Raw genomic sequence first — 48,296 nt, 5'->3', positions numbered from 1 at the left:
GGGGTTCGGATGTACGCGTTCGGATGGACGAGGGGCGCGTCGGGGACATGGGCGGGGTGGGGGGGGGGGGGGGGGGGGGGCGGGGCGGGGCGGGCCGCCCCCCCCCCCCCCCCCCCCCCCCCCCCCCCGGCCGTTCGCCCGCCCGGTCAGAGCGTGGCGGTCGAGTCCGGGTAGTGGCCGGGCTCGCGGTGGCGCGGCGCGACCAGGCTCGACACGACCGGGGTGACCGTCCAGTCCGGGTGGTTCGGCATGCGCGGGGTCTTCGTCCCGTACAGCCAGTCGTTCAGGAAGCCCGACTGGTCCTGTCCGGAGATCTCGGTGGCGACCGCGACGTAGTCGGCGGTGGTCGCCGCGCGGTTGCGGTACCGGTCGAGGAACGTGCGCTCGATGCGGTTGAAGACGTCCTCGCCGACCAGCTCGCGCAGCGCGTACAGGACCAGGACTCCGCCCAGGTAGCGCTGGTTGTCGAAGAGGTTGACGGCGTTCGGCGCGGCGACGGGGCCCGAGGACTGACGCCACTGGTCGCCCCTGGCGTACGTGTCCTTCATCCGGGCTTCCATGGTGGTCAGGCCGAGCGAGTCGGCCCAGCCGCGCTCGTAGCGGTAGAGCAGCCCGTAGAAGTCCGCGTGGCCCTCGTTGATCCACAGGTCGGCCCAGTTGGCGGGGCTGACGCTGTTGCCGAAGTAGGAGTGGACCAGCTCGTGCATCATGTGCGAGCCGATCTTCTTCTCCTCCTGGAGCAGGAAGTTCGGCTTGTAGAGCGTCAGGGTCTGGGTCTCCAGGCCCGTGAAGTCGAAGGCGTTCGCGGCGTCGTTGTTGCAGGGCAGCAGCCCGTACGTCTCGAACGGGTAGGCGCCGAGGCGCTGTTCCAGCCATTCCACGAGGCCCGGGGTGAGCGCGAGCGCCGGCTCCAGCGCGGCGGCGCGCGCCGTCGGGACGACGTCCCGCAGCCCCAGCCCGTGCGGGCCCTGCCGCTCCTTGACGACGTAGTCGCCGACGGTGATCTGCACCAGTTCGGTGGCTATCGGGTCGGCCGAACGGTACGTGTACGCGGTCCGGTCGCCGTCGAGCTGCTCCGTGCGGGTCAGCGAGCCGCTCGCGACACCGCGCAGGGTGTTCGGCACGGTGATGCGGAAGGTGAAGTCCGCCTTGTCCAACGGGTGGTCGTTGCACGGGAAGACGGTGTGCGCCGCGTTGGGCTGGGGGCAGATGGCGAAGCCGTCGGGGGTGGGCACCCAGGCGGTGTACGCCAGCGTCCTGGCCGGGTCGGCGCCGTACTCGACGCAGACCGCGACGGCGCGGGACTTCGGCAGGGTCCGCACCGGGGTGATCCGCAGCTTCTCGTCCACCTGCTCGAAGCCGGCGGCCACGCCTCCGACCTTCACCGCGCGCACGTCCAGGCCGAGCGCGTCGAGCGAGAAGCGCGAGAGGTCCTGGGTCGCCTTGATCCGCAGGGTCGCCTTGGCGTCGACCAGGCGGGTCGTGGCGTCGTACGAGAAGTCGAGGTGGTACGCCTCGACGCGGTAGCCGTCGTTGCCGAGGGCCGGGTAGACGGAGTCACCGAGGGTCTCGGCACCCGGGGTGCCCTGATCCGGCTTCGCGGTCAGCGGCCGGGCCGAGGCGGTGGGGGCGACGGCGAGTGCGGCGGCGGTACCGAGCAGCGCGGCCGCGGGGGCCGTCACTCTGGTGCGATATCTCATCATTCGCTTTCGTTAGGGCGGCGGAGAGCCAGGGGGTCCGCCGTGAGATCAGGTGGGCGATCACTCTCATGTACGGCTGAGAGGGCCAACTGGTTGCCTCTGACGGGCACTTGCCGTTTTCACTGCGGCCCGCGCGTTCACATCCGCGGGCCGGACGGATGCCGGAGGTGTCCGTTCCGGGCGTTTCGCTCCGACGGGCCCGCTCCGGCGCCCGCGGCCGTTTTCCGCCCCTCCCGGTCCGACGCGGGACGGACCGCTGTCGAGTCGGGGGCGCTCACGAGATATCTTGATGTCGAGCAATGTTGCAGACGTGGAGCGGAGCACCCGGTGACTGACTCGACCATCATTTACACGCACACTGACGAGGCCCCGGCCCTGGCGACGTATTCGTTCCTGCCGGTGGTCCAGGCGTACGCCTCTCAGGCGGGTGTCACTGTGGAGACCCGTGACATCTCGCTGGCCGGGCGCATCATCGCCCTCTTCCCGGAGTTCCTCCAGGAGGACCAGCGCATCGCGGACGCCCTGTCCGAGCTCGGTGAGCTGGCCAAGACGCCCGGCGCGAACATCATCAAGCTGCCGAACATCTCGGCGTCGATCCCCCAGCTCAAGGCCGCCGTCGCCGAGCTTCAGGCGCAGGGCTACGCGCTTCCGGACTACCCGGACGACCCGAAGTCGGACGAGGAGCGCGACATCCGCGCCCGGTACGACAAGGTCAAGGGCAGCGCCGTGAACCCGGTCCTGCGCGAGGGCAACTCCGACCGCCGCGCCCCCGCGTCGGTCAAGAACTACGCCAAGGCCCACCCGCACCGCATGGGCGCGTGGTCGACCGAGTCGAAGACGAACGTCGCCACCATGGGCGTCGACGACTTCCGCTCCACCGAGAAGTCCGTGGTGATCTCCGAGGCCGGCACGCTGCGCATCGAGCTGGTCGGCGACGACGGCTCCACCACCGTGCTCCGCGAGTCCGTGCCCGTGCAGGCCGGCGAGGTCGTCGACGCGTCCGTCATGCACGTCGCGCCGCTGCGTGAGTTCCTCACCGAGCAGATCGCCCGCGCCAAGGCCGAGGGCGTCCTGTTCTCCGTGCACCTCAAGGCCACGATGATGAAGGTCTCCGACCCCATCGTCTTCGGTCACGTCGTGCGCGCCTTCTTCCCGAAGACCTTCGCGGCGCACGGCGAGACGCTCGCCGCCGCCGGTCTGACCCCGAACGACGGTCTCGGCGGCATCTACAAGGGCCTGGAGGCCCTCCCCGAGGGTGCCGAGATCAAGGCGTCCTTCGACGCCGAGCTCGCCGAGGGCCCGGCCCTCGCGATGGTCGACTCCGACAAGGGCATCACCAACCTGCACGTGCCGTCCGACGTCATCGTCGACGCCTCGATGCCGGCCATGATCCGCACCTCCGGCCACATGTGGGGCCCGGACGGCCAGGAGGCCGACACCCTCGCGGTCCTGCCGGACTCCTCCTACTCCGGCGTCTACCAGGCCGTGATCGAGGACTGTCGCGCCAACGGCGCCTACGACCCGTCGACCATGGGCTCCGTCCCGAACGTCGGCCTCATGGCGCAGAAGGCCGAGGAGTACGGCAGCCACGACAAGACCTTCGAGATCCCGGTCACCGGCACGGTCCGCCTCGTCGACGCGGCCGGCGACGCGGTGCTGGAGCAGACGGTCTCCGCCGGCGACATCTTCCGCGCCTGCCAGACCAAGGACGCGCCGATCAGGGACTGGGTGAAGCTCGCCGTCACCCGCGCCCGCGCCACCGGCAACCCGGCCGTGTTCTGGCTGGACGAGACCCGCGCCCACGACGCCAACCTGATCGCCAAGGTCCACGAGTACCTGACGGAGCACGACACCGAGGGTCTGGACATCCGCGTCCTGGCCCCGGTCGAGGCCACCAAGCTGTCGGTGGAGCGCATCCGCCGCGGCGAGGACACCATCTCGGTGACCGGCAACGTGCTGCGTGACTACCTGACCGACCTGTTCCCGATCCTGGAGCTGGGCACCAGCGCCAAGATGCTGTCGGTCGTCCCGCTGATGGCGGGCGGCGGCCTGTTCGAGACGGGCGCCGGCGGCTCCGCCCCGAAGCACGTCCAGCAGCTCGTCAAGGAGGACTACCTGCGCTGGGACTCCCTCGGCGAGTTCTTCGCCCTCGTACCGTCCCTCGAGCAGTTCGCGAAGACCACCGGCAACGCCCGCGCCCAGGTCCTCGCCGACACCCTCGACCGCGCCACGGCGACCTTCCTCGAAGAGGACAAGTCCCCGACCCGTCGCGTCGGCGGCATCGACAACCGCGGCAGCCACTTCTACCTGTCCCTGTACTGGGCGCAGGAGCTGGCTCGCCAGACCGACGACGCGGACCTCGCCAAGGCGTTCGCCCAGCTCGCCGAGACGCTGACCGCGCAGGAGCAGACGATCGTCGGCGAGCTGAACGCGGTCCAGGGCAACCCGGCCGACATCGGCGGCTACTACCAGCCCGACCCCGCCAAGGCCGCGAAGATCATGCGCCCGTCCGCCACCTGGAACGAGACGCTGGCGAACCTCGCCTGATCCACGCGTCACCCACGCACCACCTCGCGGGCTCGGCTCCGCACCCGCCGCCCCGGCCGGATCCTCCGGCCGGGGCGGCGGCGTGAGGTCTCCCGGCGCGTCACGGTGACGGAGAAGGCCACCTGGGCGATCACCGGTGGCGGGCCGGAACGCCCGTTCATAGCTTCGGCCCATGACCAGACAACAGATGGCCTACCTCGCGTGCACGGCTGTGGTCGTGGCATCGGGAGTGGGCGCAGCCCTGCCCGCCGACCACCCGTCAGTGCACCTGGTACGCCAGGGTGAATCCATCCAGAAGGCCGTGAACTCGGCGCGGGCGGGCGACACCGTCGTCGTCGCCCCCGGCACTTATCACGAGAGCGTCACCATCAAGGTGCGGGACGTGACCCTGCGCGGCGCGAGCGCCAGGTCCACCGTCATCGTGCCGAACACCGCCGCCACCGACGCCTGCGCCAAGGCCGGCAACGGCATCTGTGTGACCGGGACCGACAGCAAGCGCGTCCGCGGCGTCACCGTCGCGTCACTGACCATCAGGGGCTTCTCGAAGCAGGGTCTGTGGGCGACCGGCACCGACGGACTGACGGTACGCCGGGTCACCGCCGAGAAGAACGGCCAGTGGGGCATCGCCGAGGAGCGGTCCGTGCGGACCAGGTTCGTCCGCAACATCGCCAGGGACAACGGCGACGCCGGTCTCTTCGTCTCCAACACGGTCACCACCGAGGAGGGAGCCCGCGACACCAAGGGAACGGTGGTCGCCCACAACCTGACGAGCGGCAACCGGATCGGCATCACGGTCCGGCGGGTGCGGAACCTGACCGTCGCCCGCAACGAGGCCACCGGCAACTGCACCGCCGTGTTCGTCGTGGGCGACGAGAACAAGCCGCGTACCGGCGACCTGACCGTCACCGGGAACTACATCCACGCCAACAACAAGTCCTGCCCCAAGACCCCCCGTCTCCCTGCCCTCCAGGGCTCGGGCATCGTCCTCACCGGCGTCGAGGACACCCGCGTGACGCACAACCGCGTCGAGGACAATGCGGGCACCTCCCCGCTGTCGGGCGGCATCGTGCTGTTCAAGAGCTTCGTGGGCGCGCTCAGCGAGCGCAACGAGGTGCGCGACAACGTGGTCCTGCGCAACGGTCCCTCCGACCTCGCCAACCGCGACACCACCGGCAAGGGCAACACGTTCCGGAGCAACACCTGCAAGGTCTCCGAGCCCGCCGGAATGTGCTGAGTGGGGCACGACACAGAAACGAGGCACGAATGACAACTGTGGATCAGAGTCCCCCGCCGTCCATGCAACTGCGGGAACTCGTCTTCGGAGCGGCCCGCGCCGCCGCCGTACGCGCCGCGGCGCGACTGGGTGTGGCGGACGCCCTGGACGACACGCCCATGAGCGCGGAGGACCTGGCCGCCGCGGTGAAGACCCAGCCGGGGACCCTGCGCCGACTGCTGCGCGCCCTGTCCTGCCAGGGCGTCTTCACGGAGCGCCCCGACGGCACGTTCGCGCACACCGAGATGTCCCGGCTGCTGCGCGAGGACGACCCGAACAGCCTGCGCTACATCGCCCTGTGGTGCACCGAACCGTGGACGTGGAACGTCTGGCCGAAGCTCGACGAGGCGGTCCGCTCCGGCCGCAACGTCTTCGAGGAGGTGTACGACAAGGAGTTCTTCGAGTACCTCAACGAAGACGCCCCCGAGTCCGCGCACGTCTTCAACCGGGCCATGACGACGTCCAGTTCACAGTCCGCCCAGGACGTCGCGAAGCTGCTCGACCTGCGGGGCGTGAAGTCGGTCGCCGACATCGGTGGCGGCCAGGGTCACGTCGTGGCCAGTCTGCTGGAGAAGCACCCCAAGATGCACGGCACCCTGCTCGACCTGCCGGGCGTGGTGGAGAACGCCGACCCGCGCCTGCGGAGCGGCGGGGCGCTGTCCGACCGGGTGCGGATCGTGGCCGGGGACTGCCGCGAGGCCATCCCGGTCCAGGCGGACGTGTACATCATCAAGAACATCCTGGAGTGGGACGACGAGAGCACCCGCAGGGCGCTCGCGAACGTCCGCGCGGCCGCCCGGCCCGGCGCCCGCGTCGTCGTCATCGAGAACCTCGTGGACGACACCCCGTCGATGCGGTTCACGACGGCCATGGACCTGCTGCTGCTCCTCAACGTCGGCGGTGCCAAGCACACCCGGCAGAGCATGGTCGACCGGCTCACGGCGGCGGGTCTCGTCATCGGCGAGATCCGCCCGGTGAACCCCTATCTGCACGCCTTCGAGTGCACCGTCCCGGGCTGACCGGGCGACGCGCAGAGGAAAACCCGAGGCCGCCGGTTCCGCTTCGTCGCGGAGCCGGCGGCCTCGGGTTGTGTCACGGTGCCGATCAGGAGGCGGTGTCGCGCTCCCAGCGGTAGAAGCAGCGCGCCATGGCGTCCTTGGGGCTGCGCCAGGTCTGCGGGTCGTACGCGCTGACGTACGCCGACAGCTCCTCGCTGACGCTCCGGAACTCGGGGTGCCCGGCCACCTTGGCGATGGCGGGCCCCGGGTCCCGTTCGGATTCGATGAGGTGCAGGTACACGTCACCGAACTGGAAGAGGCTGCGCCGGCTGACCCCGATGAGGTGCGGGAGCTCACCCCGGTCGGAGGCGGCGAACACGTCGGAGATCGCCGGGGCCGAGTCGGGCGCCATACGGGCGACGATCAGGGCGTGGTGCATCGGGTGTCCTTCCTGTGCCGTTCCGGCGGTCAGCGGGGCATGGCCGCGGGGCTGCGGCGCTCACGGGCGGCCTGCTCGATCCGGTCCCGGATGAGGGCCATCTGCGTGACGGAGTTGCGGTTGATGTTGTCCGTCATCCAGGCGTCGTCGACGGGGGCGTCGGGCTTCATCGCGAAGTCCTGCACCCAGCGCATGTGCGTACCGGCCGGGGTCTCCTCGTACTCCCACCGGATGTTCATGTGCGCGAACGGCCCCGTCTCGACGCGGCGCGCCCGGACGGTCCGCCCGGCACGGTCCACGGTGCGCTGCGAGACCCAGCTCCACACCTTGCCGTTGTCGTCCGGGTGCATGGTGAGGCGGAAGGTGGTCGTGTCGCCGTCCCGGGTCAGGATCTCGAGGGACGCGTACTCGCTGAAGAGCCGCGGCCAGTTCTCGATGTCGTTCGTGATGTCCCACACGAGGTCGAGGGGGGCGTCGATGACGACGCTGTTGTCGGTGTGTCCGGCCACTTCAGGCTCCAGCCTTGAGGGTGTCGTTGATGAGGGCGAGGAACGCCCGCGGGGTCTTGCAGCGCTCCGCGTCGGGGGGCAGGGGCCGGCTGTACCGGTTCTCCAGTTCGCCGACGATGCCGAGCAGGGCGAGCGAGTCGAGTCCGAGGGTGCCGAACGGCGCGTCGAGGGACTGCGCGAGTTCGTGGGGGTCGACGGTGATCCCGGCTGCCTTCTTCATGAGAGCGGCCAGTTCGTCGACGGTCACTTCGGTGGTGATCATGTGGTTGTTCTCCTCACGTGCGGCCCGTCTACCGGGCGTGGTCGCCGCCGCGCCGCACGACCAGGGCCGCGTTGGACCCCATGAGGCCCCTGCTGAGGACCAGGGCCGTGCGCAGTTCGGCGGGTCGGGCGTTCGACGTCACCAGGTCGAGGTCGTGGCAGATGTCGAACACGTTGGGGGTGGGAGGGATCTGGCCGTGCTCCATCGCGAGGACCGCGGCCGCGGTGTCCAGCAGGGGCGCCCCGCAGTAGGCCCGGCCGATTCCCGTCTTGGGCGCCGTGACGGGTACCCGGGTGCCATGGGCCCCCAGGGCGTCGGCGATGGCCAGGGCTTCGGCGCGGTCGGCCGCCGGTACGCCGAGAGCGTCGGCGAAGACGACGTCGATCTCCTCCGGGGCGATGCCGGCCTCGGTGAGGGCGCCCCGGATCGCGTGGGCGAGCCCCTCACGGGACCGCTCCCACTGGGAGGCGCCGGTGAACGTGGCCGCGTGCCCGGCCACCAGGGCCCGGACCTCCGCTCCCCGCTCGCGCGCACGCCGCTCGTCCTCGACGACGAGCATGGCGCCGCCCTCCGCGGGCACGAAGCCGCAGGCTCCCTCGGTGAAGGGGCGGTAGGCGCGGGCGGGGTCCTCGACGGTACTGAGCTCGGGGTAGCCGAGCTGGCAGACCATCGAGTACGGGGCGAGCGGCGCCTCCGCGGCGCCGACGACCATCGCGCCCGTGCCGCGCCGCACACCGCGGGCGGCGTGCGCGATGGCGTCCAGTCCCCCGGCCTCGTCGCTCGCGACGACTCCGCACGGCCCCTTGAATCCGCCGCGGATGGAGATCTGGCCGGTGCTGGCCGCGTAGAACCAGGCGATGGACTGGTAGGGGCCGACGAACTTGGAGCCCTGGCCCCACAGTTTCTGCAGTTCGCGCTGGCCGAACTCGCCGCCGCCGGATCCGGCGGCGGTGACCACGCCGACGTCGTACGGGTCCTCGGGGCCGGCCGCTCCGAGGCCCGCGTCGTCGAGGGCCAGGACGGTCGCGGCCATCGCGAAGTGGCTGAAGCGGTCGGTCTGGACGAGGAAGCGTTCCTCGATGAGGTCCGCCGCGTCGAAGGCCCGGACCTCTCCCGCGACGCGCAGCGGCAGGTGTCCGCAGCCCTCGCGGGTGATCCGGTCCAGGACGGTGAGACCTTCCCTGACGGACTTCCAGTAGGCGTCGGTGCGCAGTCCGTTGGGGGCGATGACACCGATGCCGGTGACGGCCGCGTTCCGGGGGCGCTGCGTGCTCATCGTGTCCTCCCAGCCGGCCCGGTCAGGAGCACCGCGGACTGGAATCCGCCGAACCCGCTGCCGACGGAGAGCACGTTCCTGAGCTTCCGCGGGCGGGCGGTGCGCGGCACGTAGTCCAGGTCGCACTCGGGGTCGGGGGTTTCGTAGTTCGCCGTGGGCGGCACCACCTGGTGCTTCAGGGCGAGGACGCAGGCGACGACCTCGATCGCGCCGATCGCGCCCAGCGAGTGGCCCACCATGGATTTGATGGAGCTCATCGGTGTCCGGTGGGCGTGTTCGCCCAGGGACCGTTTGACCGCGGCGGTCTCGTGCCGGTCGTTCTGCCGGGTGCCGGAGCCGTGCGCGTTGACGTAGTCGATGCGCGTGGGGTCGAGCCGGGCCTGGTCGAGGGTGCTGTCGATGGCCCGGGACATCTCCAGGCCCTCGCTGGTGAGACCGGTCATGTGGTAGGCGTTGCCGTAGGTGGCGTAGCCGCCGATCTCGCAGTAGACGTGCGCGCCGCGGGCCCTGGCGTGCTCGTACTCCTCCAGGACCAGTACGGCCGCGCCCTCGCCCATGACGAAGCCGTTGCGGTTGGCGTCGAAGGGCCGGGAGGCGTGCTCGGCGTCGTCGTTGTCGGGCGACGTGGCCTTGATGGCGTCGAAGCAGGCCATCGTGATCGGGGATATCGGCGAGTCGGACGCCCCGGCTATCAGGACGTCGGCCCGGCCTTCCTCGATGGTGTGGAAGGCGTATCCGACGGCGTCGAGTCCTGAGGTGCAGCCGGTGGAGACGGTCTGCACCGGTCCCTGCGCCCCGAACCGTTCGGCGACGACCGAGGCGAGGGTGCTGGGTGCGAACGCGAGGTGCAGTTTCGGGTCGGCCGCCCGGTGGTCCACGTCCCACCGCCGGCCTCGCTCGCTGACCTGGACGTAGTCGTGTTCCAGACGGGTGGTGCCGCCGACGGCGCTGCCCAGGGAGACTCCGACGCGCCAGGGGTCCTCCCGGTCCGTGTCGAGGCCGGAGTCGCGGACGGCCTCCGCGGCCGCGACCACGGCGAACTGGATGTACCGGTCGGTGTGTTCGACCAGATCGGGGTCCAGGCCGTGCGCGAGCGGGTCGAAGTCGCATTCGGCGGCTATGCGCGAGCGCAGGCCCACCGGGTCGAAGAGCGTTATGCCACGGGTCGCGGTGCGGCCGCCTTCGAGGAGGTCCCAGAACGCCTTTGTCCCGGTGCCTCCCGGAGCGACCACACCGATGCCGGTGACGGCCACCCGGCGGGTCACTTTATGGCCCCGCTTCGTTCGGACGGCTGTCCGTGGTCCGGCGCGGACAGGTCGGGCACGGCGGTCATGAACTCGGGGCTCGGCACGGTGTCGTCGGTGGCCTCCGTGTCGACATGGCCGAGGCTCGGTCGCGGGGCGAGCGGGCCGAGGTGGAAGACCATGCGGGCCTCCTCGTCGCCGACGTTGCGGAAGCGGTGCCGCATGTCGATCGGGATCAGCAGGCCCTGATCGGGCCTGAGCGCGAACGCCTCACCGTCCAGGTCCACCTCGAGGGCGCCGCTGACCACGTACACGAACTCCTCGGAGTACGGGTGGTAGTGCTCGCCGATGCGCTCGCCGGGCTGGATGATCGCCAGGCCCATGAAGCCGCTGGTGGACCCCGCCGTGGCGGGCGTGAGCAGGGCCCGGATGTCTCCTCCGCGCCTGCGGTTGGGTTCCGTCTCGCTCAGGTCCACGATGCGTGGATGGTGCTTGATCATGCTTGAACCTCCGGGTGTGGCGAGGACGTCGGACGACGTCCGGGTACGCGGGCTGCGGCGGTCCGTCAGGACGGCCCCGAGCTCCGGTCGGTGATGGGCAGCATGTCGGCGTGGGCCAGGAGGCGGTTGGTGTTGCGTTCCGTCTCCAGGGAGCCTTCGACGCCGATCGCGGCACCGTCGAGGAGCCGCTCCAGTTCGGCCGCCTTCTTGGCCCCCTTGAGGCCGAGGGAGGCGACGGGGTCGAGGTCGAGGTCGCCGGTGATGTCGATGAGCCGCACCACGATGTCGTCGCGCTGGAAGACGGTGCTGCTGTACACCGGGCTCGCCGGGTCGTCGGCCGCGGCCTCGTCCTGGTGGGCGAGCAGCCGGGCCAGTTCCATTCCGCAGCCCTTGCGGGCCGGGTAGAACAGGGCGTGCCGGGTCACCTTCGCGGGTTCCTCGCGGCCGGAGACCACGTGGTGCACGGCGGGGAGCGCCGCACGGGTGAAGAAGACCCGCGCCGAGTCGGGGTCGCTCAGGTCCCGGTCCTGCTCCAGGTAGGGGTTGATGGCCTCCTCGACCGCCCGCACCTCGGGCTGGCGCGACACGTGGCGCAGTGCCGCGAGGAGGTCGCCCTCCACCTCCACGGCCCGCACGACGCGGTTGCCGTGCATGAACAGCGAGGTGCGGCGCAGCCGGGTGGTGTCGTCGACCTGGGCCTGGGGCGACTCGTACCCGGCCAGGATCTCCGCGACCTTCGACTCGGATCCGGGCTTGACGGTGAAGGTGAGGGCGTGGCGCGCGACTCCGTTGCCCTCGCGGGCCTCGACCTGCAGGGCCGACCTGGCCGGCTCCGGGGCGAGCGGTTCGGCGGGGCTGGTCTCGCGCAGGATGCTGTAGCGCATCGACCGGGTGTCCCGGACGCAGCTGTGCATGGGCCGGACGGTTTCGACGTGCTCCTCGCTGTTCACCCAGGCCAGGAAGGGCGGGGCGCTCTCCCACTCGCTGGTGATGAGCCACTGCGAGGGGTTCTCGATCGACTGGCAGAGCTGGTCACTGATGTGACCGGGGACCGAGGCGACCTGGTTGCGCATGAGTTCGTAGGCGTCGAGGAACTGCTGCTGGGCGCCTTCGTACAGGTCGAGCAGCAGGATCACCCGAAGCTTCGAGCCGTCGAAGGCCGACTGCGCGATACGTGCCGAGTTGGGCATTGCGGCACACCTCTCCTTTTCGTCACGGAAGTCCTGAACGACCGCGGTATCCGAAACGCCGGGGCCGCCATGAGCTGATCGTCACCGCGTGCCCGGTACTCCGCGAGCCCCGCGGGTCAGGCGAGTGAACCGCGCGCCATCCGGGTGCCCCAGCCGCGCGAACCGGCCCGCACCGGGCATGGAATCTGCATCCCCATCCCTGACTCGCGTCCCAGGCGGCGCTGGAGGCAATCGATGAACCGATTCGAAGAGGCCGGCGAGAACGGTCTCCATACGCCCGTCCTCATCGTCGGCGGCTCGCTGGTGGGCCTCTCGACCTCGCTGTTCCTGGGGCGCCTCGGGGTGCCGCACATCCTGGTCGAGCGTCACGCGGGTACGTCGATGCACCCGCGGGGGCGCGGCAACAACGTGCGCACCATGGAGATCTTCCGGGTGGCCGGGGTGCAGCGGCGCATCGAGGAGGCGGCGTCGGTCCTCGCGGACAACCACGGCATCCTCCAGACGCCGACCCTGGTGGGCGACGCCGGGGAGTGGCTGTTCAAGGAGATCGACCCCGGTGGCGGGCTGGCCCGCTTCAGCCCGGGCGCGTGGTGCCTGTGCAGCCAGAACGACCTCGAACCGGTGCTGCTGCGGAGTGCCCGGGAGCTGGGCGGCGACCTGCGGTTCTCGACGGAGCTGATGTCGTTCGAGCAGGACTCCGAAGGAGTGACGGCGAAGGTCAAGAGCCGGGAGACCGGCGAGCACATGACGATCCGCGCGGACTATCTCGTCGCGGCGGACGGTCCGCGCAGCCCCATCCGCGACACGCTGCGCATCGGCCGGACCGGGCCGGGCGACCTGTTCCACAACGTGAGCCTCACGTTCACCTCGCGCGGCCTCGCGGAGGTGGTCGGCGACCGCCGGTTCATCGTCTGCTATCTGACCGATCCGGCGGCCGACGGTGCTCTGCTGCCCGTCGACAACGAGGAGCACTGGGTCTTCCACGCTCCCTGGCACCCCGAACACGGGGAAACGCTGGAGGAGTTCACCGACGAGCGCTGTGTGGAGCACATCCGGCGGGCCGTCGGCGTGCCGGATCTCGACGTGGAGATCACCGGCCGTGCGGCCTGGCACGCGGCCGAGCGGGTCGCCGAACGGTACGCGCAGGGGCGGGTGTTCCTCGCCGGTGACTCGGCCCACGAGATGTCACCGACCGGGGCGTTCGGCTCCAACACCGGTATCCAGGACGCCCACAACCTCGCCTGGAAGCTGTCCGCCGTGCTGGCCGGGTGGGCCGGTCCGGGGCTGCTGAAGTCCTACGACGCCGAGCGCCGGCCGGTCGCGGAGGCGACGAGCGCGCGCGCCTCGTCGCGTTCGGTGGAGCACAGCCACCCCGGGTACACCCCCGAGCCCGGGGCGGGCGGTCAGGGCGGTCAGGGCGGCCCCGGCGGCAGGAAGGGCGGGATCCTCAATGTGGCGCTCGCCTACCGCTACCCGAGGGGCGCGGTCCTCGGCGCCGATCCGGCCGCCCCCGTCGTGCCCGAGGGCGTACGGCTGACGGGCGAGCCGGGGAGCAGGGCGCCGCACCTGTGGCTGACCCGCGCGGGCACCCGGATCTCCACGCTCGATCTGTACGAGCGCTCCATGGTGCTGCTGAGCTCGGCGGAGGGCTCCGGCGGCTGGCACGCGGCGGCGAAGGACACGGCCCGGCAGCTCTCCGTCCCCCTCGACTCGTACCGGATCGGCGGCGGGCCCGAGGCGGACCTGGTCCCCGCCGGCGACACGACCTGGGCGGAGGCCCACGGTGTCGGGGCGGACGGCGCGGTGCTGGTCCGCCCCGACGGCTTCGTCGCCTGGCGGTCCGAGGGGCCGTCCAAGGACCCCCGGACGACCCTGCGGAAGGCTCTGGTGGCACTGCTGGACCAGGCCTGACGTGACCCTTTCCGGGCGGTCCGAGGACATCGCCCGGCGCGTCGGCCGACAGCCGTCCCCACGGCGCACGGAAAACAGCCGGAGGCCGTATCGGAATTCCGATACGGCCTCCGGCCACGACCTCAACAGTCGGGACGACAGGATTTGAACCTGCGACCCCTTGACCCCCAGTCAAGTGCGCTACCAAGCTGCGCCACGTCCCGATGCGTCTTACGCGCGGTGTCCCGCGTGTTCGCGCATCCGAACCCTACCGCACGTCGGTGGATGACCGCGCACGCATTGTCATCGTCGCAGCGCAGGCGGGGTCTCCGTATGCGGGGCGGGGTCGCCGTAGGGGCGGGACGGAGCGCCCCGCGAGGCGGGAGGGGTCGGCGTCAGGCCGGCTCGTCCAAGTCGGCCGCGGCCGCCCGGAGCGCGTCGGCCAGCCGGGCGGCGGGCTCCGGCAGGGGGTGCGGAAGGCGGGCGAGGACGAGGCGGCGCCGCTCCTCGGGGCCGCCCCGCACGGACAGGATCCGCACACCGGGTGGCGCCGCGGGGGCCAGCGAGGCGGGAACGGTGGTCAGACCGCAGCCCGCGGCCACCAGGTGCAGTTCGGCCAGCCAGTCACGGGCGGCGTGGGCGATCACGGGACGCTCGTCCAGTCATCGATGTCGCCAACGGGGGCGCGCACGCGGTGCTGCGCTCCTTCGGCCCCGTACTGCGTCCCGGTGGGCGGCTGGTCGTCGTGGCCAGTTCGCTGGGCACGCGGGCCGGCCGCCACGTCACCCGGAGAGGCTTCTCAACCCGTAGGAACCGTGCGGTGGGGGGGGGGGGGGGGGGGGGGGGGGGGGCCCCCCCCCCCCCCCCCCCCCCCCCCGGGGGGGGGGGGGGGGGGGGGGGCCCGGGGGGGGGGCCCGGGGGCCGGCCCCCCCCGCCCCCGGGTGGGGGTACAAACCCCGTCGCACCGGGGGGGGGGGGGGGGCGGGGGGGCGCGCCCCCCCCGCCACCGGACCACCGGTCAGGCGTTGGGGTCGAACGTGATGCCGGCCGGCTTGGCCTTGGACAGGTGGGAGTTGAAGTTGCCGTCCTTGAGACCGAACGAGGCGCTGCCGAAGTTGTAGGCGCTCAACTTGTCGCGGAGCCCGGCGGGGTAGCCGTTCCAGCCGACCAGGGTCGGGAACTGCCAGGTGTGGTAGTGGTTCTCCGGCGGCTCGTCGTTGGTGTTCGCGGGCCGGAAGCAGTGCGTGCCGATGCCGTCCTTGTGGTAGACGACCTTGGGGTGTGTCCCGTCCCAGCGGATCTGGTCCCGGGTGTAGATGTTGAAGTTGCCGTGGGCCGACGTGGAGACGTACTTGGCCTCGTTGTTCTGGACCCACACCACGACGTGCTCCCAGTCGTTGCGGTGCCCGCCGAGGCCGCTGCCGACGACGGCCTGGTCCTTCTCCATGTAGAGGCCGTAGATGATGGCGCACCAGCCGTTGTTGCACTTCTCGCGGGAGTACCCGTTGGTGTTGTCCAGGTCCCAGGAGTCGCGGCAGTGGCCGTTCAGGGCCCCGGAGGGGTTGAGGCCGGGGTTGACCGTCCCGTCGGGGCCGATGGCGGGCGTGGGGTAGCAGCCGTCGGTGTCGTAGTCGAAGGCCGGCTGGAACGTCGACTCCAGCGCGTCCGCGTTCCCGGGCAGGGCCGTGGGCGGGTCGGCGAGGGCGCTGCCCGCGAAGGCGACGACCAGTGCGACGGCGCTGCCGAGCACGAACGAGACCTTGCCGGCCCGCGAGCTTCTTGTCACTGCTTCCTCCAGATCGACCGCGGCGTGGGGGCAGGGCAGACCAGCGGTCGTCTTGGCATGCCCAGATCAGCCTTCCGGGCGGGCGGGAAAAACACCAGAGGTCGCGGGTATCGGAGCGATGAAGGATCGGCCAATGGGGAGGGTGAGTAGGCCTGTTGGGGGATGCCGAACCCGACCGCCACCCGACTCCCTTGCGCAGCCGCCCGGTTGCCGCCGAGCACGCCCCGACACCCGCTGAAGCAGCCGGGAACGACCGCCGGGGCGAGGTTCATCACGACGGGACACGACGGGACCGGAACGCCCCGGAGGCTGGGATCGCGTCCGGGGCGGCAAGCGGCCGGTCAGCGCACCAGCAGGTCGATCACGCCGGTCAGGTCCTCCTCGCCTCCGCCCTCGGCCAGGCGGCGGCGCATCAACTCGAAGTAGGGGCTGAGCAGTTCGGAGCTGACACCCTGCTGCTCGGCGGTGCTCAGGAAGGTCGGCGTGCCGGCCACCTGCATGGCGAGGTCGGAAACAACGCCCTTGCTGTAATCCCCGCTCCGCAGCCGGTCGGCGGTCTGGTGAACGGCCGGCACCATGGCGACGAGCCAGTCCGCGAGCAGCGGGGCGAACGACACGGGGTCGATGTCCTCCTTGCGAATCAGGGCGAAGGCGTGCGCGGCCCCGGCGAACATCCCGTACATGGCGCTCAGCAGGGCCACGTCGTGCAGGGCCGCGAAGCCGGCGTCCTCGCCGACGTAAGTGGTGCCGACCGGGACGCGCAGCACCTCCTGGTGCCGCTCGAACACCTCCCGCGAGCCGCTGTAGAAGACGTAGCCTCCGGCTTCCGGGACACCGATCATCGGCGGGACGGCCATGATCCCGCCGTCCAGATAGCGGGCGCCGCGCGCGCGGGCCCACTCGGTGCGGGCGCGGGCCCGGGCAGGCGTGCTGGTGGTCAGGTTGACCAGGTCCCTGCCGGCCAGGTCGGCGCCGGCCAGTGCCTCGTCGACCGAGGCGTCGTCCAACAGGCAGACGACGATCAGGGTGTTCGCCGCGACCGCCGCGGCGGCGCTGTCCGCGACCTTCGCCCCCTCGGCGGCGAGCGCCGCGCCGCGGGCCGGGGTGCGGTTCCAGACGGTGAGCGGGTGGCCGGCGGCGAGCCAGGTACGGGCCAGCGCGGTGCCCATCGCGCCGAGGCCCAGCATCGTGACGGAGGTCTTCTCAACAGGGTTCCGTGTCATGCCGATTAGGCTGGCCACAGGCCCGGAGGTGATCAAGTACGCACTTCGGAGTGGGTGGTTACCCCGGGGTGAGCGAGCATGTCGGAAGGGTGGGGTCATGACGACGCTGAACCGGCCGGGCGCACCGGACGGACACGCCTGCGGGATCGACACCGCGATGGAGGTGATCGGCGGCAAGTGGAAGGTACTGCTCCTCTGGGCACTCCACGAGCACTCCCGCAGTCGCTTCGGCGAGTTGCGTCGACTGCTTCCGGGGATCACCGAGAAGGTGCTTGCCTCGCACCTGCGCGAGATGGAAGCAGACGGTGTCGTACACCGCGTCTCCTACGACGAGGTGCCGCCACGCGTCGAGTACTCGCTGACCGAGGACGGCACGCGCCTCAACGACGCACTCCAGCCGCTGGCCGCCTGGGGACGCGAGCGGCCGGCCGCTCGAGGGGTGGAGGAGAAGACGGGCTAAGACGTTTGGCGAATGCGCTGGTCACCGCCGCTTGTTGAGCACTGCGAGTCCGGCACGCACACCGGCAAGGCACCGTCCGCACCTGCAACGTGATCCGAACAGCAGACCCTAGCTCCGCGGATCCCACCCCTCGTACGCCGCCGTCAGCAATCCCAGAACGCCGTTCGCCGTGACCTCGCGGGGATTGGGGTAGGACTCGGCGGCGACCTGGGCCGCCGCGGGCACCAAGTCCGCCTCTCTCAGGCCGAGTTCGGCCAGGGTACGGGGAGCGCCGAGGCCCCCCGCGAGCTCCCGGAGGGCACGGGGGACGTCGTCGGTGTCCATGGCCCGCGCAAGGACGGCGACCGCTTCCGGGGCGGCGGCCGCGTTGTGGGCGAGGGTGTACGGGAGGAGCACGGTGTGGGTCTCGGCGTGCGGCAGGCCGAAGGTGCCGCCGAGGACGTGGGCCAGCTTGTGGTGCAGCCCCATGGTCGTCGCGCCGAGGCAGGAACCGCAGAGCCAGGCACCGTAGAGGGCCCGGGCGCGGGCCTGCGGATCTCCGGGGTCCGCGGCCACGCCGGGAAGGGCGCCGGCCATCGCCCGTACGCCCTCCTCCGCCATCAGGGAGACCAGCGGGGAGGCGTCGGGGGCGTACAGCGCCTCGACCGCGTGCGCGAGGGCGTTGACACCGCTGGTCACCGAGAGCGGGACCGGGAGGCCGAGGGTGAGATCGGGGTCGTAGACGACGCAGCGCGGCTGTACGCGGGGGTCGCGTCCGGTGCGTTTGACCCCCTGCTCGGTCAGGCCCCACACGGAGGTCATCTCGGAGCCCGAGTAGGTGGAGGGCACGGCGATCAGCGGCAGGCCGGTGCGCAGCGCGATCGCCTTGCCGAGGCCGATCGCGGATCCGCCGCCGACGGCGGCACACCCGTCGGCGCCCGCCGCCCGCGCCACCTCGACAGCCTCGTCGGCGACCTCCACGGGTACGTGCATCCGGGCGCCCGCGTGCACCCCCACACAGCTGTCGCCGAGCGCGTCCGCCACCGCGTGCGCGGCGTCGGCGCCCCGGCCGCCGCACACCACGAGGACCCGGTGCAGCGCGAGCCGCGCGACCTCTTTCGGTGTCGCGGTCACCGAGGCGCCGGACCGGAAGACGACCCGGGCGGGCCGGGTCTCGTAGGTGAAGTCGAGCGGGGCGCCCGGCTGGGTGGTCATTCCGGCTCCAGGACGAGGTCGAAGCGGGCGTGGCGGAAGGGGTTCGCGACACCGAACTCCCGTGCCAGCGCGGGGTCGTCGGTCTCGGCGAAGTCCTGGACGAGACTCCGCTTCACGGCGAAGACGGCGTCGGAGTCCAGATAGGGGCTGCCCGCCACGAAGATGTGCGTGGTGACGGGGGCGTGGCCCTCGGCCGAGGCGATGAAGTGGATGTGGGCGGGGCGCCAGGAGTGACGGCCGGTGGCCCCGAGCAGGGCGCCGACCGGGCCGTCGGTGGGGATCGGGTACGGGCTCGGTACACAGGTGCGGAACCTGAAGCGGCCCTCGGCGTCCGTGGTGAAGAGCCCGCGGCCGTTGCCGGGCGGCTGCGCGTCCGGCCGCTGGACGTCGTAGAAGCCCTGGTCGTCCGCCTGCCACACGTCGAGGACGGCGCCCGGCAGCGGAGTGCCGTCCCGGGACAGCACCCGGCCGCTGACCACGCACGGCTCGCCGGTGCCCACCAGGTCGATGGCCGCGCCGAGTTCCCGTGCGGGCGAGCGCGTCATGTGGAAGGGTCCGAGCACCGTCGGCTCCGTCGCACCCGGGTCGCCGTGGCCGTTCAGGGTCTCCACCAGCATGGAGACGCCGAGCACGTCCGACAGGAGGACGAACTCCTGCCGGGTGTCCGTGCACATGTGTCCGGTCGCCGCGAGGAAGGCCATGGCGCTCTCCCACTCCGCGGTCGTCGGCCGGCTCTCGCGGACGAAGGCGTGCAGATGGCGGGTGAGCGCGCCGAGCAGCTCACGCAGCCTCGGATCGGCCGTGCCCGCGAAACTGTCGACGACAGCGTCGGTGATCCTCGTGGTGCGTTCCCTGGCCATGCCCGCTCCCGTGGTCCAGCCGGTCGTCCTGCCGAGCGTGCCCAGGCTACGAGACCGGACGGGGCGCACCGCCCCGCGCCGACGAACCCCGACGCCGTGTCCGGCCACCGGGCTGCCGGGCTGCCGGGCAGCCCGGCTGAAACACCGTGGCCGACGCCGAGGTACGCACAATGACCCTTTCCGTGGGGCATCGTTGCCCTGGAGGATCACGCCCGCACCGGACGCACGGAAAGTATGATCAAGCAATGTCTGACTTGACCGAAACCACGCCCGGCTGGCTGTCCCGTGACGAACTGGAATCGGCCCGTGCCCGCATGCCGATCCTGTACGTCGAGGCCGTACCGGTGCGCGTCGACGACAACGGCGAAGTCACCCACATCGGGCTCCTGCTCGGCATCGGTCCGGACGGGACGGTCACCCGCTCCCTCGTCTCCGGCCGGGTGCTGCACCACGAGCGGGTCCGGGACGCCCTGCTGCGCCACCTGGAGAAGGACCTGGGCCCGGTGGCCCTGCCCCGGATCCCGGCCTCCCTGCAGCCCTTCACCGTCGCGGAGTACTTCCCGACCCTGGGCGTCACACCGTTCCACGACCCGCGCCAGCACGCCGTGTCCCTGGCGTACATCGTGCCGGTCACCGGCGACTGCCGCCCCCGGCAGGACGCGCTGGACCTGGTCTGGTTCAGTCCGGAGGAGGCCGCGTCACCCGTGGTCACGGACGACATGCCGGGTGGTCACGGCGTTCTGCTGCGGCAGGCGCTGGCGTACGTCGGACGTATCGCCTGACGCGGGTGCCGGTGCCCCGCGGGCGTCGGGGACGGGCGTGATCCCGTCCGGAGCGGCGGGCGGGCCGTCGACCCGCCCGCCGCCTGACGGCCCGCGACCGGCTGCGGCACGCCGGTGCGGGTCCGGGCGGGTGACAGGTCACCGCCCCTTCAGCGGCCGCTCCATACCGGGCCGCGCTTCTCCGCGAACGCGGTGGCGCCCTCGCGCGCGTCCTCGGAGACGAACACCGGCGTGATGATCCGCTGGTGGCGGCAGCGCCCCGCACCGGCCGGATACGGCCGCTCAGCGGGAGCCGGACGCGCCCTTCATCGACCGGTACGGCCCAACGGGAGCCGGACCTCGTCGGTGCTCAGATCCGCGCGTCCTCGACCGGGAAGGGCACGGCACGGGGACGCAGGACCATGAGCGGGCCCTCCGAGGTCGCCACCATGGCGAACGGGAACCGGTCGAGCTCGAGGCAGAGTGCGACGTCATCGGGATGGACGCCCTGACGCACGCCCGTCGCCAGCTCGCCGGCGGCGCGGGACCCGCCGGCACGGCGGAGGAACCCGGCCGCGTCGGTACCGGCCCCGGCGGCCCTCCCGGCGATGTACTGAGCGCACGCCAGATCCTCGTCGGCGCGGCCGTCCTCGCCGGTGACCACGAACGTGACGTCGTCGCACCGGCGGGCCCGCAGGATCCGCGCGGTCGCCTCCGCCACCACGAAGCCGGCGCACAGCACCAGCGACGCGTCCTTGACCGCGAGGGCGCCGACCGTCCCCGCCGTGGTCTTCTGCACGACGGTCCGTCCGTCGAGGTCGACGGACCGCAGCAGTCCCGGCGAGTTGACGAGGTCGAAGCCGGGGGCGGGCGGACCGTCCTTGAGCGCCACCCAGTCCGGGTGGCGGGCCTTGAGCGCCAGGACCTCGGCGAGCGACTCCGCGAGGACGATCTTTTCCGCCCCGCGGCCGAAGGCCCAGGCGGCCACCGTGTAGGCACGCATGACGTCGACCACGACCGCCACGGACGGGGTTTCGGTCAGTTCGGCGATGCCGAGGAAGCGGGCGTCCATCGTGTCATGATCGCGCAGACCCGGCTCGGGGCGTCGAGAGAGTGACCCGCATCACATCGATGGCCCTGGGGGCCGAGCCCCGGGTTCGATGGGCGGCAGCCGGGGCGTCCGGCGACAGCCGCGCCCCGGAGCAGGCCACGGCCGTACCCCGGAACAACGGAAAGGCCGTTCCCGCGTCGGCGGAAACGGCCTGCGACCTGCGTTTCGGCAAGTCGGGACGACAGGATTTGAACCTGCGACCCCTTGACCCCCAGTCAAGTGCGCTACCAAGCTGCGCCACGTCCCGGTGCTTTCACCCGCGGTGACCCGCGTGATCGTGCGAACAGAACTTTACCCCACGCCGGGGGCTGCTCCGCAGGGGGAGCGGGGCGCGCGACAATCGGCGTATGACCGGGACATCTGAGACGCGGCGGGCCGGCGGACGCGACCGGGACGCCGAGGGCCGGGCGCGGAACGCCCGGCCCCGTGACGGACTGGGGCGCCCGCTGCCGTACGGCGCGGCCGGTGTCGAGCGGGCGCCGGAGGGTGTCGTACGCCGGCCCGAGGACACGGTCGCCGAGGCGCAGGCACTGCTGGACGCGGGCAGGCCGTTCCACGCGCACGAGGTCTTCGAGGACGCCTGGAAGTCCGGGCCCCCGGACGAGCGCGGGCTCTGGCGGGGGCTGGCCCAGCTCGCCGTGGGGCTCACCCACGCGGCCCGGGGGAACGTGACGGGCGGCGCACGGCTGCTGCGGCGCGGGGCCGGAGGGGTCCAGGAGTGGACGTCGGCGACCGGACGGCCGCGGCCCCACGGCCTGGACCTCGCCGGCATCACCGGCTGGGCACGGGAGTTGGCGGCCGTCGTGGAACGCGACGGCCGACCGGTCGACCCGGCACGGGTGTCACCACGGCTGCGCGGCCGGGCCGTCTGACGAAGGCACGCCCTGCCCGTGGGTGCCGGGGTCCGGCCGGTGCGTCCACTGTCAGTGGCGTGGGGCAGACTCTCGGTGTGCGAAAGATTCATGTCATCGGCATCGGAGCGGGCGACCCCGATCAACTCACGCTTCAGGCGGTCAAGGCGCTGAGGAGCACGGACGTGTTCTTCATCCTGGACAAGGGCGAGGTGAAGTCGGACCTCGTCCGGTTGCGCCGCGACATCCTCGACGCGCACATACCCGAGAGGGCGTACCGCCTGGTCGAGGCCCGTGACCCGGACCGGGACCGGACGGCGGGCGGCTCGGCGTACTCGCCGGCCGTCGGGGACTGGCGCAGCGCCCGTGCCGCGATCTACGAGCGGCTCATCACCGAGGAGCTGGGCGAGGACGAGAGCGGCGCGTTCCTGGTGTGGGGCGATCCCGCTCTGTACGACAGCACGCTCGGCATCCTGGAGGAGATCCTGGACCGGGGCGCGGTGGCGTTCTCGTACGACGTGGTGCCCGGGATCAGCAGTGTCTCGGCGCTCGTCGCCCGGCACCGCACGGGGCTGAACCGGGTCGCCCGGCCGGTGCAGATCACCACCGGACGGCGCCTCGCCGAGGGCTTCCCGGAGGGGGTGGACGACGTGGTCGTGATGCTCGACGCCCATCAGGCGTTCCGGCGGTACGCGGACGAGGACATCGACATCTACTGGGGCGCCTACATCGGCACGCCCGACGAGATCCTCGCCTCCGGCCCGATCGCCGAGGCGGCTCCCCGTATCGAGCGGTTGCGCGCCGAGGCCCGGGAGCGCAAGGGATGGATCATGGACACCTATCTGCTGCGCAGGAATCCGGGAGGGTAGAGCGTCCGGCCGGCCGGTACACCGGGCGGGTCGCCCCGCATGCACGGGGAGCCCACCGGTGTGAGGGTGACGATTGTGACGATCACGGAGGACACCGCGCCGGCCCCGGCGGCGGCGCCCGGACCACCGGTGCTGGACAACCGCCGCCGCAACATCGTCTTCGCGACGATCGTGCTGGGCATGCTGCTCGCCGCGCTCGACCAGACGATCGTGGGCACCGCGCTGCCGACGATCGTGTCGGATCTGGGCGGCGCCGCGCACATGTCCTGGGTGGTGACCGCGTATCTGCTGGCCGAGACCGTGGCGACCGTGCTGGTCGGCAAGTTCGGCGACCTGTTCGGCCGCAAGGTGGTCTTCCAGGTGTCGGCGATCATCTTCATCACGGGTTCCTTCCTGTGTGGGCTCGCCACGAACATGACACTGCTGATCGCCTGGCGGGCGTTGCAGGGCGTCGGCGCGGGCGGTCTGATGGTGACGTCCATGGCGCTGATCGCGGACGTCATCCCGCTGCGCGAGCGGGGCAAGTACCAGGGCGCGATCGGTGCCGTGTTCGGTGTGGCCACGGTCATCGGGCCGCTGCTCGGGGGACTGTTCACGGACCATCTGTCGTGGCGGTGGGCGTTCTACATCAACGTGCCCCTCGCGATCGTCGTGGTGATCGCGGCGGCCCGCACCATCCCGGTGGTGAAGTCGGTGACCCGGCCGGTCGTCGACTACCTGGGCATCGCGCTCGTCGCGGTCGGGGCCAGCGCCCTGATCCTGGCGACGAGTTGGGGCGGCAACGAGTACGCCTGGGGATCGCCGGCCATCATCGGACTCTTCGCGGGCGGTCTGATCGCGCTCGGCCTGTTCTGCGTGGTGGAGACGCGTGCGGCCGAACCGATGCTGCCGATGCGGCTGTTCTCCAACCCGGTCTTCACGGTCTGCTCGATCCTCAGCTTCATCGTGGGGTTCGCGATGCTCGGCGCGATGACGTTCCTGCCGACGTATCTGCAGTACGTCGACGGGGACTCGGCCACGGTCTCCGGCGTGCGCACCCTGCCGATGGTCCTGGGGCTGCTCATCGCGTCCGTCTTCAGCGGCAACGTGGTCAGCAAGACCGGGCAGTACCGGATCTTCCCCATCGTCGGCTCCCTGGTGATGGCGGTCGGGCTGTATCTGATGTCGCGGATGGGACCGGAGACGGGGGCCTGGCTGGAGTCCCTGTACATGTTCGTGCTCGGCACCGGCATCGGGCTGTGCATGCAGGTGCTGACGATCGCCGTGCAGAACACCGTCGAGTACACCGACCTCGGCACCGCGACGTCCGGGGTCACCTTCTTCCGTACGCTGGGGAGTTCGTTCGGTACGGCCGTCTTCGGCACGATCTACACCAACGCGCTCAAGCCCAACCTGGCCGACGGGGTCAGGACGGCCGCCGAGACGGGCACGGCCGGACCGGCCGTCATCGCCAGGGCGGCGCAGAGCCCGGAGGGGCTGCACAGGCTGCCGCGCGAGGCGGCCGCGCCCATCATCGACGCGTACGCCGACACCATCCACACGGTGTTCCTGTGGACGGTCCCGGTCGCGCTCCTCGGCTTCGTCGTGGCGCTCTTCCTCAAGCAGGTGGAGCTGCGCGACAGCGCGCGCATGGGGTCGACGGACATGGGCGAGGGTTTCGCGTCACCGTCCACCGCGGACTCCCAGCGGCTGCTGGAGTTCTCCGTCGCGAAGATCATCGGCACCACGGAGATGGACACCGCGCGCCGGATCGTCTCCGAGTCCGACACCCGGCTGGACGTGGCGGGTGCCTGGGCCGTGATGCAGGTGGAGCTGTTCACCCGGATGGTCGGCCACGCCAACCTCGCGCTGATCGCCGCCCGGCGCCATCTGCCTCCCGAGGTGCTCGTCCCGGTCTTCCAGCGCATGGTCGACGAGGGCTATCTGACCCGGCACGGCTCGCTGTTCTCGCACACCGCGGCGGGTGAGCGCGAGGCGCGGGTGATCAGCGAGGCCTGGGGCCGGTGGCTCGCCGGGCGCGTCGAGCAGGACATCGGCCGCCCGTCCGGCACGGAACTGCGCGCCGCCGTCGACACCATCGCCAAGCGTCTGCTGGTCGAGGACCTGACGCAGGGTCTGCCGGACCGCACGCCGGAACTGACATCGGCCGCCAGGAGCTGACCGGACCGGCCGGACCCGCGAGGCGGGCTCAGCGGAGCAGCAGCTGCACTCCGCCCACCACCGTCGCCCCGATCACCAGGCGTTCGAAGAGCAGTTGGTTGATGCGCTTCACCGCCCACTTCCCGACGAACGCCCCCGGCACCACGAACACGGCCAGGGCCGCGTCCAGCAGCAGCGAACGCCCGTCGATCAGACCGAGGCCCGCGCTGAACGGCAGCTTGGAGACGTTGACGATCAGGAAGAAGAAGGCGGAGGTGCCGAGGAAGCCGAGCTTGCGGAAGCCCGCCGAGAGGAGGTACATCGACATGACCGGGCCGCCCGCGTTCGCGACCATGGTGGTGAAGCCGCCGAGGACTCCGTAGGAACGCGCCTTGACGCGGCCCGCGCGGGTCACGACCGCGTCGGGTTCCTCGTCCTGGACGGCGGCCCGGCGGCGCCACAGCGTGATCCCGGTCATCAGCAGCAGGGTCGCGCCGATCGAGGCCCGTACGACCCCGTCGTCGGCCCACACCAGGAACAGCGTGCCGAGGACGACACCGGCGGCGACCGCCGGGAAGAGCCGCCACAGCGTCGGCCAGTGGGCGTGGCGCCGGTAGGTGGCGACGGCCAGCACATCGCCGACGATCAGGAGGGGCAGCAGGACGCCCGTCGAGGCGCGGGCGGGCAGTACGGCGGCGAAGACCGCCAGGCTGACCGTGTTGGCGCCGCTGACGGCGGTCTTGGAGAAGCCGACGAGCAGAGCCGCGGCGGCGAGGGCGGCGAACTCCCCCGTGGATATGTGCCAGAGCGTCATCGTGTTCATGCGGGGATTGATGCTATGCCCACGGTGCTCGTGCGGGTGGCGGGGGTCCCGCCGGGCTCTTTTCGGGTCAACGGTGCGCCGGGGCCGCCGGCCGGTGTACCGGCGACCCGGAACCGGCCGGCGGTCGCAGGCGCGCGAGGACGTACGGCGACCCGTGACGCCCCTCGCGCACGAGACCTGCGGCCGGGGCGCGGGGCGTCAGTGGCGCTCCACCAGGACCGCGGTGCCCTGCCCGACGCCGACGCACATCGTGGCCAGGCCGCGCTCGGCGCCCGTGCGGCGCATGCGGTGCAGCAGGGTGGTGAGGATGCGGGCTCCCGAGGCGCCGAGCGGGTGGCCCAGCGCGATGGCGCCGCCGGTCGGGTTGACGAGGTCCGGGTCGATGCCGAGGGCGTCCACGCAGGCGAGGGCCTGGGCGGCGAACGCCTCGTTGAACTCGGCCTCCTGGATGTCGGCGACGCTCCAGCCGACGCGTCCGAGCGCCTTGCGGGTCGCGGGCACCGGGCCGATGCCCATGACGTCGGGATCGACGCCGGCCGAGGCCCCCGCGACGTACCGTCCGAGCGATTCGAGTCCCAGCTCGTTCAGGACCTCCTCGCTGACGAGCAGCACACCCGCGGCGCCGTCGTTCATCGGCGAGGCGTTGCCCGCGGTGACCGTGCCGCCGGCGCGGAACACCGGCTTGAGGCGGGCCAGTTTGTCGAGCGAGGTGTCCTCCCGCACGCATTCGTCGCTGTCGACGACCACACCGTCGGGGCGCTCGACGGTGAGCAGTTCGGTGTCGAAGTACCCGTTCTTGCGGGCGTCCGCCGCACGCTGGTGGCTGCGGAGCGCGAACGCGTCCTGGCGCTCGCGCGAGACGCCGTACCGCGCGGCGACCTCCTCCGCGGTCTCCCCCATGGACAGGACGCCGTGCAGGTCCTTCATCGCCGGATTGACCAGCCGCCAGCCGAGCCGGGTGTCGACGGTCTCGATGCGGTGCGGCAGCGCCTCGTCCGGGCGGGGCAGCACGAAGGGGGCACGGCTCATCGACTCGGAGCCTCCGGCGAGCACGATGTCGGCCTCGCCGGAGGCGATGGCGCGGGCCGCCGTCGTGACGGCTTCGAGGCCGGAGGCGCAGAGCCGGTTGACGGTGGCGCCGGGCACGCTGTCGGGCAGTCCGGCGAGCAGCGCGGCCATCCGGGCGACGTTGCGGTTGTCCTCTCCGGCCTGGTTGGCGGCGCCCCAGTAGACGTCGTCGACGCGGGCCGGATCCAGTGCGGGCACCTCGGCGACCAGAGCGCGGACGACGCCCGCGGCGAGGTCGTCGGGCCGTACGGAGGACAGGGCACCACGCAGCTTGCCGATGGGCGTGCGGCGAGCGGCCGCGAAGTGGACGGGACGCACGACAGGACTCCTGACGGACACCGGCGGACGGGCACCGGACGTTGATGAGCACAACCATTAATTAGCACTGCTAGTTTTGGACTATATCCCCGCGCCGGACCCTTGGGAAGATCCGCCCTGCCGCCGGTATCCGCCCGTCCGCCCCGAACGCCCGACCCCGTGCGGGATCGTTCCGCGTCGTGGCGGCCGGGGCGGTGGCCGGAGATCGACGGCCGCCCGCTTCGCCCCTCGCATGGATGGCAGACTGCTCGCGCACCCCGCCGAACCCAGGCCGCGGGGGTGAACAGACCCAGGAAAGCGGGGAGTTGTCGCATGACGGGGACGGAGTCCACCCCGGACGGGATCGACACCAGCAGGCCCCATCCGGCACGGGTGTACGACTGGTATCTGGGCGGCAAGGACAACTATCCGGTCGACGAGCGGCTCGGACAGCAGATCACGGCGCGTGACCCCGGAGCCAAGCGGGCCGCGCGCAGCAACCGCTGGTTCATGCAACGGGCCACCCGGCACCTCGTCCGTACGGCGGGAATCCGCCAGTTCCTGGACATCGGCACCGGCATACCCACCGAGCCCAACCTCCACCAGATCGCGCAGGGTTCCGCTCCGGACTCACGGGTGGTGTACGTCGACAACGACCCGATCGTCCTCGCCCACGCCGAGGCGCTGCTGCGCGGCACTCCGGAGGGCATGACGGAGTACGTCCAGGCGGATGTGCGCGAGCCGCTGAAGATCCTCGACGAGGCCGCGCGCGTGCTCGACCTCGACCGTCCCGTGGCCCTGTCGCTGATCGCTCTGATGCACTTCATCGCCGATGACGACGGCGCGTACGAGCTGGTCGGGACCCTGGTCGACGCGCTGGCGCCGGGAAGCCACCTGTCGCTGTCCGCGATGACCGCCGACTTCGAGCCGGAGGAGGTCCGGCAGGGCATCGAGGCGTACGCGCGCGGCGGTGTCACCCTGGTGGGCCGCTCGCACGCCGGCGTGAGCCGCTTCTTCGAGGGACTGGACCTGGTCGAGCCCGGTGTCGTCTCGGTGAAGGACTGGCGTCCCGAGCTCGCGGAGGGCGAGACCCCGATCGGCGACGAGCCGGTGTCCCTGTACGGCGGGGTCGGCCTGAAGCGCTAGCGCCGGAACGAAGGGGCGGGCCGGGTCCTTGGACCTGCCGGCCGGGGCGGTCCGGCCCCCGGCCGGGGACGGTCGGCCCCTGCCCCCGCGCGCGCCGGGAGGGCAGGCTGGGAAGCCGTCCGAGCAGGAAGCGAGATGGCGAGATGACCCTCATCGTCGGGCAGGTGATGACCAGCGAGGTCGTCGGCGCGCATCGGAAGATGTCCTTCAAGGACGTGGCCCGGCTGCTGGACCGGTACCGGATCAGCGGGCTGCCGGTCGTGGACGACGACGACAAGGTGGTGGGCGTGATCTCGGAGACGGATCTGCTGCGCCTGCCGGCTGCCCGGTCCGGCCGGGAACGGCGCCGGCGTCTGCCGTCGCCGCTCCGCGCGCTGGCGTGGTCGCCCCGTCCGGAGCGGGCCGCGCGCCGCGCGCCGACCTCCGGTGCCGGGCCCGTCCGCGCCACGACCGTGGAACAGCTGATGTCGACGCCCGCGATCACCGTGCATCCCGAGCAGCGCGTGGCCGATGCCGCCCGGGTCATGGAGCGTCATCGCGTCGAGCGGCTTCCGGTGGTGGACGAGGAGGACCGGCTGATCGGGATCGCGACCCGGCGCGACCTGCTGCGGGTCTTCCTGCGGACGGACGAGGAGATCCGCCGGGAGGTCGCCGACGAGGTGCTGGGGCGCGCGCTGTCGCTGCCGCCGCGCTCCGTGGCCGTCTCGGTCGGCGACGGAGTGGTGACGCTGGAGGGGCGGCTGGAGCACCACGACGAGATCTTCGAGGCCGTCCGGCTGACGTGGCGGGTCGACGGTGTCGTCGGGGTCATGAACCGTCTGGCCTTCCGCGCCGACGACACCCGCCCGGCCGTGCGGCACCCCGCGCAGCGGATCGGCCACGAGCGGCTGCCCGGGCACTGAGGGACGCGCGGGCGGCCGGCGGGCGGACGTCCGGGAACCCGCTCGTCACCGGCGGCGCCCGCGCGGTCGGCGTTGCCGGTGAACCCCCTTGCGAACAACAGGTGTCGAGTCCGGGGCGGCAGGGCCGGGGACCACGAGCCCGTGTCCGTCCCGGATCCGGCGACCGTCCTCCCGATCACCGCCGCGGGCCGTCCACGCCGCCTCGTGAACCCTTCGCGGGCATTCCTCCCCTTCGCCCCCGAAGCCGTCGACGCGATCCGCACAGGTGCCCGACCACGGGCACGGGCGGTCGGGCATCATGGCTTCGACGGGTGGTGAGTGAGGGGATCCCATATGGACCGGAGCACACACCTTCCGGAGGAGCCGTCGGGCCCGCAGTTCCGGTTGGACGCCCTGCTGGAGGACCTCCAGGAGCAGGTGCAGCGTGTGCGCGGCACCCAGAACCGGGTGCACACGCTCCTCGAAGCGGTGCTCGCGATCGGCAGCGATCTCGATCTCGACGTGGTCCTGCGGCAGATCGTGGAATCCGCGGTGCAGCTCGTCGACTGCCGCTACGGGGCGCTCGGCGTCCTCGGCGACGAGGGCGGCATCAAGCAGTTCATCACCGTGGGCGTCGACGAGGAGACCATCGCCCGCATCGGTCACTACCCCCGGGGAGAAGGCATCCTCGGCCTGCTGATCCGCGAGCCGCACGCACTGCGGCTGCCCGTGCTGAGCGACCACCCGGACTCCGTCGGCTTCCCGCCCGGCCACCCCCCGATGACCACGTTCCTCGGCACCCCCGTGCAGGTCCGCGACAAGATCTTCGGGAACCTGTACCTCACCGAGAAGCACGGCGGGGCCGAGTTCGACGCCGAGGACGAGGCGGTGCTGCGCACACTCGGCGCGGCGGCCGGCGTGGCCATCGACAACGCCCGGCTGTACGACGACGCCCGGCGCCGTGAGCGCTGGCTGGCCGCGAGCAGCGATCTGACCCGCACCCTGCTGTCCGGCGCCGACCCGGTCGACGTCCTGCACTCGTTCACGGCGACCGTCCGCGAGCTGTCCGACGCGGACCTCGTCACTCTGGCGCTGCCGCTGACCGGGACCACGGACCTGGTCATCGAGTCGGCCGAGGGGCACGACGCCGACCAGGTGCGGGGCCTGACCCTGCCCGACGGGACGAGTCTGGCGGCCAAGGTGTACGCCTCGGGCGAGAGGATCGTCAGCACCTCGCTCAGCCAGGACCCGCGCACCGGGACGGGCAGCGCGTCGGTCCTCGACCTCGGCCCGGCGTTCGTGATTCCGCTCGGCACCCAGGAGCGGGTGCGGGGCGTTCTCCAGGTCGCGAACCGCCAGGGCGGCACCGTGTTCCCCGACGCCACCGTCGAGATGATCGCCGGGTTCGCGGGCCACGCCGCGCTGGCCCTGGAGATCGCCGAGCACCGCCGCGACGCGGAACAGCTCCTCGTCCTCAACGACCGTGACCGCATCGCGCGCGACCTGCACGACCTGGCCATCCAGCGGCTCTTCGCCGGCGGGCTCAGCCTCCAGTCGGTGCTCAACCGCCTCGCCGACCGGCCCGACGTGGCCGAACGCGTCCAGCGGGTGGTGGACGATCTCGACGACACGATCAAGGTCGTACGTTCCACGATCTACGCCCTGCGGGAGAGCGACCGGTCCGACGCCACCGCCGGTCTGCGCACCCGGCTCGTCACCGAGGTCGGCCGCGCGGCCGAGACGCTGGGCTTCGCCCCCTCCCTGCGCATGAGCGGCCTGCTCGACACCGACGTGCCCGACGAGCAGCGGGAACACGTGGTCGCGGTGCTGCGCGAGGCCCTGTCCAACGTGGCCCGGCACGCCCGGGCCACCGCCGTGGAGGTCACCGCCGAGGCCACCGCCACGACACTGCGGCTGCGGGTGGCGGACGACGGCCGCGGCATCGGCCCGGACGACACCCGCCGCAGTGGTCTCGGCAACATCGGCACCCGCGCCGAGCAGCTGGGCGGCCGTTGCACCCTGACGGCCAACGAGCCGAGCGGCACCGTCCTGGAGTGGACGGTGCCGCTGCGCCACGACGACCCCACCTGACCCGCGTCGCCCCGGTCCGGCACGCGTTCAGTGCCGGCCGGCCGAGGCGGGGCCGTCGTCGATGAAGCCGCCGGACTGATGGCGCCACAGCTTCGCGTAGGCGCCTTCCGACGCCAGCAGTTCCCGATGGGTGCCCTGTTCGACGATCTTCCCCCGGTCGAGGACGACGAGCCGGTCCATGGTGGCGACCGTGCTCAGCCGGTGCGCCACCACCAGCGCCGTCCGCCTCTCCATGAGCCGCCACAGCGCCGACTGGACGAGGATCTCGCTCTCGGAGTCCAGGGCGCTGGTCGCCTCGTCGAGCAGCAGGATCGGCGCGTCACGCAGGATCGCGCGGGCGAGGGCGACCCGCTGGCGCTGGCCGCCCGACAGCTTGATGCCGCGCTCTCCGACCATGGTCGCGAAACCGTCCGGCAGCGCGTCGGCGAACTCCGTGACGTGTGCCGCCTCGGCCGCGCGGCGGATCTCCTCCTCGGTCGCGTCCGGACGGGCGAAGGCGATGTTGTCCCGCAGCGAGCGGTGGAACATCGCCGGATCCTGCGGCACGTACGCGATCAGGCTGCGCAGGTCGGCCTGACGCAGCTTGCTGATGTCCTGGCCTCCGATCAGGATGCGGCCGCCCTCGATGTCCGTCATCCGCAGCAGCAGCCGGGTGAGCGTGGTCTTGCCGCCGCCCGACCTGCCGACCAGACCGATCTTCGCTCCGCTGGGTACGGCCAGTTCGAGGCCGGTGAACAGCGGCTCGGCGCCGCCGTGGGTGAAGGTGACCTGTTCGAAGCGGACGTCGGCGTCGCCTGACCGCAGAGGCTCCGGAGCGACCGGGTCGAGCACGGTCGGCGGTGACATCAGCAGTTCGGTGAACTGGGCGGCCTCCGTCATCGAGCTCTCCAGACGCCGGTAGATCTGATTGAACTCGAACATGATCCGGGTCGCGTTCGCGTAGTACGTGAAGGCGACGACCACCGCCTCCACGCCGTGCCCTCCCCCGCCGAGCGTGATCGCGAGCAGCAGGCCGAGCGCGTTGGTCAGGACGGACATCGGCGCGACGAACGTGTCGATGCGCAGGTTGCCGTAGTCCCACGACTGCAGGGTCAGCCGCCGCGACACCGCGACCCGGGAGCGGTGCTCCGCCGCCTCGCGCTCCTCGGCGGCGAAGGCACGCACGGTGTCCATGTTCATCAGGCTGTCGGCGACATGGCCCGAGACCCGGGCGATCGCCTCCTCGCGCTCGTCGACGAGTGCCTGACGGCGCCGGATGAGCGGCACCGCGCACACCCCGGTCACGGCGATCATCACCAGGAGTCCGACGACGAGCAGCGGTTCGTAGCGCCACAGCACCACCGACCCGAAGAGGAGCGGCACGAGGCTGCCGACGACCTGGAACGTCATCGTGTCGACGAACTCCTCGAAGCGGGAGGCGAAGCTCAGCACCCGCTTGGTCAGCGAGCCGGCGAAGTTGTCGTGGAAGAACGAGGCGTCCTTGGCGAACAGTTCGTCCATGCCGATCACGTACAGCCGCTCGATGCCGAGGGCGTCCAGGCGGTTCAGGCAGTGCAGACCGAGGCGCCAGAACGCTTCCGCGAGGAGCAGGACGCCGCCGAAGGCGAGGACGTACGGCAGGGCGTCACCGGCGGAGACACCACTGTCGCCCTCGGCGATACGGCCGACGAGTTTCGCGACGATGAGCGGCGCGACGTAGCTGATGCCGATGTTGCCCAGCGCCGGCAGCAGCATGCCCGGCACGGTCAGCCGACGGAGCCTGCGGAGCTCCCTTCCGTAGTAGCGAAGTGCGAGGAGGACCGGACCCTTGCCCGGTAAGGCCTTGCGCGATTCAGGAGATGCCATCACAGCCCTGTGTCGTCGTACGGCTGCCCGCCGCGCCGTCCGGGGGTCACTCCGCCTCGGTTCCCCAAGGTGTCGATGTCCGGATATGGGCAGGCAAGAAGTTACATAATCCCGTGGCGGCGGCCACGCGGTCCACGTGTTTTCTCTGCCACCGGCCCGTCTCGGCCACCGGCCCGTCCCGGACAGCCGTACGTCCCGGCCGGAAGAGAAGCCGGCGAACGCGGGCGACCGGGCACGGGACGGAGACGGTTCCCCCCGGGAGGCTCGAATTCCCGTCAGATCATGTGCGGTTGCACAGCGGTGGCCGGACGCCCACGGAAACCACGCCCGGCAACGGTTTCCGGCCGACTCGAAGTCGCGTGGGCCACGGCACATATGAGTCTGCCGTGAAGATCGTGGATGACACGTACCGTTGTGCGCTGATACGTTCCGAGTGACCACGGAACCGAACACCGGTTCCCAGCGCGCGCTTTCAACGGGTGAATGCTGCGCTATGTCTCGCCACGCCCTGCGTGCCACCTTGCCGCCGCAGCGTGCCGTCGCGCCCGAGGCCGGCGCGACCGGCGACCGTGCAGCCGCTCGATACGCGTGACCGCCGCGCTCCCTCCTTCGCCGACGGCACCCTTCGTTCCATCGCGGTTGGAAAGCGCAACTCCACAGAAGGACGATCCACTTGAGACGCAACACCATGCTGAGGCGTGTGCACTTACCCGTGACGGCGGTCCTCACCCTGGCGCTGTCCTCCGGTGTCGCCACGACGCAGGCATACGCTGCGGCCGGCCCGCAGGGAAAGGCCAAGGGCTGGTCGGCACCGGCCGCCCAGGACCCGGGGACCAAGTCCGGCGACCGGCCCGCCGCCGTCCCGGCCGACCGACGCTCGGACGTCCTCGGCAAGGACTACGGGAAGTCGTCCGACCGCGCCTTCACCACCTCGGGTGACGGAACCGGCTTCCACGTCCTCGTCGCGGACGAGAAGCAGGGATACGCCTGGAAGACGGCGGCGACCTTGTCCGAGCCCGGCTTCGACACCGACACCTGGATCGGCAACGCCTGCCTGACCGAGTCCGGGAAGTACGCGGCCGTCGCCTACGCGCCCCGTACCTTCACCAACGACCCCGAGCTGATGACGCGCGGAGCGTTCACCGCCGTCGTCGACCTGACCGACGGTCAGGTCACGAAGTTGCCCTTCCAGGCCACGCTGGGCTACTTCTCCCCGGGCTGCGGCCAGGGCGAGAAGGCGGTGTTTCAGCGTCTGGGTTCTGGGGGCAGGGCTGCTGCGATCGAGGTCGCGCGGTGGGCGCACAATCCGGGCTCCCCGCTGCCCTCCCTCCAGCGGGTACGGGGTGGTCCAGTTCGTGCAGGATCGCCGCAGCGTCCAAGGTTCCTTCGGCGAGCCTTGCCAGGGACAGGTCCCGCCGCCCCATGAGCGGCGAGGAGGGCTGAACGGCGTGCCGTTGACCAGCCTGGCAGCGGTACGCCAGAGGTCCCGCGCTCAACGAAGCCGGCGAACAGTTGAGCCGTGCGCCGCTTAGATCCGAGGTGCGGAAGTGGCCAGGTGGCTCGGGAGCGTAATAATCACGCGGAACTCCTGCGTGCTCGTGGAGGGCGCCAGCAGGAAAGCGATGCAGGTCGTGCGCCGCTTGTCGCCGGCCTGTCGCTCCTTCGATGCGTACACAGTCAGCGGCGGGGGTGCCCCTGCTCGGGGTCACCATCAGGAGTGCTCCAGCCATCGCCGCGTTGTGCCGGGTCAGCCAGGGCTTGGCGGGCCTGCGCCGCACTCGGTGCTGGGGTGGATGCCCTACGCCGGGTGACGCGTCGACCGCCGACGACGAATGCCGCGATCAGGACGGCGACCACAGCGACACCTGCCACCGTCAGCCAAAGAGCGCCCGTGGAAGAGAGGGCCAGTATGGTGTGCGCTTCGTCGATCATGACTGCCGAGTACCCAGAATTATCACAAAACCACCCATCTTCACGCTTTACTGGTGGAGGCCCGGTGGACGGTGGTTTTTAACGGTTGTTTGTGGACCCACCGTCCCTGTCACGCCTCTGCCGAGGCGATCAGCAAACCAACCCCTCTGAACTCTCTGAATTTCGATGTGCCGAAGACCCGTTCGGACACGCAGTCGATCGGCGGATCCACGCTTGCGGAACAGCGCGGGCAACGACAGCGTCGTCGGCTTCATCGGCATCCGGGTAGACGCGGCACGGCTGGTCCCGGACGGGTGTATCCGCGCCGCGAACGGCGTCGACGACCACCCGGAGAGCTAAGTGGACCGTCGGTCAGGCCAGCGGTCAACGTCAGGCCACGAAGGAATATCTCGTCGCGCCGCCTGCGCGCGGAGGTCACTGGCCGGCTCGACCGGCGATCATGCACGGCCCGGCCGGTTCGGTGCCGCAAACTCCTGTCGGGGCAGCGGTGTCAGACCGAATACTTCAGCTCTGCAGCTTTGAGGCGGATGCCTCGCTGCCGCCTGTCCAAGGCCTGCACGAAGGTGCTGAGCCTCCTCGAAACGCCCCGCCGGGTGAACTTCCGCGCCACGCGGGTGTGGTGCTGCGTCGAGGCCGCCCAAGGGGGTACCCACGTTTCGCAGACCTCGCGAGAACTGTCCCTGTGACGGACCGAGTCCTCCCGCCTCCCTTTTCACTGATCGGAATTCTGTGAGCGCCAAGAAGAGGAACCCCGTGACGGCAGTCACGGACAAAGTCTCCGAGAAGGTCCAAGGCGTCATCCACCCCGGCAACGAGATCCCGGGCGCGCCGAGTCCGGTTCCGCCGTCGGTCGAGGAACCGGTCGAACCGGTCGCTCCGCTGCCGCCGAAGCCCGACCAGCGCGGCCCGGACACCTTCAGCCCCACCGGGCAGGCCACCGGGACACCGCAGGAGCGGGTGGCGCAGGGCGGAGAGTTCCTGACCACCGCGCAGGGCACGCGACTCTACGAGACCGACCACTCGTTGAAGGCGGGGCCGCGCGGCCCAGTGCTGCTGCAGGACCACCATCTGCGCGAGAAGATCACGCACTTCGATCATGAGCGGATCCCGGAGCGGGTGGTCCACGCCCGCGGGGCCGCCGCCCATGGCGTCTTCCAGGGGTACGGCACCGCCGGGCGGATCAGCAAGGCCGTATTCCTGGGCAAGGACGTGGAAACACCGGTCTTCGTGCGCTTCTCCACCGTGCTGGGCTCGCGCGGTTCGGCCGACACCGTGCGCGACACCCGGGGCTTCGCGACGAAGTTCTACACCACCGAGGGCGTCTTCGACCTGGTCGGCAACAACATTCCGGTGTTCTTCATCCAGGACGCGATCAAGTTCCCCGACGTCATCCACGCCGGCAAGCCGCATCCGGACCGGGAGATCCCGCAGGCGCAGAGTGCCCACGACACCTTCTGGGACTTCGTCACCCTGCACACCGAGGCCACCCACCACACGCTGTGGAACATGTCCGACCGGGGCATCCCGCGCTCCTACCGCATGATGGAGGGCTTCGGCGTCCACACCTTCCGGCTCGTGAACGCGAAGGGTTCGACGACGCTGGTGAAGTTCCACTGGAAGCCGAGGCTCGGTGTTCACTCACTGGTGTGGGAGGAGGCGCAGATCACCGCGGGTGTGGACCCCGACTTCCACCGCCGGGACCTGGCCGACGCGATCGAGTCCGGGGCACACCCGCAGTGGGAGCTGGGTGTCCAGACCTTTCCCGACACCGACGACCAGATGTTCGAGGGCATCGACCTGCTGGACCCGACGAAAATCGTGCCGGAGGAACTGGCCCCGGTCCAGCCGATCGGGCTGCTCACCCTGAACGCGAACCCCTCCAACTACTTCGCCGAGACGGAACAGGTCGCCTTTCACGTCGGCCACCTCGTTCCCGGCATCGACGTCACCGACGACCCGCTGCTCCAGGGCCGGCTGTTCTCCTACCTCGACACCCAGATCAGCCGGCTCGGCGGCCCCAACTTCGGCCAGCTGCCCGTCAACCGCACTCACGCCCCCGTCAACGACATGCTCCGCGACGGCATGCACCAGACCGCCGTCCACCGCGGAGTGGCGCCCTACCGGCCCAACTCCCTCGACGGCGGTTGTCCCTTCCTCGCCGGCGCGGACGACGGCGCCTACATCGAGGTCCCCGAGCCGCTGCCGGCGGCGACCAAGGTGCGGGACGCGGCGGCCTCGTTCGACGACCACTACAGCCAGCCCCGGCTGTTCTGGCTGAGCATGACGCCGACCGAACGCGAGCACATCATCGCGGCCTACACCTTCGAGCTGAACAAGTGCTGGGCAACGGCGATCAAGGAACGCGCTCTGAAGGTCCTGGCGAACATCGACACCGGACTGTGCGCGCAGGTCGCCGCCGGACTGGGCCTGCCCGCACCCGCGCCGACCGTGACGCTCGCCGAACCGGCCCCCAGCCCGGCGCTCTCCCAGCTCGGCGGCACGTGGCCGCCGGAGGGACGGGTCGTCGGCATCGTCGCCGCGGGCGACCAGGAGCTGTCCGGTGTGCGGTCGGTCCGACAAGCGGCCCTGAAGGCGGGCATGGTGCCGCTCGTGATCGCCCCGACCGGCGGCATTCTGGACGCGGACGGCGATCCCGTGACAGTGCAGCGCACTTTCGCCACCGCCCGTTCCACCGAGTTCGACGCCATCCTGGTGGCCGGGGCACCCGCGCCGGGCGCCGACGCCTACGGAGCCCGTGACGCCAAGGTGGACGACGACATCGTGGCCACCGCGACCATCGACCCACGCGTGCTGGTCATGCTCACCGAGGCGTACCGCCACGGAAAGGCACTCGGGGCGTGGGGCGATGGAAAAAGGGTGCTGGAAGCAGCCGGTATCGCGTCCGACGCTCCCGGCGTGGTGACGGCCCGCTCCGCCGACGCCGGACTGAAACGCCTCATCAAGCTGCTGGCCGGGCACCGCGTCTGGGACCGCTTCACCCCACTGATCTGACCGCGCCCCACATCGCAGCCGGGAGCGCGGTACGGCGGAGCCCGAGTCCGCCATTCGGCGATGGCCCGTTCTCCGCGATGAAAGCGCTGCAGACAGGACTCGTTCCGCAACAGTCCGAAGCCGGCGGAGTTGTCCGGGATGCGGTGAGGCCGACTCCGCCACCACGGGACAGAAGCGGAGCAGTCTGTAATCCACGGCGCCACACCCTCCTGCCCCGCTCGCCTCGGGGCGATGTTGCACTGGGGAGGCGGATGACGGTGGCAACCTCCTAGAGGCTAAGTCCAAGAACTGGGGGCGCTCCTGCAGACGCTGTTCACAGCAGTAGAGACGGGGTGGACGTCCAGGTCGTCGCCAGCCGGCTGGCCGAGCAGGGCCCGCAATTGGCTGGGATTCTGGTGTGGCCCTGGGGGCGTCTCACTGTGTCTCCGTGATCCGCCGACGGATCACGGAGACACGACGACCGAACTCGGTCCCAACCTACTGAAGCTGCCGGCTCACCACCATCCTCGTGTAACCACGCACCCGCCCCGGTCAGCCGACATCCCCTCCGCTTTCGCTTCCGGCCTTCGCTTTGCGGGCGGTGGGTATCGCACCCTCCTCACCAAGGTCGGGCTGACCGTCACCTGCCGCGGCTGGGGCACTCTTCCAAGCCAATGCGGCGTATAACGCGTCATGCCCGTGCCGGTGCTCGGCCACCGGCGTCGGGTCCGCCAAGGTGCTGGAGCGAAGCAGGGCTGAGCGAGCCCAAATGGCCGGGCCTGCAGCCGTTCGGGGCCAGGAGGACTCGGAGTCTTGACCCAAGACCCTTTCCGGAGTAAATCCTGCAAGTTGAGCACCAGGCGAACCCGATGCAGCGCTCGAACATGGAGGACTCGGGCGGATAGAAGCGGTACTGGTACGAGCGGACGGGCGTCCCGCATGCGGCACAGATCCGGCGTTCACCGTCCAGAACGGACCAGCCGCTCCTGACCTTGCGCCAGTGCTGCCGCCCGGCCGGTGCTCTTCAAGTCGTCATGTCCGGCATTCGGTCCGACCGAGGCTGCACGGCACAGCCGTCCGTACAAATCTTGGCCCATCGAACACAGATCGTGACGGCCCTTTCGGCTTCACGAAATCCGTGCCGGGTGCACCTGCGACACCGTGAAGCCTGCGTGAAAATGGGTACGAGAACTCTCCGGGCGGTGCGAGATGCGGAGGGAAAAGTGCAATGGAGTCGGTTCGCACAGCAGATGGCCTCGATGGCACGGGATCTGCTCGCACAGGAGTCGGTAAACGCCACCCTGGAGCGGATCACTTCTTCGGCCACCGAGTTGGTCCACGGCTGTGACGCGGCGGGGATTCTCGTGCTGGACGGCAAGCAGGTGCACTCCCTCGCCCCCACCAGCGAAATGGTCACCTACAGCGACCGGCTTCAGGAGCGGCTGGGCGAAGGGCCGTGCTTCGAGGCCGCCCGCGGCTCTCTCGGCGAACGGGTCTTCCGCATTGCCGACCTGACCAGCGAAGTGCAGCGGTGGCCTGCCTTTGCGCCGCAGGCCCATGAGGCGCTCGGCGTGGGCAGCATGATGGGCTTCCTGCTGTTCACCACGGATGAGGACTTCGGGGCACTGAACCTCTACTCACGCAAGCCCGGCGCGTTCACCGACGCCAGTGAGTTGGCCGGCTGGCTGCTGGCCTCACACGCGGCAGTCGCTTTCTCCAGTGCTCGCACCCATGCCCAGATGGCACAGGCTCTTGCCACCCGGCACACGATCGGCGAGGCCATGGGCATCCTTATGGGCCGCCACCACATCACCGAGGAGCAGGCCTTCGACATCCTGCGTCGTTTCTCGCAGGAGAACAACATCAAGCTGCGAGAAGTGGCCAGCCGGGTCTGCGAACACGGCGACCCCTCCTGATCTGCAACTGTCACCAGCCTTGATCAAGGCTGGTGCTTGCGCGCGCCGCCCGTGGCTCCGCCCCCGCCAGGTCATGGCCCAACGGGGGCAGGAAGGGCACCGCCAGAGGGCGGATCCCGGTAGGACGAGGACCGTCAGTGCTTGGCGATCCCCAAGCCGAGGAAGATGCCCGCCAGCAGTGCGACGCTGCCGACGCCCATCACTGCCCAGGTCCCGCTTTGCGTGGCCGCGAACGTCGTGGTCATTCCTGCTTGAGTCGCCGCCTGCGTGGTTTGAGCCCCGGCCATGGCTGCTTCTTGCACGGCCAGAGCCGTCTCCAGTGCTTGGACCTTGGTTTCCAGTTCAGAGGCTTCCATCGTTATTTCCTTTCCGCGTTGTGCCGCCACCGGCCCAACGTCGATCGGTGTTCCGCCGGCTCGAGACGGTCCCGGCGCGGCGGGGCCGGCGGCACCCGTGATGAGTGCCACGACCTTCTGAGGGGGGGAACGATCACCTGTGCGGGAACGAGCGGTCGCCGGACGACTGATCCACCGGACGGCCGGCTGCCGCGGCCAGGAGGGCCAGCATGAGCGCGATCATGCCGACGATGATGTTGTTGACGATGGTCCTGGTGGTGCTGACGTCGCCTGCCACCACCCAGGGCGCAAAGATCGTCCACACGCTGAGGGCACACGCGGCCCACGCCATGCCGTGCGACCTCTCGTATGCCCGGCCGAAGCCGCCGCTCATGATCACGGCGTAAGCGATGCCGACGATCAAATTGTTGACCGCCAGGGTGGAGAACTCGTTGAACCCCACGATCCACGGTGAGGCCGCCAGGTAGAGCCCTGTGACCAGGGCCATGGCCTCAACGGCCTGTGCCCTCGAAGTGGTCGCGACACGCTCGGCCATCTCGTGCCTGTTTCGCATGGCGAGGATGTCGGGATGCGTTGCCATGTCCGACCGGGGCTGCGTCGTCATTCCGATACCTCCAATTTGCCTGTTATGTGCACTGCGTGGACTCGAGTACCCCACGGGCGCGGGGTAACCATCGTTTGAGCGACCCGAGTCCGAAGACGTTGTGCAGGAGGCACACCGGCCCAAGGCAGAGCCCGCTCCGAGTTGCCGTCCAGTGCCGCAGCTGTTCCGCTGACATCCAACGCCGACATCAACGACCACGAACAGCCGCGACAGTCAGCACCCTGTGATGGCGCCCGCGCACGAGCCGGACCCCGGCCGTGCGGGGATGGGATCGAAATCCTGAAGCGGGTGTCGCAGGTTCGAATCCTGCCGGGGGCACACGACTTACTGGGCGCGGTGCGGTTTGTGGTGCGCGACCTGTAGGCGTACCTCGGTATTGGACGAGCAGCCACCACAGGGCGAGCAGGGCGACGAGGGCGAGAAGGGCGATGACCGCGGGCCACCACCACCATCCCTGGCTGCTCCAGCGGGCCCGGTCGGCGGAGCCGAGCAGGACGTCGTTCGGAGTGATCAGCGGCCAGTCCGCGGGCGGGGCGAGATCGTGTCGCCGGTAGATGTCGAGCCCGGCGAAGAGGATCAGCAGACCGCCGCCGAGCAGTACCAGTCCGGCGAGGGCCAGCAGGCTGCGGTTGAGTACGGGGCGCGGCGTCATGGTGGGGCTCCGGTGCTGGGGTTCTCTGTCAGTCGGTGCGTCGCCGCACTCGTACGACGATGCGCGGCGGGCGGGCGAGGGCGAGCCGGTCGCGCTCTTCGCGAAGGACGGCGATGAGATCGTCCTTGACCTGCCGTGAGTCGCGGAAACGGACGTCCGCGCGGGCCTTGACGCGATGGCGGCGCACCCGGATGCGGGCCTTGGCCACTCCGGGTACCCGCATGGCGGCGTCGCGCAGGAGGACCGCGGCGCTGTCGCGGTCCAGACAGGCTCGCAGTCCGGGCGTGGGAGAGCGCAGGGGCAGCCAGTGCCGCAGGCCGGGGGTGAGGGCCAGGACCATCAGCCAGACACCGGTAGCGGCGGCCACGGAGGCTCCCGTGAGCATCCACACGTCGTCCACGGGGCGAGTGGCCAGTTCATCGGCCAGGTGACGGCGCCAGGCAGCCGCGGCTGCCCTGTTGTGGTGCTTGCCGTTCCGGCGCGCCCGTGCTCCCGGGCGCGCCGGTTCGCGTCGTCTTCGCAGCTCCCGAAGCGGGCAAACCCGAAGTCAGGATTCTCGTGGCCGCCACGGGCGATGCCCGGAGCCGCGGTGTCGTTGTGATGCCCGGAGCCGCGGTGTCGTTGTAGGGCAGCGAGGCGCCTTCGGCGCTATCGCTGAGGGTTCGTGGGTAGGTCTGTCGACTCTGGTCCGGCTGGTTGACGACCTGCTGCCAGCCTGGGTCTTCGTCCCAGGCGATGTCGTAGTGCTCGTAGAGTCGGTGCTCCTCGTCCACCGTGAGGAAGCCTCCGGCGTCGACATCGACATGGGGGCGTCCTCAACGGTGCTCTTGGCGTAGGGAACCTCGAGATGGTCCTCCACCATCGTGGCCTCGCGTACGGGAACGAAAAACTCACTGGTGCCGAAGTACCCGGTCTGGACGCTGACCCACTCGGGCTCGCCGGTGACATCGTCGAGGAAGACGTGTTCAGTGTCGCCGATCTTGCTTCCGCGGATGTCATACACCGGGTGGCCCAGCACGGTGGCAATCCGCCCTTGGGTAATCATCCTGGCCTCCTGCCCCGTGGTCTCCCTTCCGCGTAACCCGCATAACGGCACGAAAACCCCGTTATACGAACTAGTGACCCTTATCGGGTGCGGGCCGAGGATGCGATCGGTGCGACAAGCGGGGCGATATCAGCCGCCTTGGGTGAGGCGGCCCTCCAACATTCCGCCCGGCACCTGCGCATACCGCCCGATGGCCACCGTGGAGCAGGCTTCACGCGCTGACGGCAGGCAGGCTACTGCGGACCGGTGACCTGACAGCGTGGTGGAGCTCAGGCCGACGGTCCGGTCTCCTATCGTGACCGACATGGCTCCCGGCCTGTCAGGGTCCTGAAGACTCTGCCTTTCTCCAGGGCCCTGCTCCGTCCGCAGAAATGACATGGGGAGCGGCGTTCGCGGCAGGACCTGTCAGGACGGTCAGGGAGACGCAGCAAAGGTCACCAGGAACATCGTCTTTCACGAAGAGTCTGCCGATGTCGCGCTCCTCGGCGCTCCTTCTCTCCGACGACAGGATCCAGAATGATCGAAGCGCATGGCCCGATGTCTGTCCGTGACATCTTTATCGTCTCCAACAATGTGGATGAGATCGGGGGCGTCAATAGCTGGGTGCATCAGATGGCCTGTCTTTTTTCGGAACAGGGGCACGCTGTTCATGTGATCGGTGTCGTTCCCGCTCCCGAAAATCAACGCGCTGACCGGGGTGAGAACCTGCCGTACTCCACTGTCACGCTCTACGACGTCCACCCACCTGCTCCTGCGCCTCAGCGCGGACTGGTCGGCGGGCTCGATCTGGGCGAACGGCGGCGCCGCGCGGAACGGGACGCGGGCATGCGTGAGCAGTCCGCCAAGCTCACCACGCTGTTCCGCAGGGCGCGGCCTGGGGCCGTGATCATCGTGACGCAGGTCTGGGCCATGGAGTGGGTGGCACTGTCCGACACGTGCGGCTTCCCGGTCATCGGCATGAGTCACGAGTCGTTCAAGACCTGCCGCAAGTCCTCCCGCTTCGCACGGGTCAAGCGGTTCTACGCGGACGTGGACCGGATGCTGGCCCTCACCCGCGAGGACGCTGACCTGTGGATCGGGGAAGGTATGAACAATGTGGGTTGCATGCCGAACCCCCTTCCGTTCTTTCCCGAGGCCCCTTCTCAACGGACCGCGAGGCGTGTGGTCAGCATCGGTCGACTCCATGAGGAGAAGGGAGTGGATCTGCTTCTCGATTCCTGGGCCGAGATCGCCCCGGACCACCCTTCCTGGACGCTGGCGATCTACGGTGCGGGCCCGGAGGAAGAACCGCTGAAGAAGCAGGCAGCGGATCTGGGGATCATCGACTCGGTGGAGTGGAAGGGTCTCACCAGGGATGTGCTCGGGGCACTGCATGGAAGCTCGGTCTTTGCACTTCCATCGCGGGGGGAAGGTTTTCCCTTGGCGCTTATGGAGGCCATGGCGACAGCCCTGCCGTGTGTAGCTTTCGACGTGAGTCCTGGAGTACGGGAGATCATCACCGACGGTGAGAGTGGGCTGATCGCACCGGAAGGGAACACACGCGTTTTTGCACGACATCTGGACAGGATGATCTGCGATCAGGACCTGCGAAACCGCATGGGTGAACAGGCTCGCAGGGATATTCAGCGCTTCTCCCCAGGCGAGGTAGTGAGCCGTTGGGAGAGTCTTTTCTCGTTGTTGTATCGCTAGCGGATCCGCTCGTCGGTGTCAGGCGGTGGGGTCGGCAGCCCGTCTTGTTCAAGATTCGATGTGCCAGGAGCCGATCCTGCTCTGCGCCTCCAGCAAGGTCGCCGGGGCCGGCGTCCCGGCCTGTGGAAGTGGTGTCAGGGCGATTCCTTCTGCGAGGCAATTCGGCGTCGCCCGATCACCGGCGTCGTCGCCGGGTTCACTCTCATCCGGCCGACGCTGTTCCAACTCCTGGTCGGGGGCTCCCCAGGGGCTGTATTCCCGGCCTGTTGTTGTCCGGCTCGATCCATTGTGCGCGCGCCTGTGGCTTCTGCCATCGGGCTGCGCCCGGCCGGAGGATCGAGTGATCGGCCAACGCGCAGCGCTTTCGACGCTCTGACCGTGCTCGTGTCACCAAAGGGTTGTGCCGGCGGGTCCTGGACCCCGCTGCTCGGTGAGGGCCAGGGCCGGCACACTGCGGGTCATCAGGCGGCGATGTCTCCCCAGCGCGTACCGGAGGTGGGGTGAGGCCCCACCTCCTTACCGGTCGTGGCGTCACGCTCTGCAGGCCATACGGGTGATGCCGGCGCCAGCGGTGTTCGGGGCGAGTCGGGCGGCGTGGGCCTCTCGCCCGTTGCCGCCCGTTCCGGCGCCTGTTCCACGGCACCGGGGGCCCGACGGCGGGTGAGCGCCTCTGCCGCGATCAGGATCAGTGCGAGTGTCCCGGCCGACGCGGGCCAGTAGACGTAACGGTAGTTGGCCTGCGGGGCGGTCGGTAGGTAGCACGCGATGTAGAGCACGGAGCTCAGTCCGAGCAGTCGCAGTTCCCTGGACCATGGGCCCGGCCAATGCCGACGGAGCGTCAGTACCAGTGCGACAGCCAGCCAGAACCATGCCTGGAAGAGCCACGGAATGTCGTGGGCGAAGCCCGTCACGTAGGACCTCATGATGGCGTCGAGCGTCGGATCCACCTTGACGTTCGTCGGTGTGCCGTCGAACGTGCCGCCGGCGTAGCGCAGATTGCCCTCGAAGAGCAGTCGGGCGAAGGTCCGGGTGCGGTACTTCAGGTAGCCGGCGGCCTCGTGCGGCATCTGTTGCACCCACATCTTCACCAGCACATCCGCCTCATCGGCTGGGAAGTGCGGACCGATGCTGTCCCTGTATCCGGGACGGTGCGGGTAGCACGTGAAGTATGCGTCCCACAGGATCTTCTTTTTCCGGCAGTTTTGCGCGGTACGCACGAGGTCGTTTTGGAACGAGGAGGTGGCACCGGCCTGTTCGGCGGCGGACCGAACCTCTTGTGGGGTGAGGACGTGGGTCACGTCGTCCAGCGGAATCTGCGCGTATTGGCGGGTGGCCATGGGGTGGGTGACCGATGAGACCACCACGCTGCCGGCCACGGCGAAGCCCAGCAGGGAACCGCCGGCGATCAGCCACCGGCGCCTGCCGGGAGCCGGCCAGAGAGCGAACACGAGCATGGGAAAGAGGGGCAGGACGGCAGGGAAGGCATTTTTGCGGACCAAGACGGCGTAGGCCATGAAGAGCAAGCCCAGCGCCAGCAGGGCCCAGCGTGCCCGGGCGTGTCCCGCCGGCAACTCACGCGCGAAGAGTGCGATCGCGCACACGGCGAGCAGCGCATAGGCCATGTGGACGTCTTTCCACACGACCCCGGTGAAGTTGGCGATGTGCGGGGCGAGGCCGAACGCGAGCATCAACAGCGACAAGGGGCGGCTTCCCGTCCGCTTCCACAGGGCGACGGCAAGTACCCACAGAGTTCCCCAGAGCACGGCTGTCTGAAGTGCCGCCATCGTCGAAAGTGATCCAGTGGTGTGGATAAGGACGCGCCAGAGCAGCGCCATGACCGGCGGATGCCAGTCGGTCACCGGCCGTGCGGCCTCTGCCTGGAGAAGCTGTTCGACGCTGTCGGCGGTGAGGAAGCCGGGGTGGAAGACGGTGGAGACGACGTAGCCGCAGACCGCGGCCATCAAAGCCAAGCACCCAGGCCAGAGCCTGCCGCCGCGCCATGCTCCGGTACAGCGGCGAATCAATCCTGGTACGTCGGAGGAGCCCTCTCGATACGAAGTGAAGACAAGCCCTCGGTAGACGGTAAAGCGGACCCAGGTCGCCACAGCCCATCCGGCCAGGCGAGCCGCGTTGTCGCTCAAGGCCGAGGAGGGGCCGAACAGCTGATGAGACACGTACACGGGGGCGGCGGTGATTGCGAGGCCCACCAGGTTGACCCCGACGAACCAGGCCACCTCGCGCGGCTTGATCGGCCCCTTGCGGTCGCGGTAGGTCCAGTGACGATTTCCGAACCAACTGACCAGCATGGCCAGCAAAGTGGCGATGGCCGAGGCGCCGACCGGGGTCGCGTGCAGCGGACCCTCACCCGGTGGGCCGAAAGCGAGAAGGTTGAAACTCGCCGTCTCCACCACGAATGCGAGCGCGCCCACAGTGCCGAAGGCCGCGACCTCTCGCCAGATGGTCCGCATCCACGCGGGTGAACGTCGAAACCAAGCCGTCGGCTGCAGCATGACGCTGAAGGTAACGTATGGCGCAAAAGCTACCAAATCTGACTGCCGCTCATGAGAGGGCGCATTGATCGGCGGCAGGGACACAGAGGCCGAGGAAGTCCCGATGAAACCCACCGTTGCGTGCGTCGTTCCCTGTTACAACGAGGAAGCAGCCGTCGGCAAAGTCGTGCGCGACCTGCGCGCGGCCCTTCCCGAGGCGATCATCTATGTCTATGACAATGCCTCCACCGACAACACCGTCGCCGAGGCCCGCGCGGCCGACGCCGTCGTGCGACACGAGCCCCGTAAGGGCAAAGGCAACGTCATCCGCCGCGCCTTCGCCGACATCGAGGCCGACGCGCTCCTCATCATCGACGGCGACGACACCTACGACGCCTCCCGGGCCCGCGACATGGTCGACCTGCTCTTCGAAGGCCCTTACGACCAGGTCGTCGGAGCCCGCCGCGAGAGCGTCGACACCGCCTACCGCCCAGGTCATGCGGTCGGCAACAGGATGCTCACCGGCGCCGTCCGCTTCCTCTTCGGCAACGACGTCAGCGACATGCTCAGCGGCTACCGGGTCTTCTCACGCCGTTACATCAAGTCCTTCCCCGCCCTGTCTCGCGAGTTCGAGACCGAGACCGAGATGACCGTCCACGCGCTCAGCCTGCGACTTCCCACAGCCGAATTGGAGGTCGGCTTCAAGGACCGGCCTGCGGGCAGCGTCAGCAAGCTCCGCACCTACCGCGACGGTTGGCGCATCCTGAAGCTCATCCTGGGGCTGGCACGCAGGCAGCGCCCTTCCCAGTTCCACGCTGTCATCGCCGGCGTCTTCACCATCGCCGCCCTCGCCCTGGGCCTGCCCGTCGTGGTCGAGTTCGCCCACACCGGCACCGTGCCGCGACTGCCCACCGCCGTTCTCGCCTCGGCAATCATGATCATCGCAGTGCTCGTGCTGCTCGTCGGCTACATCCTGGAATCGTTCAAACACATGCGCCAGGAACAGGCCAGCCTCGCCCACCTCGGATACTCCGCCCCCTCCCGAGGCGCGGAGTTGGTGCCAGTGAGTCTCGTGAACACAGCATCCGACCGAGCTCCCCGTCCCTGAAACCCGTGGGCATCAGTCGGGAAGGTGTGTGGGCGCCGCCGCATGCGTCTGAGATCCGTTAGGCCCCCTGCCGGACGTCGACGTCACTCACGGCGTCGCCTCTGTCCTCTCTTCTTCTTGGGGGCTTCTTCCTCTTCCTCGTCCTCTGCCTCGTCTTCGTCTTCCGCCCCCTCTTCGCCCTCCGTTCCCTCTTCGTCCTCGTCCTCGTACGCGCCCTCCGCTCCCTCTTCCTCTTCGCCGTCGCCTGCGGAGTCGGCGCCTTCCTCGGCGTCGCCCTCGGG

43 protein-coding genes and 2 tRNA genes are annotated in these 48,296 nt (G+C 70.2%); 18 read left to right on the top strand and 27 right to left on the bottom strand.

What is annotated here, in order from left to right:
• Positions 1-146: 146 nt before the first annotated feature.
• Entirely contained in the window at positions 147-1,700 is a 1,554-nt protein-coding gene (locus ACFYW9_RS37025) for a M1 family metallopeptidase (RefSeq protein WP_389159479.1), read from the bottom strand.
• A 327-nt stretch (positions 1,701-2,027) separates the two neighbouring features.
• On the opposite strand from ACFYW9_RS37025, the gene ACFYW9_RS37020 reads away from it, so the two are divergent.
• From ACFYW9_RS37020 to ACFYW9_RS37010, 3 genes are all read left to right on the top strand, one after another.
• Positions 2,028-4,247, top strand: a complete 2,220-nt coding sequence (locus ACFYW9_RS37020) for an NADP-dependent isocitrate dehydrogenase (RefSeq protein WP_389159478.1) — start codon at positions 2,028-2,030, stop codon at positions 4,245-4,247.
• 172 nt (positions 4,248-4,419) lie between these two features.
• Complete coding sequence (locus tag ACFYW9_RS37015; RefSeq protein WP_389159477.1) at positions 4,420-5,481, top strand: nitrous oxide reductase family maturation protein NosD; 1,062 nt, start codon at positions 4,420-4,422, stop codon at positions 5,479-5,481.
• 29 nt (positions 5,482-5,510) lie between these two features.
• Positions 5,511-6,539, top strand: coding sequence for a methyltransferase (locus ACFYW9_RS37010; RefSeq protein ID WP_389159476.1), 1,029 nt, complete (start codon positions 5,511-5,513; stop codon positions 6,537-6,539).
• Positions 6,540-6,624: 85 nt separating this feature from the next.
• On the opposite strand, the gene ACFYW9_RS37005 is transcribed toward ACFYW9_RS37010, so the two are convergent.
• From ACFYW9_RS37005 to ACFYW9_RS36975, 7 genes are all read right to left on the bottom strand, one after another.
• Entirely contained in the window at positions 6,625-6,957 is a 333-nt protein-coding gene (locus ACFYW9_RS37005; RefSeq protein WP_329302933.1) for a TcmI family type II polyketide cyclase, read from the bottom strand.
• A 29-nt stretch (positions 6,958-6,986) separates the two neighbouring features.
• Positions 6,987-7,466, bottom strand: coding sequence for an SRPBCC family protein (locus ACFYW9_RS37000; protein ID WP_351870459.1), 480 nt, complete (start codon positions 7,464-7,466; stop codon positions 6,987-6,989).
• Position 7,467: 1 nt separating this feature from the next.
• A complete protein-coding gene (locus tag ACFYW9_RS36995; protein WP_326784246.1) occupies positions 7,468-7,728 on the bottom strand; it encodes an acyl carrier protein in 261 nt (86 codons plus the stop codon).
• 28 nt (positions 7,729-7,756) lie between these two features.
• Positions 7,757-9,004, bottom strand: a complete 1,248-nt coding sequence (locus ACFYW9_RS36990) for a ketosynthase chain-length factor (protein WP_351870461.1) — start codon at positions 9,002-9,004, stop codon at positions 7,757-7,759.
• Positions 9,001-10,269 (bottom strand): beta-ketoacyl-[acyl-carrier-protein] synthase family protein, encoded by a 1,269-nt coding sequence (locus ACFYW9_RS36985; protein ID WP_351870463.1) that lies wholly within the window; start codon positions 10,267-10,269, stop codon positions 9,001-9,003. The genes ACFYW9_RS36990 and ACFYW9_RS36985 overlap by 4 nt, the downstream gene beginning before the upstream one ends.
• Complete coding sequence (locus tag ACFYW9_RS36980; RefSeq protein WP_328672847.1) at positions 10,266-10,748, bottom strand: cupin domain-containing protein; 483 nt, start codon at positions 10,746-10,748, stop codon at positions 10,266-10,268. The genes ACFYW9_RS36985 and ACFYW9_RS36980 overlap by 4 nt, the downstream gene beginning before the upstream one ends.
• 65 nt (positions 10,749-10,813) lie before the next feature.
• A complete protein-coding gene (locus ACFYW9_RS36975; protein WP_389159475.1) occupies positions 10,814-11,938 on the bottom strand; it encodes a SchA/CurD-like domain-containing protein in 1,125 nt (374 codons plus the stop codon).
• A gap of 234 nt (positions 11,939-12,172) precedes the next feature.
• On the opposite strand from ACFYW9_RS36975, the gene ACFYW9_RS36970 reads away from it, so the two are divergent.
• A complete protein-coding gene (locus ACFYW9_RS36970) occupies positions 12,173-13,849 on the top strand; it encodes an FAD-dependent oxidoreductase (RefSeq protein WP_389159474.1) in 1,677 nt (558 codons plus the stop codon).
• Positions 13,850-13,978: 129 nt separating this feature from the next.
• Here ACFYW9_RS36970 and ACFYW9_RS36965 read toward each other — a convergent pair.
• The 4 genes from ACFYW9_RS36965 to ACFYW9_RS36950 all read right to left on the bottom strand — a co-directional run bounded on the left by ACFYW9_RS36965 (position 13,979) and on the right by ACFYW9_RS36950 (position 16,837).
• Positions 13,979-14,052, bottom strand: a tRNA-Pro gene (locus ACFYW9_RS36965).
• A gap of 171 nt (positions 14,053-14,223) precedes the next feature.
• Positions 14,224-14,475 (bottom strand): transcriptional regulator, encoded by a 252-nt coding sequence (locus ACFYW9_RS36960; protein WP_389159473.1) that lies wholly within the window; start codon positions 14,473-14,475, stop codon positions 14,224-14,226.
• 371 nt (positions 14,476-14,846) lie between these two features.
• A complete protein-coding gene (locus tag ACFYW9_RS36955; RefSeq protein ID WP_389159472.1) occupies positions 14,847-15,614 on the bottom strand; it encodes an NPP1 family protein in 768 nt (255 codons plus the stop codon).
• A 341-nt stretch (positions 15,615-15,955) separates the two neighbouring features.
• Positions 15,956-16,837 (bottom strand): NAD(P)-dependent oxidoreductase, encoded by an 882-nt coding sequence (locus ACFYW9_RS36950; protein WP_389159471.1) that lies wholly within the window; start codon positions 16,835-16,837, stop codon positions 15,956-15,958.
• Between the two features lie 97 nt (positions 16,838-16,934).
• Here ACFYW9_RS36950 and ACFYW9_RS36945 point away from each other — a divergent pair, with 97 nt between their 5' ends.
• Positions 16,935-17,297 (top strand): winged helix-turn-helix transcriptional regulator, encoded by a 363-nt coding sequence (locus ACFYW9_RS36945; protein WP_389159470.1) that lies wholly within the window; start codon positions 16,935-16,937, stop codon positions 17,295-17,297.
• 108 nt (positions 17,298-17,405) lie between these two features.
• Here ACFYW9_RS36945 and ACFYW9_RS36940 read toward each other — a convergent pair whose 3' ends face one another.
• Together ACFYW9_RS36940 and ACFYW9_RS36935 are read right to left on the bottom strand one after the other, a co-directional pair.
• Positions 17,406-18,491 carry a maleylacetate reductase gene (locus ACFYW9_RS36940; RefSeq protein WP_389159469.1) on the bottom strand — a complete coding sequence of 362 codons (1,086 nt, stop codon included), beginning with the start codon at positions 18,489-18,491 and terminating at the stop codon, positions 17,406-17,408.
• Positions 18,488-19,351, bottom strand: a complete 864-nt coding sequence (locus ACFYW9_RS36935; RefSeq protein WP_389159468.1) for a dioxygenase — start codon at positions 19,349-19,351, stop codon at positions 18,488-18,490. The genes ACFYW9_RS36940 and ACFYW9_RS36935 overlap by 4 nt, the downstream gene beginning before the upstream one ends.
• A 245-nt stretch (positions 19,352-19,596) precedes the next feature.
• Between ACFYW9_RS36935 and ACFYW9_RS36930 the strand changes: the two genes are divergently transcribed.
• The gene (locus tag ACFYW9_RS36930) at positions 19,597-20,133 is read left to right on the top strand and encodes an NUDIX hydrolase family protein (RefSeq protein ID WP_326784256.1); all 537 of its coding nucleotides are present in this window, start codon (positions 19,597-19,599) and stop codon (positions 20,131-20,133) included.
• 349 nt (positions 20,134-20,482) lie between these two features.
• On the opposite strand, the gene ACFYW9_RS36925 is transcribed toward ACFYW9_RS36930, so the two are convergent.
• Entirely contained in the window at positions 20,483-21,184 is a 702-nt protein-coding gene (locus tag ACFYW9_RS36925; protein WP_389159467.1) for a 2-phosphosulfolactate phosphatase, read from the bottom strand.
• Positions 21,185-21,396: 212 nt separating this feature from the next.
• Positions 21,397-21,470: transfer RNA gene (locus ACFYW9_RS36920), tRNA-Pro, on the bottom strand.
• A 100-nt stretch (positions 21,471-21,570) separates the two neighbouring features.
• On the opposite strand from ACFYW9_RS36920, the gene ACFYW9_RS36915 reads away from it, so the two are divergent.
• From ACFYW9_RS36915 to ACFYW9_RS36905, 3 genes are all read left to right on the top strand, one after another.
• Entirely contained in the window at positions 21,571-22,095 is a 525-nt protein-coding gene (locus ACFYW9_RS36915; RefSeq protein ID WP_389159466.1) for a DUF309 domain-containing protein, read from the top strand.
• 77 nt (positions 22,096-22,172) lie between these two features.
• Positions 22,173-22,943: a precorrin-6A synthase (deacetylating) gene (gene cobF / locus ACFYW9_RS36910; RefSeq protein ID WP_389159465.1), complete on the top strand. Its 771-nt coding sequence runs from the start codon at positions 22,173-22,175 to the stop codon at positions 22,941-22,943.
• Positions 22,944-23,018: 75 nt separating this feature from the next.
• Positions 23,019-25,103, top strand: a complete 2,085-nt coding sequence (locus ACFYW9_RS36905) for an MDR family MFS transporter (RefSeq protein WP_389159464.1) — start codon at positions 23,019-23,021, stop codon at positions 25,101-25,103.
• 28 nt (positions 25,104-25,131) lie between these two features.
• Here ACFYW9_RS36905 and ACFYW9_RS36900 read toward each other — a convergent pair whose 3' ends face one another.
• Both ACFYW9_RS36900 and ACFYW9_RS36895 read right to left on the bottom strand, forming a co-directional pair.
• A complete protein-coding gene (locus ACFYW9_RS36900) occupies positions 25,132-25,905 on the bottom strand; it encodes a sulfite exporter TauE/SafE family protein (protein ID WP_387301273.1) in 774 nt (257 codons plus the stop codon).
• Positions 25,906-26,103: 198 nt separating this feature from the next.
• A complete protein-coding gene (locus tag ACFYW9_RS36895) occupies positions 26,104-27,291 on the bottom strand; it encodes a thiolase family protein (RefSeq protein ID WP_351870508.1) in 1,188 nt (395 codons plus the stop codon).
• A 312-nt stretch (positions 27,292-27,603) separates the two neighbouring features.
• On the opposite strand from ACFYW9_RS36895, the gene ACFYW9_RS36890 reads away from it, so the two are divergent.
• The 3 genes from ACFYW9_RS36890 to ACFYW9_RS36880 all read left to right on the top strand — a co-directional run bounded on the left by ACFYW9_RS36890 (position 27,604) and on the right by ACFYW9_RS36880 (position 31,388).
• Positions 27,604-28,416 carry an SAM-dependent methyltransferase gene (locus ACFYW9_RS36890; RefSeq protein WP_389159463.1) on the top strand — a complete coding sequence of 271 codons (813 nt, stop codon included), beginning with the start codon at positions 27,604-27,606 and terminating at the stop codon, positions 28,414-28,416.
• Positions 28,417-28,559: 143 nt separating this feature from the next.
• The gene (locus ACFYW9_RS36885; protein WP_389159462.1) at positions 28,560-29,318 is read left to right on the top strand and encodes a CBS domain-containing protein; all 759 of its coding nucleotides are present in this window, start codon (positions 28,560-28,562) and stop codon (positions 29,316-29,318) included.
• A gap of 333 nt (positions 29,319-29,651) precedes the next feature.
• A complete protein-coding gene (locus ACFYW9_RS36880) occupies positions 29,652-31,388 on the top strand; it encodes a GAF domain-containing protein (RefSeq protein ID WP_389159461.1) in 1,737 nt (578 codons plus the stop codon).
• A gap of 27 nt (positions 31,389-31,415) precedes the next feature.
• Here the strand turns inward: ACFYW9_RS36880 and ACFYW9_RS36875 are convergent, their stop codons facing one another.
• Complete coding sequence (locus ACFYW9_RS36875) at positions 31,416-33,233, bottom strand: ABC transporter ATP-binding protein (RefSeq protein WP_389159460.1); 1,818 nt, start codon at positions 33,231-33,233, stop codon at positions 31,416-31,418.
• A 700-nt stretch (positions 33,234-33,933) separates the two neighbouring features.
• On the opposite strand from ACFYW9_RS36875, the gene ACFYW9_RS36870 reads away from it, so the two are divergent.
• Positions 33,934-34,659 (top strand): hypothetical protein, encoded by a 726-nt coding sequence (locus tag ACFYW9_RS36870; RefSeq protein WP_389159459.1) that lies wholly within the window; start codon positions 33,934-33,936, stop codon positions 34,657-34,659.
• A gap of 251 nt (positions 34,660-34,910) precedes the next feature.
• Here ACFYW9_RS36870 and ACFYW9_RS36865 read toward each other — a convergent pair whose 3' ends face one another.
• Positions 34,911-35,165: a DUF6479 family protein gene (locus ACFYW9_RS36865; protein ID WP_389159458.1), complete on the bottom strand. Its 255-nt coding sequence runs from the start codon at positions 35,163-35,165 to the stop codon at positions 34,911-34,913.
• 213 nt (positions 35,166-35,378) lie between these two features.
• Here ACFYW9_RS36865 and ACFYW9_RS36860 point away from each other — a divergent pair, with 213 nt between their 5' ends.
• The 3 genes from ACFYW9_RS36860 (at position 35,379) to ACFYW9_RS36850 (ending at position 40,072) form a co-directional block, all read left to right on the top strand.
• On the top strand, positions 35,379-35,504 hold the full coding sequence (locus ACFYW9_RS36860) for a hypothetical protein (RefSeq protein WP_389159457.1): 126 nt from the start codon (positions 35,379-35,381) through the stop codon (positions 35,502-35,504).
• Between the two features lie 414 nt (positions 35,505-35,918).
• The gene (locus tag ACFYW9_RS36855) at positions 35,919-38,177 is read left to right on the top strand and encodes a catalase (RefSeq protein WP_389159456.1); all 2,259 of its coding nucleotides are present in this window, start codon (positions 35,919-35,921) and stop codon (positions 38,175-38,177) included.
• Positions 38,178-39,406: 1,229 nt separating this feature from the next.
• Positions 39,407-40,072, top strand: coding sequence for a GAF and ANTAR domain-containing protein (locus ACFYW9_RS36850; protein ID WP_389159480.1), 666 nt, complete (start codon positions 39,407-39,409; stop codon positions 40,070-40,072).
• Between the two features lie 134 nt (positions 40,073-40,206).
• Here ACFYW9_RS36850 and ACFYW9_RS36845 read toward each other — a convergent pair whose 3' ends face one another.
• The 5 genes from ACFYW9_RS36845 to ACFYW9_RS36825 all read right to left on the bottom strand — a co-directional run bounded on the left by ACFYW9_RS36845 (position 40,207) and on the right by ACFYW9_RS36825 (position 42,729).
• Positions 40,207-40,428, bottom strand: a complete 222-nt coding sequence (locus ACFYW9_RS36845; protein ID WP_389159455.1) for a hypothetical protein — start codon at positions 40,426-40,428, stop codon at positions 40,207-40,209.
• Between the two features lie 133 nt (positions 40,429-40,561).
• Positions 40,562-41,032, bottom strand: a complete 471-nt coding sequence (locus tag ACFYW9_RS36840; protein ID WP_389159454.1) for an SPW repeat protein — start codon at positions 41,030-41,032, stop codon at positions 40,562-40,564.
• Positions 41,033-41,219: 187 nt separating this feature from the next.
• On the bottom strand, positions 41,220-41,684 hold the full coding sequence (locus ACFYW9_RS36835; protein ID WP_389159453.1) for a hypothetical protein: 465 nt from the start codon (positions 41,682-41,684) through the stop codon (positions 41,220-41,222).
• Between the two features lie 28 nt (positions 41,685-41,712).
• A complete protein-coding gene (locus ACFYW9_RS36830; protein ID WP_389159452.1) occupies positions 41,713-42,084 on the bottom strand; it encodes a DUF6286 domain-containing protein in 372 nt (123 codons plus the stop codon).
• Between the two features lie 147 nt (positions 42,085-42,231).
• The gene (locus tag ACFYW9_RS36825) at positions 42,232-42,729 is read right to left on the bottom strand and encodes a PRC-barrel domain-containing protein (protein ID WP_389159451.1); all 498 of its coding nucleotides are present in this window, start codon (positions 42,727-42,729) and stop codon (positions 42,232-42,234) included.
• 516 nt (positions 42,730-43,245) lie between these two features.
• Between ACFYW9_RS36825 and ACFYW9_RS36820 the strand changes: the two genes are divergently transcribed.
• Complete coding sequence (locus ACFYW9_RS36820) at positions 43,246-44,418, top strand: glycosyltransferase (protein WP_389159450.1); 1,173 nt, start codon at positions 43,246-43,248, stop codon at positions 44,416-44,418.
• 461 nt (positions 44,419-44,879) lie between these two features.
• Here ACFYW9_RS36820 and ACFYW9_RS36815 read toward each other — a convergent pair whose 3' ends face one another.
• The gene (locus tag ACFYW9_RS36815) at positions 44,880-46,928 is read right to left on the bottom strand and encodes a GtrA family protein (RefSeq protein WP_389159449.1); all 2,049 of its coding nucleotides are present in this window, start codon (positions 46,926-46,928) and stop codon (positions 44,880-44,882) included.
• A gap of 103 nt (positions 46,929-47,031) precedes the next feature.
• Here ACFYW9_RS36815 and ACFYW9_RS36810 point away from each other — a divergent pair, with 103 nt between their 5' ends.
• Entirely contained in the window at positions 47,032-48,015 is a 984-nt protein-coding gene (locus tag ACFYW9_RS36810; RefSeq protein ID WP_389159448.1) for a glycosyltransferase family 2 protein, read from the top strand.
• An 83-nt stretch (positions 48,016-48,098) separates the two neighbouring features.
• On the opposite strand, the gene ACFYW9_RS36805 is transcribed toward ACFYW9_RS36810, so the two are convergent.
• Positions 48,099-48,296, bottom strand: a 198-nt coding sequence (locus tag ACFYW9_RS36805) for a hypothetical protein (RefSeq protein WP_389159447.1), incomplete at its 5' end; no start/stop codon positions are given.

The organism is Streptomyces sp. NPDC002698 (assembly GCF_042888945.1).
GTDB lineage: Bacteria > Actinomycetota > Actinomycetes > Streptomycetales > Streptomycetaceae > Streptomyces.
The sequence above is the reverse complement of the archived record's forward strand: the minus strand, read 5'-3'. Positions and strand labels throughout refer to the sequence as shown.

Excerpts from the sequence above, each read along its gene's own strand:
- ACFYW9_RS36950 (WP_389159471.1), bottom strand. The coding sequence starts at position 16,837 with ATGACACGGAACCCTGTTGAGAAGACCTCCGTCACGATGCTGGGCCTC.
- ACFYW9_RS36940 (WP_389159469.1), bottom strand. The coding sequence starts at position 18,491 with ATGACCACCCAGCCGGGCGCCCCGCTCGACTTCACCTACGAGACCCGG.
- ACFYW9_RS36865 (WP_389159458.1), bottom strand. The coding sequence starts at position 35,165 with ATGATCGACGAAGCGCACACCATACTGGCCCTCTCTTCCACGGGCGCT.
- ACFYW9_RS36810 (WP_389159448.1), top strand. The coding sequence starts at position 47,032 with ATGAAACCCACCGTTGCGTGCGTCGTTCCCTGTTACAACGAGGAAGCA.
- ACFYW9_RS36915 (WP_389159466.1), top strand. The coding sequence starts at position 21,571 with ATGACCGGGACATCTGAGACGCGGCGGGCCGGCGGACGCGACCGGGAC.
- ACFYW9_RS36930 (WP_326784256.1), top strand. The coding sequence starts at position 19,597 with ATGTCTGACTTGACCGAAACCACGCCCGGCTGGCTGTCCCGTGACGAA.
- ACFYW9_RS36890 (WP_389159463.1), top strand. The coding sequence starts at position 27,604 with ATGACGGGGACGGAGTCCACCCCGGACGGGATCGACACCAGCAGGCCC.
- ACFYW9_RS36935 (WP_389159468.1), bottom strand. The coding sequence starts at position 19,351 with ATGGCCAGGGAACGCACCACGAGGATCACCGACGCTGTCGTCGACAGT.
- ACFYW9_RS37010 (WP_389159476.1), top strand. The coding sequence starts at position 5,511 with ATGACAACTGTGGATCAGAGTCCCCCGCCGTCCATGCAACTGCGGGAA.
- ACFYW9_RS36995 (WP_326784246.1), bottom strand. The coding sequence starts at position 7,728 with ATGATCACCACCGAAGTGACCGTCGACGAACTGGCCGCTCTCATGAAG.
- ACFYW9_RS36835 (WP_389159453.1), bottom strand. The coding sequence starts at position 41,684 with ATGACGCCGCGCCCCGTACTCAACCGCAGCCTGCTGGCCCTCGCCGGA.
- ACFYW9_RS36990 (WP_351870461.1), bottom strand. The coding sequence starts at position 9,004 with ATGAGCACGCAGCGCCCCCGGAACGCGGCCGTCACCGGCATCGGTGTC.
- ACFYW9_RS36900 (WP_387301273.1), bottom strand. The coding sequence starts at position 25,905 with ATGAACACGATGACGCTCTGGCACATATCCACGGGGGAGTTCGCCGCC.
- ACFYW9_RS36980 (WP_328672847.1), bottom strand. The coding sequence starts at position 10,748 with ATGATCAAGCACCATCCACGCATCGTGGACCTGAGCGAGACGGAACCC.
- ACFYW9_RS36845 (WP_389159455.1), bottom strand. The coding sequence starts at position 40,428 with ATGGAAGCCTCTGAACTGGAAACCAAGGTCCAAGCACTGGAGACGGCT.
- ACFYW9_RS37015 (WP_389159477.1), top strand. The coding sequence starts at position 4,420 with ATGACCAGACAACAGATGGCCTACCTCGCGTGCACGGCTGTGGTCGTG.
- ACFYW9_RS36815 (WP_389159449.1), bottom strand. The coding sequence starts at position 46,928 with ATGCTGCAGCCGACGGCTTGGTTTCGACGTTCACCCGCGTGGATGCGG.
- ACFYW9_RS36945 (WP_389159470.1), top strand. The coding sequence starts at position 16,935 with ATGACGACGCTGAACCGGCCGGGCGCACCGGACGGACACGCCTGCGGG.
- ACFYW9_RS36885 (WP_389159462.1), top strand. The coding sequence starts at position 28,560 with ATGACCCTCATCGTCGGGCAGGTGATGACCAGCGAGGTCGTCGGCGCG.
- ACFYW9_RS37005 (WP_329302933.1), bottom strand. The coding sequence starts at position 6,957 with ATGCACCACGCCCTGATCGTCGCCCGTATGGCGCCCGACTCGGCCCCG.
- ACFYW9_RS36875 (WP_389159460.1), bottom strand. The coding sequence starts at position 33,233 with ATGGCATCTCCTGAATCGCGCAAGGCCTTACCGGGCAAGGGTCCGGTC.
- ACFYW9_RS36970 (WP_389159474.1), top strand. The coding sequence starts at position 12,173 with ATGAACCGATTCGAAGAGGCCGGCGAGAACGGTCTCCATACGCCCGTC.
- ACFYW9_RS36840 (WP_389159454.1), bottom strand. The coding sequence starts at position 41,032 with ATGACGACGCAGCCCCGGTCGGACATGGCAACGCATCCCGACATCCTC.
- ACFYW9_RS36975 (WP_389159475.1), bottom strand. The coding sequence starts at position 11,938 with ATGCCCAACTCGGCACGTATCGCGCAGTCGGCCTTCGACGGCTCGAAG.
- ACFYW9_RS36820 (WP_389159450.1), top strand. The coding sequence starts at position 43,246 with ATGATCGAAGCGCATGGCCCGATGTCTGTCCGTGACATCTTTATCGTC.
- ACFYW9_RS36825 (WP_389159451.1), bottom strand. The coding sequence starts at position 42,729 with ATGATTACCCAAGGGCGGATTGCCACCGTGCTGGGCCACCCGGTGTAT.
- ACFYW9_RS37025 (WP_389159479.1), bottom strand. The coding sequence starts at position 1,700 with ATGAGATATCGCACCAGAGTGACGGCCCCCGCGGCCGCGCTGCTCGGT.
- ACFYW9_RS36880 (WP_389159461.1), top strand. The coding sequence starts at position 29,652 with ATGGACCGGAGCACACACCTTCCGGAGGAGCCGTCGGGCCCGCAGTTC.
- ACFYW9_RS36925 (WP_389159467.1), bottom strand. The coding sequence starts at position 21,184 with ATGGACGCCCGCTTCCTCGGCATCGCCGAACTGACCGAAACCCCGTCC.
- ACFYW9_RS36850 (WP_389159480.1), top strand. The coding sequence starts at position 39,407 with ATGGCCTCGATGGCACGGGATCTGCTCGCACAGGAGTCGGTAAACGCC.